General features: G+C 72.4%; 52 protein-coding genes (1 of these 52 running past the window's edge). 13 read left to right on the plus strand and 39 right to left on the minus strand.

Annotation, left to right across the window (positions count from 1 at the left end; translation table 11 throughout):
• Positions 1-233 precede the first annotated feature (233 nt).
• A complete protein-coding gene (locus tag FKN01_RS25620; protein ID WP_143624572.1) occupies positions 234-599 on the minus strand; it encodes a VOC family protein in 366 nt (121 codons plus the stop codon).
• Positions 599-1,396 carry a trans-aconitate 2-methyltransferase gene (locus FKN01_RS25625; protein ID WP_143624574.1) on the minus strand — a complete coding sequence of 266 codons (798 nt, stop codon included), beginning with the start codon at positions 1,394-1,396 and terminating at the stop codon, positions 599-601. Before FKN01_RS25625 ends, FKN01_RS25620 begins: the two co-directional genes overlap by 1 nt.
• Before the next feature lie 88 nt (positions 1,397-1,484).
• On the opposite strand from FKN01_RS25625, the gene FKN01_RS25630 reads away from it, so the two are divergent.
• The gene (locus FKN01_RS25630) at positions 1,485-1,982 is read left to right on the plus strand and encodes a MarR family winged helix-turn-helix transcriptional regulator (RefSeq protein WP_143624576.1); all 498 of its coding nucleotides are present in this window, start codon (positions 1,485-1,487) and stop codon (positions 1,980-1,982) included.
• On the opposite strand, the gene FKN01_RS25635 is transcribed toward FKN01_RS25630, so the two are convergent.
• Positions 1,941-2,756: a response regulator transcription factor gene (locus FKN01_RS25635; protein ID WP_143624578.1), complete on the minus strand. Its 816-nt coding sequence runs from the start codon at positions 2,754-2,756 to the stop codon at positions 1,941-1,943. The genes FKN01_RS25630 and FKN01_RS25635 overlap by 42 nt on opposite strands.
• A 117-nt stretch (positions 2,757-2,873) precedes the next feature.
• Between FKN01_RS25635 and FKN01_RS25640 the strand changes: the two genes are divergently transcribed.
• Positions 2,874-3,317 (plus strand): GNAT family N-acetyltransferase, encoded by a 444-nt coding sequence (locus FKN01_RS25640; protein WP_143624580.1) that lies wholly within the window; start codon positions 2,874-2,876, stop codon positions 3,315-3,317.
• Positions 3,318-3,323: 6 nt separating this feature from the next.
• Here the strand turns inward: FKN01_RS25640 and galK are convergent, their stop codons facing one another.
• Genes galK through galT form a run of 3 tightly spaced genes read right to left on the minus strand, consistent with a single transcriptional unit; the run spans position 3,324 to position 6,510 of the window.
• Positions 3,324-4,493: a galactokinase gene (gene galK, locus FKN01_RS25645; protein WP_143624582.1), complete on the minus strand. Its 1,170-nt coding sequence runs from the start codon at positions 4,491-4,493 to the stop codon at positions 3,324-3,326.
• Positions 4,490-5,470 (minus strand): UDP-glucose 4-epimerase GalE, encoded by a 981-nt coding sequence (gene galE / locus FKN01_RS25650; RefSeq protein WP_143624584.1) that lies wholly within the window; start codon positions 5,468-5,470, stop codon positions 4,490-4,492. The genes galK and galE overlap by 4 nt, the downstream gene beginning before the upstream one ends.
• Positions 5,467-6,510 (minus strand): galactose-1-phosphate uridylyltransferase, encoded by a 1,044-nt coding sequence (gene galT / locus FKN01_RS25655; RefSeq protein WP_143624586.1) that lies wholly within the window; start codon positions 6,508-6,510, stop codon positions 5,467-5,469. The genes galE and galT overlap by 4 nt, the downstream gene beginning before the upstream one ends.
• Positions 6,511-6,766: 256 nt before the next feature.
• On the opposite strand from galT, the gene FKN01_RS25660 reads away from it, so the two are divergent.
• Both FKN01_RS25660 and FKN01_RS25665 read left to right on the plus strand, forming a co-directional pair.
• Positions 6,767-8,437, plus strand: coding sequence for a sodium:solute symporter family protein (locus tag FKN01_RS25660; protein WP_143624588.1), 1,671 nt, complete (start codon positions 6,767-6,769; stop codon positions 8,435-8,437).
• Between the two features lie 15 nt (positions 8,438-8,452).
• On the plus strand, positions 8,453-8,731 hold the full coding sequence (locus tag FKN01_RS25665) for a hypothetical protein (protein ID WP_143624590.1): 279 nt from the start codon (positions 8,453-8,455) through the stop codon (positions 8,729-8,731).
• Between the two features lie 31 nt (positions 8,732-8,762).
• Here FKN01_RS25665 and FKN01_RS25670 read toward each other — a convergent pair whose 3' ends face one another.
• The 5 genes from FKN01_RS25670 to FKN01_RS25690 form a co-directional block, all read right to left on the minus strand.
• The gene (locus FKN01_RS25670; protein ID WP_143624592.1) at positions 8,763-9,455 is read right to left on the minus strand and encodes a LuxR C-terminal-related transcriptional regulator; all 693 of its coding nucleotides are present in this window, start codon (positions 9,453-9,455) and stop codon (positions 8,763-8,765) included.
• Positions 9,456-9,578: 123 nt separating this feature from the next.
• On the minus strand, positions 9,579-11,366 hold the full coding sequence (locus FKN01_RS25675) for a PQQ-binding-like beta-propeller repeat protein (protein WP_143624594.1): 1,788 nt from the start codon (positions 11,364-11,366) through the stop codon (positions 9,579-9,581).
• A 58-nt stretch (positions 11,367-11,424) separates the two neighbouring features.
• Entirely contained in the window at positions 11,425-13,311 is a 1,887-nt protein-coding gene (locus FKN01_RS25680) for a PQQ-binding-like beta-propeller repeat protein (protein WP_143624596.1), read from the minus strand.
• A gap of 242 nt (positions 13,312-13,553) precedes the next feature.
• Positions 13,554-15,260, minus strand: coding sequence for a PQQ-binding-like beta-propeller repeat protein (locus FKN01_RS25685; RefSeq protein WP_143624598.1), 1,707 nt, complete (start codon positions 15,258-15,260; stop codon positions 13,554-13,556).
• Positions 15,261-15,350: 90 nt separating this feature from the next.
• Positions 15,351-17,168, minus strand: coding sequence for an ABC-F family ATP-binding cassette domain-containing protein (locus FKN01_RS25690; RefSeq protein WP_143624600.1), 1,818 nt, complete (start codon positions 17,166-17,168; stop codon positions 15,351-15,353).
• A 124-nt stretch (positions 17,169-17,292) separates the two neighbouring features.
• Here FKN01_RS25690 and FKN01_RS25695 point away from each other — a divergent pair, with 124 nt between their 5' ends.
• Positions 17,293-17,922 (plus strand): lipoprotein, encoded by a 630-nt coding sequence (locus FKN01_RS25695; RefSeq protein ID WP_185992981.1) that lies wholly within the window; start codon positions 17,293-17,295, stop codon positions 17,920-17,922.
• 46 nt (positions 17,923-17,968) lie between these two features.
• Here FKN01_RS25695 and FKN01_RS25700 read toward each other — a convergent pair whose 3' ends face one another.
• The 5 genes from FKN01_RS25700 to rsmI form a co-directional block, all read right to left on the minus strand.
• On the minus strand, positions 17,969-18,868 hold the full coding sequence (locus FKN01_RS25700) for a 4-(cytidine 5'-diphospho)-2-C-methyl-D-erythritol kinase (RefSeq protein WP_143624602.1): 900 nt from the start codon (positions 18,866-18,868) through the stop codon (positions 17,969-17,971).
• On the minus strand, positions 18,865-19,749 hold the full coding sequence (rsmA, locus tag FKN01_RS25705; protein WP_143624604.1) for a 16S rRNA (adenine(1518)-N(6)/adenine(1519)-N(6))-dimethyltransferase RsmA: 885 nt from the start codon (positions 19,747-19,749) through the stop codon (positions 18,865-18,867). Before rsmA ends, FKN01_RS25700 begins: the two co-directional genes overlap by 4 nt.
• A 102-nt stretch (positions 19,750-19,851) precedes the next feature.
• Positions 19,852-20,718 (minus strand): TatD family hydrolase, encoded by an 867-nt coding sequence (locus FKN01_RS25710; protein WP_143624606.1) that lies wholly within the window; start codon positions 20,716-20,718, stop codon positions 19,852-19,854.
• A 42-nt stretch (positions 20,719-20,760) separates the two neighbouring features.
• Positions 20,761-21,150 carry a hypothetical protein gene (locus tag FKN01_RS25715; protein WP_143624608.1) on the minus strand — a complete coding sequence of 130 codons (390 nt, stop codon included), beginning with the start codon at positions 21,148-21,150 and terminating at the stop codon, positions 20,761-20,763.
• Positions 21,151-21,310: 160 nt separating this feature from the next.
• Entirely contained in the window at positions 21,311-22,207 is an 897-nt protein-coding gene (rsmI, locus tag FKN01_RS25720; protein WP_143624610.1) for a 16S rRNA (cytidine(1402)-2'-O)-methyltransferase, read from the minus strand.
• A 52-nt stretch (positions 22,208-22,259) separates the two neighbouring features.
• Here rsmI and FKN01_RS25725 point away from each other — a divergent pair, with 52 nt between their 5' ends.
• Positions 22,260-24,038, plus strand: a complete 1,779-nt coding sequence (locus tag FKN01_RS25725; RefSeq protein ID WP_143624612.1) for a dolichyl-phosphate-mannose--protein mannosyltransferase — start codon at positions 22,260-22,262, stop codon at positions 24,036-24,038.
• Positions 24,039-24,183: 145 nt separating this feature from the next.
• Positions 24,184-25,833 (plus strand): penicillin-binding transpeptidase domain-containing protein, encoded by a 1,650-nt coding sequence (locus FKN01_RS25730; protein ID WP_185992982.1) that lies wholly within the window; start codon positions 24,184-24,186, stop codon positions 25,831-25,833.
• 7 nt (positions 25,834-25,840) lie between these two features.
• Here the strand turns inward: FKN01_RS25730 and FKN01_RS25735 are convergent, their stop codons facing one another.
• Positions 25,841-26,476: an NAD(P)-dependent oxidoreductase gene (locus FKN01_RS25735; RefSeq protein ID WP_143624615.1), complete on the minus strand. Its 636-nt coding sequence runs from the start codon at positions 26,474-26,476 to the stop codon at positions 25,841-25,843.
• On the minus strand, positions 26,473-27,408 hold the full coding sequence (locus FKN01_RS25740) for an EamA family transporter (protein WP_143624617.1): 936 nt from the start codon (positions 27,406-27,408) through the stop codon (positions 26,473-26,475). Before FKN01_RS25740 ends, FKN01_RS25735 begins: the two co-directional genes overlap by 4 nt.
• 92 nt (positions 27,409-27,500) lie before the next feature.
• Between FKN01_RS25740 and FKN01_RS25745 the strand changes: the two genes are divergently transcribed.
• Both FKN01_RS25745 and FKN01_RS25750 read left to right on the plus strand, forming a co-directional pair.
• Positions 27,501-28,391, plus strand: coding sequence for a LysR family transcriptional regulator (locus FKN01_RS25745; protein ID WP_143624619.1), 891 nt, complete (start codon positions 27,501-27,503; stop codon positions 28,389-28,391).
• Positions 28,392-28,595: 204 nt separating this feature from the next.
• Positions 28,596-29,696, plus strand: a complete 1,101-nt coding sequence (locus FKN01_RS25750; RefSeq protein WP_185992983.1) for a DUF1996 domain-containing protein — start codon at positions 28,596-28,598, stop codon at positions 29,694-29,696.
• 306 nt (positions 29,697-30,002) lie between these two features.
• Here the strand turns inward: FKN01_RS25750 and FKN01_RS25755 are convergent, their stop codons facing one another.
• From FKN01_RS25755 to FKN01_RS25785, 8 genes are all read right to left on the minus strand, one after another.
• A complete protein-coding gene (locus tag FKN01_RS25755; RefSeq protein WP_143624621.1) occupies positions 30,003-32,504 on the minus strand; it encodes an ABC transporter permease in 2,502 nt (833 codons plus the stop codon).
• A complete protein-coding gene (locus tag FKN01_RS25760) occupies positions 32,501-33,346 on the minus strand; it encodes an ABC transporter ATP-binding protein (RefSeq protein WP_185992984.1) in 846 nt (281 codons plus the stop codon). Before FKN01_RS25760 ends, FKN01_RS25755 begins: the two co-directional genes overlap by 4 nt.
• 185 nt (positions 33,347-33,531) lie before the next feature.
• A complete protein-coding gene (locus FKN01_RS25765) occupies positions 33,532-34,206 on the minus strand; it encodes a response regulator transcription factor (RefSeq protein WP_143624623.1) in 675 nt (224 codons plus the stop codon).
• The gene (locus tag FKN01_RS25770; RefSeq protein ID WP_143624625.1) at positions 34,203-35,546 is read right to left on the minus strand and encodes a sensor histidine kinase; all 1,344 of its coding nucleotides are present in this window, start codon (positions 35,544-35,546) and stop codon (positions 34,203-34,205) included. The genes FKN01_RS25765 and FKN01_RS25770 overlap by 4 nt, the downstream gene beginning before the upstream one ends.
• Before the next feature lie 27 nt (positions 35,547-35,573).
• The gene (locus tag FKN01_RS25775; RefSeq protein ID WP_143624627.1) at positions 35,574-36,395 is read right to left on the minus strand and encodes an aminoglycoside phosphotransferase; all 822 of its coding nucleotides are present in this window, start codon (positions 36,393-36,395) and stop codon (positions 35,574-35,576) included.
• Between the two features lie 87 nt (positions 36,396-36,482).
• On the minus strand, positions 36,483-36,620 hold the full coding sequence (locus FKN01_RS32635; protein ID WP_185992985.1) for a hypothetical protein: 138 nt from the start codon (positions 36,618-36,620) through the stop codon (positions 36,483-36,485).
• Positions 36,617-37,735, minus strand: coding sequence for a radical SAM protein (locus tag FKN01_RS25780; protein WP_143624629.1), 1,119 nt, complete (start codon positions 37,733-37,735; stop codon positions 36,617-36,619). Before FKN01_RS25780 ends, FKN01_RS32635 begins: the two co-directional genes overlap by 4 nt.
• Positions 37,723-38,121, minus strand: a complete 399-nt coding sequence (locus FKN01_RS25785; RefSeq protein WP_313906177.1) for a hypothetical protein — start codon at positions 38,119-38,121, stop codon at positions 37,723-37,725. The genes FKN01_RS25780 and FKN01_RS25785 overlap by 13 nt, the downstream gene beginning before the upstream one ends.
• A gap of 257 nt (positions 38,122-38,378) precedes the next feature.
• Here FKN01_RS25785 and FKN01_RS25795 point away from each other — a divergent pair, with 257 nt between their 5' ends.
• A complete protein-coding gene (locus FKN01_RS25795; protein ID WP_143624634.1) occupies positions 38,379-39,725 on the plus strand; it encodes a hypothetical protein in 1,347 nt (448 codons plus the stop codon).
• Here FKN01_RS25795 and FKN01_RS25800 read toward each other — a convergent pair.
• The 4 genes from FKN01_RS25800 to FKN01_RS25820 form a co-directional block, all read right to left on the minus strand.
• Positions 39,703-40,236 (minus strand): NUDIX hydrolase, encoded by a 534-nt coding sequence (locus FKN01_RS25800; protein ID WP_143624636.1) that lies wholly within the window; start codon positions 40,234-40,236, stop codon positions 39,703-39,705. The genes FKN01_RS25795 and FKN01_RS25800 overlap by 23 nt on opposite strands.
• A 435-nt stretch (positions 40,237-40,671) precedes the next feature.
• Positions 40,672-41,082: a VOC family protein gene (locus FKN01_RS25810; RefSeq protein ID WP_143624638.1), complete on the minus strand. Its 411-nt coding sequence runs from the start codon at positions 41,080-41,082 to the stop codon at positions 40,672-40,674.
• Between the two features lie 70 nt (positions 41,083-41,152).
• Positions 41,153-41,890 (minus strand): dienelactone hydrolase family protein, encoded by a 738-nt coding sequence (locus FKN01_RS25815; protein ID WP_143624640.1) that lies wholly within the window; start codon positions 41,888-41,890, stop codon positions 41,153-41,155.
• A gap of 280 nt (positions 41,891-42,170) precedes the next feature.
• A complete protein-coding gene (locus FKN01_RS25820; RefSeq protein ID WP_143624642.1) occupies positions 42,171-43,019 on the minus strand; it encodes a LysR family transcriptional regulator in 849 nt (282 codons plus the stop codon).
• Positions 43,020-43,123: 104 nt separating this feature from the next.
• Between FKN01_RS25820 and FKN01_RS25825 the strand changes: the two genes are divergently transcribed.
• On the plus strand, positions 43,124-43,867 hold the full coding sequence (locus FKN01_RS25825; protein WP_221939379.1) for an SDR family oxidoreductase: 744 nt from the start codon (positions 43,124-43,126) through the stop codon (positions 43,865-43,867).
• 54 nt (positions 43,868-43,921) lie between these two features.
• Here FKN01_RS25825 and FKN01_RS25830 read toward each other — a convergent pair whose 3' ends face one another.
• The 7 genes from FKN01_RS25830 to FKN01_RS25860 all read right to left on the minus strand — a co-directional run bounded on the left by FKN01_RS25830 (position 43,922) and on the right by FKN01_RS25860 (position 50,487).
• Positions 43,922-44,839 (minus strand): CU044_5270 family protein, encoded by a 918-nt coding sequence (locus tag FKN01_RS25830; RefSeq protein ID WP_143624644.1) that lies wholly within the window; start codon positions 44,837-44,839, stop codon positions 43,922-43,924.
• Positions 44,836-45,399 (minus strand): RNA polymerase sigma factor, encoded by a 564-nt coding sequence (locus tag FKN01_RS25835; protein WP_143624645.1) that lies wholly within the window; start codon positions 45,397-45,399, stop codon positions 44,836-44,838. The genes FKN01_RS25830 and FKN01_RS25835 overlap by 4 nt, the downstream gene beginning before the upstream one ends.
• An 85-nt stretch (positions 45,400-45,484) precedes the next feature.
• Positions 45,485-46,261 carry an SDR family NAD(P)-dependent oxidoreductase gene (locus FKN01_RS25840; RefSeq protein WP_143624647.1) on the minus strand — a complete coding sequence of 259 codons (777 nt, stop codon included), beginning with the start codon at positions 46,259-46,261 and terminating at the stop codon, positions 45,485-45,487.
• A gap of 407 nt (positions 46,262-46,668) precedes the next feature.
• Positions 46,669-47,829, minus strand: coding sequence for a serine hydrolase domain-containing protein (locus FKN01_RS25845; protein ID WP_143624702.1), 1,161 nt, complete (start codon positions 47,827-47,829; stop codon positions 46,669-46,671).
• 66 nt (positions 47,830-47,895) lie between these two features.
• Positions 47,896-48,669 carry an energy-coupling factor ABC transporter ATP-binding protein gene (locus tag FKN01_RS25850; protein ID WP_143624649.1) on the minus strand — a complete coding sequence of 258 codons (774 nt, stop codon included), beginning with the start codon at positions 48,667-48,669 and terminating at the stop codon, positions 47,896-47,898.
• Positions 48,666-49,427, minus strand: coding sequence for a cobalt ECF transporter T component CbiQ (cbiQ, locus tag FKN01_RS25855; protein WP_143624650.1), 762 nt, complete (start codon positions 49,425-49,427; stop codon positions 48,666-48,668). The genes FKN01_RS25850 and cbiQ overlap by 4 nt, the downstream gene beginning before the upstream one ends.
• A 1-nt stretch (position 49,428) precedes the next feature.
• Entirely contained in the window at positions 49,429-50,487 is a 1,059-nt protein-coding gene (locus FKN01_RS25860; protein ID WP_143624652.1) for an energy-coupling factor ABC transporter permease, read from the minus strand.
• Between the two features lie 200 nt (positions 50,488-50,687).
• On the opposite strand from FKN01_RS25860, the gene FKN01_RS25865 reads away from it, so the two are divergent.
• On the plus strand, positions 50,688-51,059 hold the full coding sequence (locus tag FKN01_RS25865; RefSeq protein WP_143624654.1) for an SsgA family sporulation/cell division regulator: 372 nt from the start codon (positions 50,688-50,690) through the stop codon (positions 51,057-51,059).
• 163 nt (positions 51,060-51,222) lie between these two features.
• Here FKN01_RS25865 and FKN01_RS25870 read toward each other — a convergent pair whose 3' ends face one another.
• Both FKN01_RS25870 and FKN01_RS25875 read right to left on the minus strand, forming a co-directional pair.
• On the minus strand, positions 51,223-53,451 hold the full coding sequence (locus tag FKN01_RS25870; protein ID WP_143624656.1) for an MMPL family transporter: 2,229 nt from the start codon (positions 53,449-53,451) through the stop codon (positions 51,223-51,225).
• Positions 53,452-53,576: 125 nt separating this feature from the next.
• Positions 53,577-54,149: a TetR/AcrR family transcriptional regulator gene (locus FKN01_RS25875; protein ID WP_143624658.1), complete on the minus strand. Its 573-nt coding sequence runs from the start codon at positions 54,147-54,149 to the stop codon at positions 53,577-53,579.
• Positions 54,150-54,312: 163 nt separating this feature from the next.
• On the opposite strand from FKN01_RS25875, the gene FKN01_RS25880 reads away from it, so the two are divergent.
• A protein-coding gene (locus FKN01_RS25880; protein WP_143624660.1) for a S41 family peptidase crosses the window boundary here: on the plus strand, positions 54,313-55,256 show its 5' portion. It continues 2,341 nt past the right edge of the window; only the first 944 of its 3,285 coding nucleotides appear in the window; it begins with the start codon at positions 54,313-54,315; its stop codon lies off the right edge, out of view.

Consider the following 55,256-nt stretch of genomic DNA (forward strand, 5'->3'; position numbering starts at 1 on the left):
ACAAGCAGTTCGCCGCCCCCGGCGACCTCGACGGCGACGGCTTCGCCGACCTGGTCGGCGTCGACGGCAAGGGCGACGTCTACCGCTACTCGTCCACCGGCACCGGCCAGATCGAGAAGCGCGCCAAGATCGGCTACGGCTGGGACATCTACAACGGCCTGTTCTAGGCCCGGCTGACCCACGGCGCCCCGTTCCCGCACCGGCGGGGGCGGGGCGCCGCCGTGTGCCGGGGCTCAGCCGGTCACCGGCTCCAGGAACTCCAGCCGGTTGCCCACCGGGTCGTGGCTGTAGAAGCGGCGGTGGCCCGGCAGGCCGTCGTCCCAGACCACTTCGGCGCCGCGCTCGGCCAGCCGGGCCGCGTACGCCTCGATGTCCGTGACGCGCAGGCCCGGGTGGGCCTTGCGGGCGGGGCGGAAGTCCGCCTCGATGCCCAGGTGCAGCTGGACCGGGCCGACGGCGAACCAGCAGCCGCCCCGGGCCGCGAGCACCGGCGGCTTCGGGGTCTCGGTCATGCCGAGGACGTCCCCGTAGTACGTGCGCAGCGCGTCCTCGCTGCCGGCCGGGGCGGCGAGCTGGACGTGGTCGAGCGAGGCGATCATCAAGGCTCCCGGTGGGCGACGGCGAAGATGCGGCGGAAGGGGAAGAGCGTGCCGTGCGGGCCCTTCGGGTAGGCCGTGCGCAGCAGGTCGCGGTAGTCCGCGAGGAAGGCTCCCCGGGCCTCCTCGTCGTCGGCGAGTGCGGTGAGGACGGGGCGCAGTGCGGTGCCCTCCGCCCAGTCGAGGACGGGGTCGTCGCCCGGGAGGAGGTGGAGATACGTGGTCTCCCAGACGTCGGCCGCGGTGCCGGGGCCGGTCAGCGCGTCCAGGTATCCGGCGGGGCTCAGCACGGCGTCCGCGTGGCGCAGCAGGCCGCCGAGGCGGGGGCGCCAGCGCGGGGACCGGGCGAGTTCGCGCATCAGGACGTGCGAGGGCTGGTCGAAGTTGCCGGGGACCTGGAGGGCGAGGGTGCCGCCGGGGAGCAGGGCGTCCAGCCAGAGCGGCAGGCGGTCGGCGTGGCCGGGGACCCATTGGAGCAGGGCGTTGGCGACGATCAGGCCGTACGGCTCCGGGGGCGTCCAGACGGCCGCGTCGGCCTCGGCGAAGTCCAGCAGCTCCGTGGCGTGGGCGCGGGCCCTCTCCAGCATCTGCGGGGAGTTGTCGTAGCCGGTGATCCGGGCGTGCGGCCAGCGCTCGGCGAGCAGGGCGGTGGCGTTGCCGGGGCCGCAGCCGAGGTCGGCGATGCGGGGCGCGGGTGTGCCGGGCGGGTCGGGGACGCGGGCCAGGAGGTCGTGGAAGGGGCGGGTGCGGTGGTCCGCGTGGCGCAGGTACTGCTGCGGGTCCCAGCGGGGTGCGGTCATGGTTTCCAGGATCGGCCCTACATATCTTGATGTCAAGACACTCGAATTCAAGAGACTTCATGTCGACAGACCATCTACACTGATCCACATGGAGGACGAGGTCGACCGTCTGGTCGCTGCATGGCGCCGCGAGCGCCCCGACCTCGACGTGGAACCGCTCGAGGTCCTCAGCCGCGTCTCCCGCCTGGCCCGGCACCTCGACCGGGCCCGCCGCATCGCCTTCGCCGAGCACCAGCTCGAACCGTGGGAGTTCGACGTCCTCACGTCGCTGCGCCGGGCCGGCGCCCCGTATCAGCTCTCCCCCGGCCAGCTGCTCACCCAGACCCTGGTCACCTCGGGCACGATGACCAACCGCATCGACCGCCTCACCAAGAAGAATCTGGTCGAGCGGCTGCCCGACCCCAGCGACCGGCGCGGCGTCCTGGTCCGGCTCACCGCCGAGGGCCGCGACAAGGCCGACCAGTCCCTGGCGGGCCTCCTCGACCAGGAGCGCGCCATCCTCGGCGAGCTCTCCCGCGAGCAGCGCGCCGAACTGGCCGGTCTGCTACGCCAGTTGACCGCCCCGTTCGACAACATCCCCGGATAGCGCCGGCTCCTCCAGCTCGACGGGGCCCACGCCCGCGCGTCTGGCCAGCGCGACGGCGGCCAGCGTCGAGTGCACGCCGAGTTTGCCCAGCACGTTCTGCATGTGCGTTCGCACGGTGTGCGGGGAGAGGAACAGCCGTTCCGCGACCGCCTTGCGGCCCAGGCCCGCCACCATGCACCGCAGCACCTCGCGCTCGCGGGGGGTCAGCGACTCGACCAGCTTCTCGCTCTCGGTGCGGTGCCTGCGGTCGGCCAGCAGCTCGCGCAGCACCCCGGTCAGCAGGGCGGCGGGCAGGTGCGTCTCGTCGCGCAGCACCCCCCGGATCACCGCCAGCAGCCGTTGCAGCGAGCTGTCCTTGGCGACCCAGCCACCGGCCCCGGCCTGGAGGGCGAGCGCGGCCCGGGCCGGGTCGTCCTTCTCGGCGAGCACCACCGTACGCACCGAGGGCCGCGCCGCCCGGACCGCGCCGACCAGCGCGATCCCGTCGGCCGGACCGGCCCGGCCGGTGCCGGGGCGTGGGGCGGGCACCGGGGCCGGGACCGCGCCGGTGCGGGCGGGTGCGGCGGGAGCGCCCAGCTCCGCGTCGACCAGCAGCACGTCGTACCCCCGGCCCTCGGCCGCCGCCCGCTCCAGACAGCGCAGCGCCGCCGGGCCGCTGCCGGCCGCGGCCACCTCCACGTCCGGCTCGGCCGCGAGCGCGGCGGCCAGCGATTCGGCGAAGATCCGGTGGTCGTCCACCACGAGAACCCGGATACGGGCCACAGACACCCCCATGCTGTGTGTGACGGGGCGCCCGATGCGGGCCCCCGCCGCGCTCAGCGTACGGGCGAGGGCCCCGGGGAGGGGTCAATTGCCGGAATTCGTCCCGGGGTTGGCCCTAGGCTGGGGGGCATGTTCCGTCTTGAGACAGAAGTGGACAAGGAACGGCGTGCCCAGCTGCACCGGCTGCTGCGGGACGACAACACCGCGCGCTCACCGCACATGAGCGCCCTGCGCCGCCGCCCGGACGCTCAGGAGGCTCCCCTGCACGTCTGGGCACTGGACGCGGAGGGACGCCTCGCGGGCGGTCTCGCGGCCCGGACCTGGGCGAGCTGGCTCCATCTGGAGCTGCTGTGGGTCGACACACCGCACCGGGGCTCCGGCCTCGGCGCGCGGCTGCTCGCCGAGGCGGAACGGATGGCCCGGGAGGACCGGTCCTGCGTCCGCTCCCGGGTGGAGACCTGGGACTTCCAGGCCCCCGGCTTCTACCGGAAGCAGGGGTACGAGGTGCGTGGTCGGGTCGACGACTTCCCGCCGGGCCTCACGCAGTACACCCTCACCAAGGAGCTCGGCTGACGCCGGTCAGACCAGCCGGCGCGCGCCCGCCGACGGCACCGCCGGGAAGACGCCCGGGGTGCCGTGGCCGGCCGCGGTGAACGCCTCCAGGACGGACTTGGTGACCGCGTCCGCCCGCTCCTCCTCGACCAGCACGACCGCCGAGCCGCCGAAGCCGCCCCCGGTCATCCGCGCGCCGAGCGCCCCGGCCGCGTTGGCCGCCTCGACCACCAGGTCGAGCTCCGGGCAGGAGACCCGCAGGTCGTCGCGGAGCGAGACGTGCCCCGCCGTGAGGACCGGGCCGGCCGCGCACGCGTCGCCCGCGTCGAGCAGCGCGATGACCTGCTCGACGCGCTGGTTGTCGCCGACCACATGGCGTACGTACCGCACGACGGACTCGTCCGCGCCGGACTGGGCGAGCCGGTCCAGGGCGGCGCCCAGCTCCTCGTACGGCAGGTCGCGCAGGGTGGGTATGCCGAGCAGGCGGGCGCCCTCCTCGCAGCCGGCCCGGCGCTCCGCGTACGCGCCGTCGCCGAGCGCGTGCTTGACCCGGGTGTCGACCACCAGCAGCCGCAGCCCGTGCGCGGCCAGGTCGAAGGGGACCTGGCGGCGGCCGAGGTCCCGGGTGTCCAGGTGCAGGGCGTGGCCCTCGGTGCAGCAGGCGGACGCCATCTGGTCCATGACCCCGCAGGGGACGCCGACGAAGGCGTTCTCCGCGCGCTGGGCGAGGACCGCGAGCTCCGCCCGGCCGAGCCCGAGGCCGAAGAGGTCGTTGAGGGCGAGGGCGGTGACCACTTCGAGGGCGGCGGACGAGGAGAGCCCGGCGCCCGTGGGGACGGTGGAGGTCAGCTGGATGTCGGCACCGGTGATCTCGTGGCCCGCCTCGCGCAGCGCCCAGACGACGCCGGCCGGGTAGGCGGCCCAGCCGTGGCCCTCGTTCGGGGTCAGCCCGTCCACGCGGAGCCGGACGACGCCGCCGGGCACATCGGTGGAGTGCAGCCGCAGTACGCCGTCGGTGCGCCGGGCGACCGCGGCGCGGGCGGTGTGCGGGAGGGCGAGCGGCATGACGAAGCCGTCGTTGAAGTCGGTGTACTCGCCGATCAGGTTGACCCGGCCGGGTGCGGCCCAGATCCCCTCGGGCGCGCTTCCGTACAGCTCGGTGAAGGAGGCGGTGAGCTCTGCGTGGTCCTCGGTCATGGTGCGGTGGGCTCCTCTCGGCGGGCGAACGTCCAGGCGTCGGAGACGATTCCGGCCAGATCGGCGCGGGACGGCCGCCAGCCGAGCCGCTCCCTGGCGGTGGCGGCGGAGGCGACGAGGACGGCCGGGTCGCCGGGGCGGCGCGGGGCCGCGGTCTCGGGGACGGGGTGGCCGGTGACCTCGCGGACCGTCTCGATGACCTCGCGGACCGAGAAGCCGTTGCCGTTGCCGAGGTTGCAGATCAGGTGCTCGCCCGGGGCCGCCGCGTCGAGGGCGAGGAGGTGGGCCTCGGCCAGGTCCGCGACGTGGATGTAGTCGCGGACGCAGGTGCCGTCCGGGGTCGGGTAGTCGTCGCCGTAGACGGAGATCGACTCGCGCTGCCCGAGGGCGACCTGGAGCACCAGGGGGATGAGGTGGGACTCGGGGCTGTGGCGCTCGCCGCAGTCGCCGTAGGCGCCGGCCACGTTGAAGTAGCGCAGCGAGACGGCGGCCAGGCCGTGGGCGGCGGCCTCGCCGGTGATCATGTGGTCGACGGCGAGCTTGGTCGCGCCGTACGGGCTGGTCGGGGCGGTGGGATCGGCCTCCGTGATGGGGCTGGAGACCGGCTCGCCGTAGGTGGCGGCGGTGGAGGAGAAGACCAGGGTGCGGACGCCGGCGTCGCGCATGGCGGCGAGCAGGGCGGTGGAGCCGCCGACGTTGTTGACCCAGTACTTCTCGGGGTCGGCGACGGACTCGCCGACCTGGGAGTACGCGGCGAAGTGGAGGACCCCGTCGTAGGAGGGGTCGAGCCACTTCGCGGCGTCCTGGATACGGCCCTCGATGAAGTCGGCCCCGGCCGGGACGCCCTCGCGGAAGCCGGTGGAGAGGTCGTCCAGGACGGTGACGGTGTGGCCGGCTTCCAGCAGGTGCTGGGCGACGACACTGCCCACGTAACCGGCGCCGCCGGTGACCAGGTACTTCTTCGGGGTCTTGCTCACTGGCTCGCTACCTCTCGCAGTCGCTGGGCCGCGGTCTCCGGCGGCACGTCGTTGATGAACACGCTCATGCCGGATTCGGAACCCGCGAGGAACTTCAGCTTGCCGGAGGTCCGTCGGATGGTGAAAAGCTCGAGGTGGAGCCCGAAGTCCTCCCGTCCGGGGACCCCGAACGGCGCCTGGTGCCAGGCGGAGATGTACGGGGTCGGCGGCTCTCCGGGTCCGAAGATCCGGTCGAATCGCCTCAAGAGTTCCAGATAGACCTGTGGGAACTCCGTGCGCGCCTCCTCGTCCAGCTCCCGCAGGTCGGCGACGCGGCGGCGCGGGTGGAGGTGGACCTCGTACGGCCAGTGGGCCGCGTACGGGACGAAGGCGATCCAGTGCTCGGCGGCGAGCACGATCCGGGAGCCGTCCTCCTCCTCGCGGGCGACCACGTCGTCGAAGAGGTTGCGGCCGGTCTTCGCGTGGTGGGCGGCCATCGAGCGGAGCATCAGCTCGGTGCGCGGGGTGACGAAGGGGTAGCCGTAGATCTGGCCGTGCGGGTGGCCGAGCGTGACGCCGATCTCGGCGCCCCGGTTCTCGAAGCAGAACACCTGCTTGACCTGGGGCAGCCGGGCCAGGGCCGCGGTGCGGTCGGTCCAGGCGTCCAGGACGAGCCGCGCCCGCTCCTCGGTGAGATCGGCGAACGAGGCGTCGTGGTCGGAGGTGAAGCAGACGACCTCGCAGCGGCCGGAGTCGCCGGCGAGCGAGGGGAAGCGGTTCTCGAAGACGGCGACGTCGTAGTCCGGCTCCGGGATCTCGCTCTGCCGTCCGTCGCGCGACGGGCACAGCGGGCACTCGTCGGCGGGCGGGTGGTAGGTCCGGCCCTGGCGGTGCGAGGCGATGGCCACGCTGTCGCCGAGGAGGGGGTCGCGCCGGATCTCGGACGAGGTGGAGACGGCGTCCAGGGGGCGGGTGTCGACGGCCTCGCGCACCACGTCGTCGCGGCTGTCGTAGTAGATCAGCTCCCGGCCGTCGGCGAGCGTCGTAACCGTCTTCTTCACCAGACTCCTCCCACCAAACATAAGCAAACACAATGAACCACAAATCAACAGTTGCGTCAATGAGTCGACGGCGGGGGCAGATGGGTGGTGCGACGGGGTCACGGCCGCTCGAAGCCAGCCCGCGGCTGGCTGAAGCCTGTGATTCCGGCAATACGATCACAAACAAACAAAGAACCTCTTGGGAACTGTTCACTTTCTGAACACAAGAGCGTAGTTTCCTTCGGGTTCAGTTCGCGCAACGAAGCGAGACCCCCACATGCAAAATCTGGCAGCAGGGCTCCGGCTCCCCACGAACGGGCTCGATTACACGATCCTGGCGATCTACTTCGTCGTGGTGCTCGGCATCGGCTTCGCCGCCCGGGCGAGCGTCAAGACCAGCCTCGACTTCTTCCTCTCCGGACGGTCACTGCCCGCATGGGTGACCGGTCTGGCCTTCGTGGCGGCGAACCTCGGCGCCACCGAGATCCTCGGCATGGCGGCCACCGGCGCGCAGTACGGCGTCGCGGTGGTGCACTGGTACTGGATCGGCGCCATCCCCGCGATGGTCTTCCTCGGCCTCGTGATGATGCCGTTCTACTACCGCTCGAAGGTGCGCTCGGTGCCGGAGTTCCTGCTCCAGCGCTTCGACAAGTCCGCGCACCTGCTGAGCTCCATACTCTTCGCCTTCTCGGCGATCCTGATCGCGGGCGTCAACCTGTACGCCCTGTCGATCGTCGTGGAGGCGCTGCTCGGCTGGCCGCAGTGGGTCGCGATCGTCGTCGCGGGCCTCTTCGTCCTCGTCTACATCACGATCGGCGGGCTCTCCTCCGCGATCTACAACGAGGTGCTGCAGTTCTTCGTCATCCTCGCCGCGCTGATCCCGCTGACCCTGCTGGGCCTCAAGCGCGTCGGCGGCTGGGACGGGCTGAGCGACTCGCTGACGTCGCAGCACGGCTCGAACTTCATGTCGGCGTGGGGCGGCACCGGCATCGGTGACGCCAACCCGCTCGGCGCCAACTGGCTGACGATCGTCCTCGGCCTCGGCTTCGTCCTCTCCTTCGGCTACTGGACGACGAACTTCGCCGAGGTGCAGCGCGCCCTGTCCGCGAAGAACCTCTCGGCCGCCCAGCGCACCCCGCTGATCGCCGCCTTCCCGAAGATGTTCATCGTCTTCGCCGTGATGATCCCGGGCCTGGTCGCCGCCGTGATCGTGCCGAACATCGGCACCGACGGCTCCGGCACCACGTACAACGACGCGATCCCGCTGCTGATGCGCGAGCTGCTGCCCAACGGTGTGCTCGGCATCGCGGTGACCGGTCTGCTGGCCGCGTTCATGGCGGGCATGGCCGCCAACGTCTCCTCGTTCAACACCGTGTTCACCACGGACATCTGGGCGCGGTACGTGAAGAAGGACGAGTCGGACGCGTACTACCTGCGCTTCGGCCGGCTGATCACGGCGCTCGGTGTGCTGGCCTCCATCGGCACCGCGTTCATCGCCGCCAGCTTCTCCAACATCATGAGCTACCTCCAGACGCTCTTCTCGTTCTTCAACGTCCCGCTCTTCGTCGTCTTCATCATCGGCATGTTCTGGAAGCGCGCCTCGATGAAGTCCGGTGTCTGGGGCCTGCTCGCGGGCACCACGGCCGCGATGGTGAACTACTTCGTCATCTACAAGCAGGGCGTCATCGACATCCCGAGCGACCAGGGCGCCAACTTCGTCTCCGCGATCGTCGGCTTCGTGGCCGGCGCGGTCGTCATGATCGCGGTCACGCTCTTCACCGCTCCCAAGCCCGAGGCCGAACTCGCCGGCCTCGTCTACGGAACCGAGGCCCCGGGCGCCCCCGAGGTGCCCGAGGAGGGCGACAGCGCCTGGTACCGCAGGCCCGCACTCCTGGGCTGGGGAGCCATCGTGCTCGCCGCCCTGTGCTACGTGCCCTACTCGTTCTGATCGGAGTAACCCACCATGTCCGACCTGCACAAGGAAGTCTCCGACCTGGAGCAGAAGTCCGCCACGGCGGCCCGCCTCTTCGACATCCGGCGGATCATCGGCGGCCTCTTCGTGGTCTACGGGATCATCGTGACGATCGCCGGGATCAGCCCGTCCGACGAGGACCTGAAGAAGGCCCAGGGCGTCCACATCAACCTCTGGACCGGCCTCGCCATGCTGGCGCTCGGCCTGTTCTTCCTGGTCTGGATGAAGCTGCGCCCGGCCCAGGCCCCGGAGCCCGCCCCGGAGGACTAGTACGCCGTCACGCGCCGGGGGCCGGGCACCGTCAGCCGACGGGGTCCGGCCCCCGGCGCGTCACCGCCGCCCGGTCCAGCAGCCCGGTGCGGGCGGCCAGGGCGGCGGCTTCGAGCCGGGAGCCGACGCCGAGCTTCATCAGGACCCGCTGGACGTGCGTACGGGCGGTGCTCGGCGCGATCCGCATCCCGGCCGCGATCAGCCGGGTGTCCTCGCCCTCCGCGACCCGGACCAGCACCTCGGCCTCGCGCGGGGTGAGCAGCCGCAGCAGCCGGCGGCCCTCGTCGTCCGGCTGGGCCGCCGGGTCGAGCAGTTCGGCGAAGGCGCCCTGCAGGAGCTGGGGCGCGATGGCCGCCTCCCCGGACCGGGCCTTGACCAGGGCTCGCTCCACCCCCTCGATCCGCTCGTCGTGCCGGACGTACCCGGCGGCCCCGGCCGCGAAGGCGGCGGCGATCCCGCGCGGGCTGGGGACCGGGCCGAGCACGACCACCGCGGTCTGCGGGCGCTCGCGCCGGATGCGGACGACGGGGTCGAAGGTGCCGGGCACGGCGGGCGACGCGGTGCCGAACAGGCAGACCTCCGGGGCCCGTCCGACGACGAGGTCCGCCGCCCCGGTGGTGGGCGCGGCGGCGGCCAGCACCCGGTGGCCGCGCAGCTTCAGCGCGGAGGCCAGCGCCTCGGCGAGCAGTCGGTGGTCGTCCACCACCATGAGCCGGACACCCATCGCCCATTCCCCCCGTCACCGCGGCACAGGCCCCCCGGCCCTTTAGGGCCTGCAAGTTACACGGCCGGGTATGCGTGTGGGGGTGGAACCGGCCGGTTCCACCCCCACATCGGTGCCGCGTGCTCAGCTGGTGCGGAAGGACACCACCAGGTACTCCTTGTCGTTCAGGGAGCTCTTGCGCGGTGCGCTGATCATCGTCTCGGAGATGAAGAAGCGCCCCTTCTCGTAGCGGTACTCCGCGTAGTCCGGGGAGAAGCTGGTCTCCGCGTCCCGGACGGCGTCGTCGGACGGGTTCCGCATCAGGACCGTCTGCTCGAAGGTGCTGCCGTCGATGGAGACGACCTCACCGCCCTTGTCGTACGGGGGTTCCCGGTACGCGATGATGTTCTTGCCGTCCATGCGCAGCGGGAACATCGTGAACTTCTCGCCCGCGTCGGCCCGGTCGCCGGTCTGCTTGCCGGTGGTGAGGTCGAAGGAGACGATCTCGTTGGTCCGGCTGAAGCTCTCGCCGGAGCCCTCGTGCTCCTCGGTCGGCAGGTAGATGCGGTTGTTGCCGACGGCGAGGTGCTGGCACTGCTCGACCTCGGTGGAGCCGCACCGGGCCGCGTACTTCTCGGCGTCGGCGGAGATACGGATCTTCAGCTTGCCGGTGGTCTCGTCGATCGAGAAGAAGTCCGAGATGCTGCTGCCGTCACCGGCGGTGTCGCCGACGTCGGCGGCGACGACGAGCGGCTTGGTGGAGACGATGCTCGCGTAGTCGACGCCGGCCGGCATCTTGTACGAGGAGAGCGGGGCGCCCGTCGTCGGGTTCAGCGACTGGATGATGAGCTGCGGGTCGTCGTACGTACCGCACTTGCGGACGGCGGCCAGGGCCTCGCCGCCGCCGTACCCGGCGTCGTAGCAGCCGTCGGTGCTGACCTTCGGCTTCCAGAGCTCGGCGCCGGTGTCCAGCTTGAAGGCGGCGCCGCCGTCGGTGCCGCCCGCGGCGACCGTGTTGCCGCTGAGGGTGACCTCGGTGAAGCGGATCGGGCGGTCGCCGCCGGTGGAGGCGGTGATCGACTTGTTCCACATCAGCTTGCCGGTGGCCAGGTCGAGGGCGCCGACCTTGTTGCAGCTCTGGTACTTCTTGGCCTTCGTCCGCTTGCCCTCCTCGAAGAGGACGGCGGTCTTGTAGTCCTTGCTCATGTGCCGGGAGGCGGCGCACACCTGGCCGTCCAGCGGGATCGACCAGAGCTTGGTGCCCTTGTCCAGGTCGTAGCCGACGATCTCGTTGACGCCCGTCTTCACGTACGCCTTGTCGGTGATCCAGGAGCCGTCGACGGTGGTGACGTCGGTGACCTTGGGCTGCGGGAGCTGGAAGCCGACGGCCGACTCGACGTTCGCCGGGGCCTTCTCCTTGCCGCCGGTGCCACCGTCCTTCCCGCCGTCGTCGCCCTTGCCGCCCTTGTTCTCGCCGGAGGTGCCGGCGGAGGAGCCCGCCTCGTCCTTCTTGTCGTCCCCGCCGCTGGAGGCGTACCAGATGCCGCCGCCGACGATCAGGGCGACCGCGACCACGGCGGCGACGATGATCTGCGCCTGGGTGGAGAACTTCTTCCCGCTCCCGCCCTGCTGCGGCGGCTGGTAGGCCGGCTGCATCGGGGCGGTCGGGTAGCCGTACTGCTGCTGTCCCTGGTGCGGGAAGCCGTAGCCGGGCTGGGTGGGCGGCTGGGGGTAGCCGTAGCCGGGCTGCGTGGGCGGCTGCGGGTAGCCGTAGCCGGGCTGCTGCTGGGGCGGTCCGGGGGGCGGCGGGGCGCCGAAGCCACCGGAGGGCGGGTCCTGCGGGGCGCCGAAACCGCCGGGCGGCGGGTCCTGCGGCGCGCCGAAGCCGCCCTGGGGCGGGTCGTTGGGCGGCTGCTGGGGCGGCTGGGTCATGGCGTTGCGTACCTCGGGGAAGGGGGTCGGTCGGGTTCGTCCGGGCGGGGGTGAGCCGTCAGTCGCCGAAGGCCATCATGGTCTTCGTCTCCAGCTCTTCCTTGTCGTTGCCTGCGCTGACCCGCCCGCTCGTGATGAACGAACGCCCGTCCGCGTACTGGACCTTCGGGTTGTAGAAGGAGCGCTCGATCTCAGAGGTGGAGTCGGGGTGCTGGAGCAGCATCTTCGGGCTGCCGCCGGCCGGGGAGAGGGTCGCGATGCCGCCGCCCTTGCCGTAGCCGCCGTCGATGTAGAGCAGGACGTCGGCGCCCTCCATGCCGAGCGGCTCCATGGTCCGCTCGGCGGGGGCGTTCGCCTTCCACTTCGTCTTGCCGGTGTTCAGATTGAACGCGACGACCCTGTTGGTGCGGGCGGAGCCGCTGGTGTCGTCCGTCGTGGACATGTAGAAGGTGTTGGCGTCGGCCGCGACGCCGGTGCAGCCCTGGAGCCGCTGGCCGAAGATGGTGAAGCCGCCGCCGCAGTCCGGGGAGAACTTGTCACCCTTGTCGCTCTTCAGCTGGGAGCGCAGCGTGCCGTTCTCGCGGAGCGCGATGATGCTCCACTTCTTGTCCTCGCTGGTGTTGCCCTTGGTGAGGGAGACGATGAGGGGGGTCACCGAGTAGACCTTCTCGACCTCCCAGCCGCGGGCGGGCTTGTAGGTCCACTTCGCCTTGCCGGTGCTGGGGTCGAGCTCCTCGATCTCCTGCTGCGGGTTGTTGACGTCGTCGGTGCGGCAGTTGACCGCGGCGATGAGCTTGGGGCCGCCGGCGAAGGCGAACGGCTGGCAGTTGCCGCTCCGCTTGCCGAAGACCTCCTTGCCGTCGCTGACCCGGAAGGCGTTGGCCGCGCCGGTGCGGCCGGCCGTGACGGTGTCGCCGCTGATGGCCATGGAGAGGTCGGACATCATGTCGAAGAGGCCGCTCTTCTTGAGCTCCTTCTTCCATCCGGCCTTGCCCGTGTTGAGGTCGATCTGCTGGAGTGCGGAGCAGTCGGCCTTGTCGGTGGTGCCGTTCTTGACGGCGATGACGATCTTGCCGTCGGAGGTGGTCTGCTCGGGCGCGGAGCAGATGTCGGCCGGCAGCTTCAGCGTCCACGTCTGCTTGCCGTCGGCGACCGAGTAGCCGGAGACCGTGCGGTACATGCCCTTGACGATGGTGTCGCCGACGATCCAGGGGCCGTAGACGTCCGCGCCGTTGCGCGGGAGGTCGACGTCGTTCTTCTGGAGCCAGAGGACCTTGGCCTCGCCGTCCTTGCGTCCGCTGTTGAGGTCGTCGTCCTCCTTCCGGCCGGTGCCGTTGCCGTCGCCCTGGTCGACGGTGGGCGACCCGGACGGCTTCGCGACCTGCTCGCTCTTCTCCGCGACCGGCTTGTCGTCGTCCCCGTCGCCGCCGCTCGTCGCGAAGTACACGCCGCCGCCGATGACCAGGAGCGCGGCGACCGCGGCCCCGATGATCATGGCCGGCTTGCGCTTGAACGGGCTGCCGCCGCCGGGGCCGCTCGGGCCGGGCGGCACGGGTGCGCCGGGGTGCTGCTGCGGCGGGAAGCCGTAACCGGCCTGCGGCTGCTGCCCGTACGGGCCCTGCTGCGGCTGGTTGTACGGGCCCGGCTGCTGGTTGTACGGGCCGGGCTGGTTGTACGGGCCCGGCTGCCGGCCGTAGGGGCCCGGCTGCTGCGGCTGGTTGTACGGGCCGGGCTGCTGGGGCTTGTCGTACGGCCCGGGCTGCTGCGGGTAGCCGTAGCCCGGCTGCGTGGGCGGCGGGGTCGGCGGCGTGGCGGGGGCCTGGGGCGGGGCGGCGGGCGGCGGGGTCCGCGGTGGGCCCTGGGGCGGCTGAGGTACCCCGTGCGGCGGCTCCTGCGGAGCGCCGAAGCCTCCCTGCGGCGGTTGCTGTCCGGGCGGCTGGGTCATCAGCGCGTCCCCCTTCGTGCGGTCCGGTGCCCGTTCCGGACTCCCCCGCGATCTCGCCGGCGCCTGGGGGCAAGGCCCCCTGGAACACGGCGAAATGGAGCGAATCGGGCATGGATCCCGCAGTGTCACGTCAGTCGAGCGGGACTTCTTTGTACCACCCGTCCAAGGGCGTCTTCCGGTTCGGTCCGCCCCTGTTCCCAAGGGAGGACCGGGCTGTGATGCCGCTGTGATGCTTCGGACCGTCAGCCGCCGAAGACCACGACGGAGGGCTGGTCCACCTCGTCGTCGTCGCTGATGCCGCTGATCCGTGAGGGCGTCAGCAGGGCGCGTCCGCCGGTGTACACGACGCGCGGTTCGTAGATGCCGCGCTCCAGGTCGGCGCCGGACGCCGGGTGGCGCTGCACGAACCGCGGGGTGCCGCCGGTGGAGGGGAGGGTGGCGATCCCGCCGCCCTTGCCCTTGGCCGCGTGGACGTACATCAGCAGCTTGCCGCCCTCGGTGCGCAGCGGGGTGACGGCCTGGCCCGCCGGTGCGTCGGCCGACCAGCGGAACTTCCCGGTGGCCAGGTCGAACGCCACGACCTTGTTGGCGTGGAGTTCCCCGAACTCGCCGTACTTGGTGCTCATGTAGAAGGTGTTCGCGTCGGCGGCCACGCCCACGCAGTTGTCCAGGTTCCGGCCGAGCGACATCATGTCCCGCTCGCACTTGAGCTGGTAGTCGCCCGGCCCGCCGGAGAGCTGGGAGCGGTAGGTGCCGTCGGCGTCGAGGACGAGGATCGCCCACTTCTCCGGGTGCTTCAGCGAGACGACGAGCGGGCTGACGGAGAGGATCTGGGAGACCTCCCAGTCCTTCTTCAGCTTGTACGTCCACAGGGCCTTGCCGGTGGCGGGGTCGATCCGCTGGAGCTGCTGGTTCTTGTACTGGTCGTCGGCGGTGTGGCAGCTGACCGCCGCGATGGCCACCGGGCCGCTGGCGAGGCCGAACGGCTGGCACGTGCCGGGCCGTTCACCGAAGAGCCGCTTGCCGTCGCTGACCCGGAAGCCCTCGGTCCGGCTGGTGCGGCCCACGGTGACGGTGTCGCCGTTGATGGCCATCGCGAGGTCGGAGAGCCCGTCCCAGGCCCCCTTGCGGACGTACGACTTGCGCCAGCCGGCCTTGCCCGTGTTCAGGTCGACCATCTGGAGCGTGTCGCACTCGGCGTCGGCGGCGGAGTCGTGCCTGATCCCGAGGACGATCCTGCCGTCGGCGGTGGGCTGGGAGGGCGCCGCGCACATCTTGGTCGGCAGCCGGAGGTTCCATCGCAGGGTGCCGTCGGAGACCGAGTAGCCGGAGACCGTGTTGAACAGGGCCCTGACGACGGTGTCCCCGGCGAGCCAGGGGCCGAACTGGTCCTCGCCGTTGCGCGGCAGGTCGATGCCGCCGTTCCGTATCCAGGCGACCTTCGCCTCACCGGGCTTGGCCCCGGCGTTGATGGTCCGGGCCTCCTCCTCGGGGCCGGTCACCGGTTCCCCGGTGGCCCCGCCCTTGGTCGGGGAGGGCGTCACGGTGGGCTTCGCGGAGTGGGTCGGCCCGGCGAGGGGCTCGTCGTCGTCCCCGCCTCCGCTGGTGGCGAACCAGATCCCGCCGCCTGCGAGGAGCGCCACGGCGACCACGGCCCCGACGATCTTCCCGGTCCGGCCCCGGAACCACCCGCCCCGGCCCTGCGGCCCGCCGGGGGCGGGCACGGGGTACTGCTGCTGGGTGGGCATCTGGTGCAGCCCGGGCTGCGTGTAAGGGCCCGGCTGGGTGTACGGACCGGGCTGCGTGTACGGGCCCGGCCGGGGCTGCCCGAGCCCCTGCTGCGGGTAGCCGTAGCCGGGCTGGGGCGGCGGTCCGTCCGGACCGGTCGCCGGATCGTACGGTGCTCCGAACGCGCCCTGCGGCGGCTGCTGTCCGGGCGGCTGGCTCATCGGACCGTCCCCCTGTGGTGAGAAGTGGCACGGTCGTGGCCCGCACCGGGCAAGGCTTCTTTGTACCACCCGCCCCACGCGTAACGACGCTCAGGCGTCCTCGGCCAGTTCCAGCCAGCGCATCTCCAAGGCGTCCCGCTCCGCGACCAGTTCCCGCAGCTCCGCGTCGAGCTTCGCGACCTTCTCGAAGTCCGTGGCGTTCTCGGCGATTTGGGCGTGCAGGGTCGTTTCGCGGGCCGACACCTTCTCCAGCTGCCGCTCGACCTTCTGGAGCTCCTTCTTGGCCGCGCGGGCCGCCTGCGCGGAGACCGCGGGCGCCGCCGGGGCGGCGGCCTGGGAGGTGGCCGGTGCCGCCGCGGGCGCGGACGTGCCGGCCTGGCGCTGCCTGCGCTCCAAGTACTCGTCGATGCCGCGCGGCAGCATCCGCAGCGTCTTGTCGCCGAGGAGGGCCATGACCCGGTCCGTGGTCCGCTCGATGAAGAACCGGTCGTGGGAGATCACGATCATGGAGCCGGGCCAGCCGTCGAGGAGGTCCTCCAGCTGGGTCAGGGTCTCGATGTCGAGGTCGTTGGTCGGCTCGTCCAGGAAGAGCACGTTGGGCTCGTCCATCAGCAGCCGCAGGATCTGGAGCCGGCGCCGCTCACCGCCGGAGAGGTCGCCGACGGGCGTCCACTGCTTCTCCTTGGCGAAGCCGAACCGCTCGCAGAGCTGTCCGGCGGTCATCTCGCGGCCCTTGCCGAGGTCCACCCGGTCCCGCACCTGCTGGACGGCCTCCAGCACGCGCAGGTCCGGGTTCAGCTCGTGGACCTCCTGGGAGAGGTAGGCGAGCCGGACGGTCTTGCCGACGACGATCTTCCCGGCGGCGGGCTGGGCCTCGCCCTCGGTGCGGGCGGCCTCGGCGAGCGCCCGCAGCAGCGAGGTCTTGCCGGCGCCGTTGACCCCGACCAGGCCGATGCGGTCGCCGGGGCCGAGCTGCCAGGTGAGGTGCTGGAGCAGGGTCTTGGGGCCGGCCTGGACGGTGACGTCCTCCAGGTCGAACACGGTCTTGCCGAGCCGGGCGTTGGCGAACTTCATCAGCTCGCTGGTGTCGCGCGGCGGCGGCACGTCCGCGATGAGCTCGTTGGCGGCCTCGATGCGGTAGCGGGGCTTCGCGGTACGGGCGGGGGCGCCGCGCCGCAGCCAGGCCAGCTCCTTGCGCATCAGGTTCTGCCGCTTGGCCTCCTCGGTCGCGGCGATCCGCTCCCGTTCGGCGCGGGCGAACACGTAGTCGCTGTAGCCGCCCTCGTACTCGTGGACCGTGCCGCGCTGCACGTCCCACATGCGGGTGCAGACCTGGTCCAGGAACCAGCGGTCGTGGGTGACGCAGACCAGCGCGGAGCGGCGGGCGCGCAGATGGCCGGCGAGCCAGGAGATACCCTCGACGTCGAGGTGGTTGGTCGGCTCGTCCAGGACGATCAGGTCCTGCTCGGCGATGAGCAGCTTGGCGAGCGCGATCCGGCGCCGCTCCCCGCCGGAGAGGGGGGCGATGACGGTGTCCAGGCCGTTGGCGAAGCCCGGCAGGTCGAGCCCGCCGAAGAGGCCGGTGAGCACGTCGCGGATCTTGGCGCTGCCCGCCCACTCGTGGTCGGCGAGGTCGCCGATGACCTCGTGGCGGATGGTGGCCCCGGGGTCCAGCGAGTCGTGCTGGGTGAGCACGCCGAGGCGCAGCCCTCCGCTGTGCGTGACGCGGCCGGTGTCGGCCTCCTCCAGCCGGGCGAGCATCCGGATCAGGGTCGTCTTGCCGTCGCCGTTGCGGCCGACGACACCGATCCGGTCGCCCTCCGAGACGCCGAGGGAGACACCGTCGAGCAGGGCACGGGTGCCGTACACCTTGCTGACCTGCTCGACATTGATGAGGTTGACGGCCACGAACGCTCCAGCTGCGAGGAAGACTCCGGCCTTCCAGCGTAGTCGCCGCCGCACGGACCTCCGTACGAGCGCCCGCCCCGCCCGGGGTACCTTGCGCGCACACGATCAAGGGGTGGGGACTGTCATGACACGTCGTACGGTTCGCGGGCTGCTGCCCGTCCTGCTGGCCGCGTCCGCGCTGGCCGGCTGTTCGTCGGAGGCGGATTCCGGCGGGGACGCGAAGCCGGAGAAGTCCGCGGCGCCCGCGGTGAAGACCGCGGCCAAGGGGGGCACGGTCGGCGGCGCCGGCTCCGGCTGCGAACTGCCGGTCTCCTTCGACCTGGCGAAGGACTGGAAGCCGAAGGCCGTCGAGATCGACCCGGACTCGGACTTCGCGGAGCTGGCCGAACAGGGCCCGGTCACGATGGTCTGCGAGATCGACGCGAAGCCGGCCGGGCAGATCGGCTTCCTGCGGGTGTGGCAGGCGAAGGCCACGACCGTGACCCCGCGCGAGGCGCTGAAGGGCTTCGTCGGGGCGGACGAGAACGCCTCCGGGGCGACGTACAAGGAGGTCACGAGCGGCGGGCAGCAGCTGACCGAGGTGACGTACACGGCGCACAGCGAGCTCACGGACGAGGACCGCCGGGCCCGCGCCTTCGCCCTCGCCACCCCCGCCGGCCCGGTCGTCATCCACCTGGGCGGCCTGGACTCGGACGAGCACGAGGAGATGCTGCCGGCGTACGAGCTGGCGAAGGCGTCGGTACGGGTGGGCTGAGACGGCCGCGGGAGGACGAGGTGCGCATCGCCTCGTGCCGCTACCACTACGGTCGCTGAACCGTCGCCCCCCGGGCCGGGGAGGCCGCCGTGCGTGCCGTGCGGCAGGTGCCCGAGGCGGTGAGGGCGGCGGCCACCTCGCGGGCCGTCGCCTCGTCCTCCGTGAGGAACGCGGTCGTCGGGCCCGAGCCGGAGACCAGGGCCGCCAGCGCGCCCGCCGCCGTGCCCGCCGCCAGGGTCGCGGAGAGGGAGGGGCGCAGGGAGAGCGCGGGGGCCTGCAGGTCGTTGCTCAGGGTCGCGGCCAGGGCCTTGGCGTCGCCGGTCCGCAGGGCGTCCAGCAGCGCGTCCGACGCCACCGGTTCCGGGACGCGGGTGCCGTCCGTGAGGCGGTCGAACTCGCGGTAGACCGCCGGGGTGGAGAGCCCGCCGTCCGCCACGGCGAAGACCCAGTGGAAGGTGCCGCCCACCTCGACCGGGGTCAGCCGCTCGCCCCGGCCGGTGCCGAGCGCGGCGCCGCCGACCAGGCTGAACGGCACGTCGCTGCCCAGTTCGGCGCAGAGGGCGAGAAGGTCCTCGCGCGGGGTGCCGGTCCCCCACAGCGCGTCGCAGGCGAGCAGGGCGCCGGCCCCGTCCGCGCTGCCGCCCGCCATGCCGCCGGCGACCGGGATGTCCTTGGCGATGTGGATGTGCACGTCCGGGGCGATGCCGTGGCGCGCGGCCAGCGCGGACGCCGCCCGGGCGGCCAGGTTCGACGCGTCCAGCGGGACCTGCGCCGCGTCCGGCCCGGAGCAGGTGATGCGGAGGCTGTCGGCGGGGGTGACGGTGACCTCGTCGTACAGGCCGACGGCGAGGAAGACGTTGGCCAGGTCGTGGAAGCCGTCCGGGCGCGCGGCGCCGACCGCGAGCTGGACGTTGACCTTGGCGGGTACCCGTACGGTGACGCTCACCGGTCGCTCCCGTTCTCGTCGGCGGGCTTGTTCTCGGCCACGGCGGCGAACTCCTCGATGGTCAGGGACTCCCCGCGCGCCTGCGGCGATACGCCCGCCGCGACCAGGGCGGCCTCGGCGGCCGGTGCGGAACCGGCCCAGCCCGCGAGTGCCGCGCGCAGCGTCTTGCGGCGCTGGGCGAACGCGGCGTCGACGACCGCGAAGACCTCCTCCTTGCTCGCGGTCGTCGCCACCGGCTCCGCGCGGCGCACCAGCGAGACGAGCCCGGAGTCGACGTTCGGCGCGGGCCAGAAGACCTTGCGGCCGATGGACCCGGCGCGCTTGACGTCGGTGTACCAGTTCGCCTTCACCGAGGGCACGCCGTAGACCTTGTTGCCGGGGCGGGCGGCCAGCCGGTCCGCGACCTCCGCCTGCACCATGACGAGGGTCCGCTCGATGCTGGGGAAGCGGTCGAGCACGGTGAGCAGCACCGGCACGGCGACGTTGTACGGGAGGTTGGCGACCAGCGCCGTGGGCGGCGGGCCCGGCAGTTCGCGTACGAGCATGGCGTCGGAGTGCACCAGCGCGAAGCGGTCGGCGCGGGCGGGCATCCGGGCGGCGACGGTGGCGGGCAGGGCCGCCGCGAGCACGTCGTCGATCTCGACGGCGACGACCCGGTCGGCGACCTCCAGCAGCGCGAGGGTCAGCGAGCCGAGGCCCGGGCCGATCTCGACCACCACGTCGTCCGGCCGGACCTCCGCGGTCCGCACGATCCGGCGGACCGTGTTGGCGTCGATGACGAAGTTCTGCCCGCGCTGCTTGGTGGGGCGTACGCCGAGGGTGTCGGCGAGTTCGCGGACGTCTGCGGGGCCCAGGAGGGCGTCGGGCTCAGTGGTGCTCACCCGTAAAGCGTACGGGGCCCTGAGCGGGCGGCGTTGCCAGTGCTCGCCCGGGCCCGGGGCGCGGGGTTCCGTCCTCGATCGCCGGACGGGCTGGAGTGTGCCTCAGTAGTCGAACGCCCTGGCCGTGTTGTCCGCGATCGCCTCCGCGAGGGTGTCCTCGTCCAGCCCCTTGACCGCCGCCATCGCCCGCAGCGTCACCGGGATGAGATACGGCGCGTTGGGCCGGCCCCGGTACGGCGCCGGGGTCAGGAACGGGGCGTCCGTCTCGACCAGGACCAGTTCCAGCGGGGCGACCGCCAGCGCGTCGCGCAGCGGCTGGGCGTTCTTGAAGGTCATGTTCCCGGCGAACGACATGAAGTAGCCGGCCTCCGCGCAGACCCGGGCCATGTCCGCGTCGCCGGAGTAGCAGTGGAAGACGGTCCGCTCGGGGGCCCCCGCCTCCGCGAGGATGCGCAGGACGTCCGCGTGGGCCTCGCGGTCGTGGATGACGAGGGCCTTGCCGTGGCGCTTGGCGATCTCGATGTGGGCCCGGAAGGACTCCTCCTGGGCGGCCATGCCCTCGGGCCCCGTACGGAAGTGATCGAGGCCGGTCTCGCCGACCCCGCGGACGTGCGGCAGCGCGGCCAGCGCGTCGATCTCGGCGAGCGCTTCGTGCAGCGCGGCCGGGCCGCCCCCTTCGCGCGCCCCCTGCCGCGACCAGCCATCCTGGTCGCCGTGCACGATGCGCGGCGCCTCGTTGGGGTGGAGGGCCACCGCCGCGTGCACGTTGGCGTGCGCGGCGGCGGTCTCGGCGGCCCAGCGGGACCCCTTCACGTCGCAGCCCACCTGGACCACGGTCGTCACGTTCACCGCGGCGGCCCTGGCCAGGCCCTCCTCGACGGTGCCGTCCTGCATGTCCAGGTGGGTGTGCGAATCGGCGACCGGCACCCGGAGGGGTTCCGGCAGGGGCGGGGCTTCGCTGCGGCTCATGGCCACGATCGTACGAGGATCGCGGCGCACCGGCCTATGCGGTCACTTGCGGAACGGGTGCAGGAGGTCGGAGAGGTGCCAGTGGTGGCCGGCGGACGGGGCGGCGGTCGCGGCCACCGGCTCCTCGGCGGGCTCCTCGGGGAGCAGCGGCCCGGCGGCGGGCTGGGTACGGTGCCGGCCGTAGAGGAAACGCTGGACGTCGGAGACCCGGCCGGCCCGCATGATCCGCACGACGTGCCCGCCGCAGTTGGCGCAGGTGGGGGTGGAGAGCGGGGAAGGCACCCGTTCGCCGTCCGCCTTGTAGGTCACGTAGGCGTGGCCGGACGCGTCGACGTGGTGCTCTATCTCGTACGCCTGCTCCCACCCGTGTCCGCACCTCATGCAGGCGAAGGCGTATGCCTCGTGTGCGGTGGCTGCTGTGATGTCGCTCATGCCTGCTCCTCTTGTCCGTCGGACAAGCACTCCGGGGAATGCGCCCTGCCTTCCAGTGGACGCCTTCACCGGCGGGAGCGCACCGGGCCCTGCCGAGAGTTGGAGCGGTTTTGGCCTTCTCGTGGTCAAAGGGGCCGATACGCGGCTCTCGCTTTGCTTTTCACGATAGTCCCTTGCCGTCCGCGTGGCCGGTCCGGGCGGCGTTCTTTGCCGCGACGACGGCGTCGAACACCTCGCGCTTGGGCAGGCCGGCCTCGGCGGCGACGGCGGCGATCGCCTCCTTGCGCCGCTCCCCCGCCTCCTCGCGCACCCGCACCCTGCGCACCAGCTCGTCGGCGTCCAGGTCCTCCGCGCCCGAGGGCGCGCCCTCGACCACGACGGTGATCTCCCCGCGTACCTGCTCGGCGGCCGACCAGGCGGCGAGATCGCCCAGCGGACCGCGCTTGACCTCCTCGTACGTCTTGGTCAGCTCGCGGCACACCGCGCCCCGGCGCTCGGCGCCGAAGACCTCGGCCATCGCGGCGAGGGTGTCGTCCAGGCGGTGCGGGGCCTCGAAGAAGACCATCGTGCGGGGCTCGCGGGCGACCTCGCGGAGCTTGGAGAGGCGTTCACCGCCCTTGCGCGGCAGGAACCCCTCGAAGCAGAAGCGGTCCACCGGCAGCGCGGACAGGGCGAGCGCGGTGAGCACGGCGGACGGGCCGGGCACGGCGGTGACCCGGATGTCCTGCTCCACGGCGGCGGCGACCAGCCGGTAGCCCGGGTCGGACACGGACGGCATGCCGGCGTCCGTGACCAGCAGCACCCGGGCCCCGCCGGCCAGTGCCTCGACGAGTTCGGGCGTACGGGCGGACTCGTTGCCCTCGAAGTAGGAGACGACCCGGCCCGTGGTGTGGACGCCGAGCCCCTGGGTCAGCCGGCGCAGCCTGCGGGTGTCCTCGGCGGCGATGACGTCGGCCGCCTCCAGCTCGGCGGCGAGGCGGGGCGGGGCGTCCGCCAGGTCGCCGATGGGGGTCCCTGCGAGCACGAGCGTTCCAGTCGTTCCAGTCACAAGCCCCATCCTCCCGCACGGGGAACACCTCTCCCACAGACGTGTTCCCTACGATGGCGCGGTGACGAGTACTGCGCCCGAAGCCCGGCAGGGCGAAGACGCCGGGGAACAGCACGGCCCGGAGCCGACCTCCTGGGAGCGGCGGCTGCGCCGCTTCGGCCATTCCCCGCGCCCCGGAATCGGGCTGCGGGAGCGGCTGGTCCCGCCGTACAACCGGCCCGGGAACCAGCTGTGGGCGGTGCTCGGCGTGCCGCCGACGCTCGCGCAGCGGCTGGTGCGCTGGTCGGCGTGGGGCGGTCCGCTGCTGGTGGCGGCGGTCGCGGGGGTGCTGCGGTTCTGGAAGCTGGGCAGCCCGCACGCGGTGATATTCGACGAGACGTACTACGCGAAGGACTCCTGGGCGCTGATCAACCAGGGGTATGAGGGCGCGTGGCCCAAGGACGTCGACAAGCTGATCCTGAACGACCCGTCCCAGGTGCCGGTGCCGACCGACCCCGGGTATGTGGTGCACCCGCCCGTGGGCAAGTGGATCATCGGTCTCGGCGAGCAGCTGTTCGGTTTCACGCCATTCGGCTGGCGGTTCATGGTGGCCGTGCTCGGCACCCTGTCGGTGCTGATGCTGTGCCGGATCGGCCGCCGGCTGTTCCGCTCGACGTTCCTCGGCTGCCTGGCGGGCGCGCTGCTCGCGGTGGACGGGCTGCACTTCGTGATGAGCCGTACCGCGCTGCTCGACCTGGTGCTGATGTTCTTCGTGCTGGCCGCGTTCGGCTGCCTGCTGCTGGACCGCGACTGGGCGAGGGCCCGGCTCGCGGCGGCGCTGCCGGTGGGCGAGGACGGTGTGCTGCGGCCGGACGCGAGGATCGCGGAGACCCTGCGCCTGGGGTGGCGGCCGTGGCGGATCGCCGCCGGTGTCTCGCTGGGCCTGGCCGCCGCGACGAAGTGGAACGGCCTGTACGTCATGGTCGCGTTCGGCCTGATGACCGTCCTGTGGGACGTGGGCGCGCGCCGCACCGCCGGGGCCGTGCGGCCGTACACGGCGGTGCTGCTGCGGGACGTGCTCCCGGCGTTCGTCTCGGTGGTGCCGGTCGCGCTCGTCACGTACCTCGCGTCCTGGACGGGCTGGATCGTCCGGAACTCGCCGGACCGGCACGGCTATTTCCGGGACTGGGCGGCGACCGACGGGCGGGGCGGCAGCTGGACCTGGCTGCCGGACTGGCTGCGCAGCCTGTGGCACTACGAGCACCAGGTGTACGAGTTCCACGTGAACCTGACGTCCGGGCACACCTACCAGTCCAATCCGTGGAGCTGGATCGTGCTGGGCCGGCCCGTCTCCTACTTCTACGAGGAGCAGAACGGCTGCGCGGAGTCGGTGACCGGGAAGTGCTCCCGCGAGGTGCTGGCGATCGGGACGCCGCTGCTGTGGTGGGCGGCCTGCTTCGCCCTGGTGTACGTGCTGTGGCGCTGGGTGTTCCGCCGCGACTGGCGGGCGGGCGCGATCGCCTGCGGGGTGGCCGCGGGGTGGCTGCCGTGGTTCCTGTACCAGGAGCGCACGATCTTCCTGTTCTACGCGGTCGTGTTCGTGCCGTTCCTGTGCCTGGCGGTGTCGATGATGATCGGCGCGATGCTGGGGCCCGCGGCGGAGACGGGACCGCGGTACGAACTCGGACTCGCCAAGCCCGATCCGTCCGGGGAACGGCGGCGGACGCTGGGGGCGGTGGCGGCCGGTGTGCTGGTGCTGCTGATCATCTGGAACTTCATCTACTTCTGGCCGCTGTTCACGGGGACACCCATTCCGGAGGACTCGTGGCGGGACCGGATGTGGCTGGACACCTGGATCTGAGCGGCCGACCCCGCCATTAACGCCATGTCCGCGTCGCATTCGGATAACAACCGGCACTCCCGTCACCCCAGTCCCGTAGGGTGCCCCATACAGCCTTCTTGAACGTGTTCAAGAAGGAAGCTCCGGGGGATGGGGACAGCAGGGAATGCGCAGTGGAGCGAAGGTAGGCATAGTCGGCGGGGTGTTCGCGCTCGTGCTGGGCGGGGTGGGCTACGGGGCGTACAACGTCCTGGACGGCCTCGGGGACAGCGGTGCCGGCGGCGGTACGAGCACGGCCGCCGGCTCCTCCGAGGTGCGGTCGGGCCCGGTCACCGAGGAGGAGATCGCCGACACCTCGAAGAAGTTCCTCGCCGCGTGGGCGGAGGGCGACGCGGCGGTCGCGGCGGCGCTCACCAACAACAAGGCCGAAGCGGAGACCGCGCTGGCCGGCTACGGCGACACGGCCCACGTCACCAAGGCGGTGATCACCCCGGGCGCGGCGTCGGGCTCGACCGTCCCGTACACGGTGAAGGCGACCGTCTCGTACAAGGGCACGACGAAGCCCTGGTCGTACGCCTCGAAGCTCACCGTCGTACGCGGGCTGACCACCGGGCGTCCGCTGGTGGACTGGGAGCCCTCGGTCATCCACCCGGACCTCGCCAAGGGCGAGTCGCTGGAGACCGGCGAGTCCCCCACCGCGTCGATCGAGGCGGTCGACCGCAACGGACAGGTGCTCACCAAGGAGAAGTACCCGTCGCTCGGCGGCATCCTGGACGAGCTGCGCAAGAAGTACGGCGAGCGGGCCGGCGGCACGACGGGCATCGAGACCTGGATCAACAGCGCGAACGCCGACGGCGCGGACAAGACGCTGCTGACCCTGGTCGAGGGCAAGCCGGGCAAGGTGCGGACGACGCTCGACGCGAAGGTCCAGGCGGCGGCCGAGCGGGGCGTGAAGAAGTTCGAGAAGGCGTCGGTGGCGGCCGTCGAGCCGTCCACGGGGGCGATCCGGGCGATCGCGAACAACCCGCCGACCGGCTTCGAGACGTCCCGCAGCGGGGCGGTGGCGCCCGGCTCGACGATGAAGATCATCACGGCCGCGATGATCATCCAGAACGGTCTGGGCAGTGCGAACGCGGCCGTGCAGTGCCCGTCGCAGGTGAGCTGGGAGGGGGTCACCTTCCACAACCTCGACAACTTCTCGATGCCGAGCGCGACGCTGAAGACCGCCTTCGCCCGGTCCTGCAACACCGCCTTCATCAAGCCGGTCGCACCCCTGAAGGACAAGCGCGACACCGCGCTGGCCATCGAGGCCGAGCAGTACTTCGGCATAGGCCAGAACTGGCAGACGGGCGTCGTCACCGTCGACGGCAAGGTCCCCGAGTCCGCCGGCGCCGAGACCGCCGCCTCCTTCATCGGCCAGGGCAAGATCCAGATGAACCCGCTCAACATGGCCTCGGTCACCGCCACCGCCGTCAACGGCCGCTTCCGCCAGCCGTTCATCGTCCCGCAGTCCTTGGACAACCGGACCTTCGCCACCGCGACCCCGCTGCCGCCCGGCGTCTCCGCCCAGCTCAAGGAGATGCTGCGCTACACCGCGACCGCCCCCGAGGGCACCGCCACCCAGGCCATGGCGAGCGTGGGCGGCGACAAGGGCGCCAAGACCGGCTCGGCGGAGGTCGACGGGCACGCCACCTCCGACAGCTGGTTCACCGGCTTCAGCAACGACCTGGCAGCCGCCGCCCTGGTCCAGTCCGGCGGCCACGGCGGCGACGCGGCGGGCCCGGTCGTCGCGGAGGTGCTGCGGGCGGGGCCGTGAGCCCGGGTCAGTAGCCCACCGTGAAGTGCCGCTCCCCGCGCGGCCGTTCCAGCTCGTCCAGGACCGCCGCCGCCAGGTCCTCCGCCGAGATGCGTGAGGTGCCGCCCTCCGTGGTGAGCAGGGTGGTCGTGCCCCGGCGGTACGCACCCGTGCGGGGGCCCGGCTCCAGGACGGCGGGCGGGCTGAGGTAGGTCCAGTCGGCCGCCGGGTGCGACCGGCAGGCGGCGAGCTGGGCCGAGCTGGCGGCGGCGACGGCCCGCCACTGCGGCGGTACGTGAGCGGGGTCGTCCACCACCAGCCGCCCGGGGTGCCCGGGGACCTCCAGCGGGCCCGCGCCGCCGACCACCAGAATGCGCGTCCCGGTCTTCGCCGCCGCGTCGAGCAGGGCGGTCGTCGTCGCCGCGATCGTGTGCTCACGCCCCGCGGGCGGGCGGGTCGCGGCCACCACCGCCTCGACGCCCTCGAACAGGGCGCACATCGCGTCCGTGTCGTCCGCGTCGCCCGCCACCGGGGTGACGCCGGGCGGCAGGGCCTCCGGGCGGGTGGAGCGGTAGACCGCGAGGAGCGCGTGGCCCCGGTACGCGGCTTCGGTGACGACGCGGGAGCCGGCCATGCCCGCTGCTCCGAGAACGGCGATCTTCATCGAGGGGTCCTTTCGGCTACGGGGGTTGAGGGGACGACAGGGGTACGGGCGGCGGCGCGCCCCGGGAGCTGGCCCCCGGCGATCGAGGCGAGGGCGAGCGCGAAGCCCGCCAGCTGGACGCGGCCGAGGGTCTGGCCGAGGACGAGCGCGCCCAGGCCGGCCGCGACGAGCGGCGAGAGCAGGCCGAGGACGGCGACCGAGGTCACCGGCAGCGCGCCGATGCCCCGGAACCACAGGGCGTACGTCAGCAGCCCGCCGACCAGGCCCAGCCAGAGGTAGCCGAGCGCGGCGCGGCCGTCGACCGCGGGCGGCGGGCCCTCGGCGAGGAAGGTCACCGGTGCCAGGAAGAGTCCTCCGGCGGTGAGCTGCCAGCCGGTCAGGGCGAGCGGGCCGACCCCTTCGGGCCGCCCCCACCGCTTGGTGAGCGTCACACCGAGCCCCATCGCCACGGCCCCGGCGAGGCCCGCCGCCACCCCGGCGGCGTCCAGCTCCGCCCCGGGCCCGATGACCACGAGGCCGACGCCGAGCACACCCGTGACGCCCCACAGCAGGGACCGGGCGGACAGCGGCTGGCGCAGGACGGTCACCGCGAGGACGGCGACGACGAGCGGCTGCGCGGCGCCGAGGGTGGCGGCCACACCGCCCGGGAGCCGTTCCGCCGCGATGAACAGCAGCGGCAGGAAGAGCCCGATGTTGAGCACCCCGAGCACCGCCGCCTTCCCCCACCAGGCGCCGCGCGGGAGCGTGCGGGTGACGGCGAGCGCGATCAGCCCGGCGGGCAGGGCGCGCAGGAAGCCGGCGAACAGCGGATGCCCGGCCGGCAGGAACTCCGTGGTGACGATGTAGGTCGTGCCCCACACCGCCGGGGCGAGCGCGGTCAGGGCGGTACGGGGCAGCGCCCCGGCGGCCCCCCGCGTGCGTCGGCTTGTCATGCCCCGAAGTCTCGGCCCGGGGCCATTGATGAGTCCAACACATGTCTGTCAGCTCATTGATCTCGATCCGAGATGAATGGACGATGCGACCCATGGAACTCCAGCAGATGCGTTACGTGATCGCCGTGGCCGAGACCGGCGGCTTCACCCGGGCCGCCGAGCGGTGCCTCGTCGTGCAGTCGGCCCTGAGCCACCAGATCGCCCGCCTGGAGCGGGAGCTGGGCGGGCGGCTCTTCGAGCGGACCACCCGCCGGGTGCGGCTGACCCCGGCCGGGGAGGCGTTCCTGCCGGCCGCCCGCCAGTGCCTGGAGGCCGCCGAGCGCGCCGCGGCCGAGGTCGCGGCGGCCGTCGGCGAGGTGCGCGGCCGGCTCGCGGTGGGCCTGATCCCGACGGTCACCGCCGTCGACATCCCGGCCGCCCTGGGCGCCTTCCGCCGGCGCCACCCGCACGTCCGCGTCAGCCTGCGCGTGGGCGCCAGCGACGAGCTGGTCGAGCAGGTCCGCGAGGGCACCCTCGACGTGGCCTTCCTCGGGCTCCCCGCGACCGCCGTGCCCCGGGGCGTCGGCCGCCACGAACTGGCCCGCGACCGGCTCGTCGCCGTGGTCTCCCCGGACCATCCGCTGGCCGGGGCGCCCTCGGTGGACCTGGCCCGGCTCGCCTCGGAGGTGTTCGTGGACTTCCCGGCGGGCACGGCCGGACGCGCCCAGTCCGACCAGGCGTTCGCCGCCGCCGGACTCACCCGGGACGTCGCCTTCGAGGTCACCACCGCGGACTACATCGCGAGCCTCGTCGGCCCCGGCCTGGCGGTGGCGATGCTGCCCCCGGCGTACGCCGCGCGGCTGCCCGGCATCGTCGCGATCGAGGTCTCCGACGCGCCGGTCCGCGTCCAGCACGCGACCTGGAGCCGCTCCGGCCGGACCCCGGCCACGACGGCGTTCCTGGGGGCGCTCGGCATCCCCGTGGCGGACGGCCACGACTCCTGAAGCGACGACACGACGTATTGACACGCTCTTGTCATGAGCGGAACACTCCACGGAGAGCGGGAGAGCGCTCTCCGAGATGGTCGCGGCGCTCCCGTCCTCCCCGGCCGGGCGCTCTCCTCCGCCCCCGCACTCCCTGCACTCCCCCGCACTTCCCGCACTCCCCGCACTCCCCGCACTCCCCCACGACGCGCAGGAGGAATCTCCATGCCACGGAGGTCCAGAACCCTCACCGGACTGCTCTTGTTCACCTCGTTGAGCCTGACCACGGCCGGGATCGCCTCGATCGCCGCCACGGCGAACGCCGCCCCGGAGACGGGCGCCGCCGCGCACACCGAGCACGCGGCGTATTCGATGCCGGGGATGCCCGGGATGCCGGCGTCCACCCGGGCGTCGGGCGACGACCCGGACGGCGACGGCTACATCATGGCCGACCCGCCGGTCACCGGGGTCACCCCCTCGATGGACGTGCCGCCGCAGGCGTACTTCCACGAGTTCCAGGCCAAGTGCGCCCCCACGCACACCGCTCCGGACGACCCGATCGTCTACCCGGGCCAGCCCGGCAAGTCCCACGACCACACGTTCATGGGCAACACCACGACCAACGCCCACACCACGGCGGCCTCGCTGGAGACGGGCGACACCACGTGTCTGGCACCCGGTGACAAGTCGGCGTACTGGATGCCGAGCCTGTTCAAGGGGGACCAGAAGATCCTCCCCGACGGCGTCCAGACCATCTACTACAAGTCGGGCGTCACCGACTACCGCAGCGTCCGCCCCTTCCCCAAGGGCCTGCGGTTCGTCGTCGGCAGCCCGATGCAGAGCAAGGAGGAGTTCCAGAACCTGAAGGGCACCGTGGAGGGCTGGGAGTGCGGCGACTCCTTCAAGAACTACGACTTCCCCGCGACCTGCCCCGACCGCCGGGACGTGCAGCTCAACCTGCGCCTCCAGGCGCCGAGTTGCTGGGACGGCATCCACCTGGACACGCCGGACCACCAGAGCCACATGGCGTACCCGGTCGCGGGCGGGGCCAACTACGACTCCTGCCCGGCGGACCACCCGGTCGCGCTGCCGATGATCGAGTTCAAGATGGCGTGGCCGGTCAACGGTGACATGTCCCAGGTGAGGCTGGCGAGCGGGGCGGGCTACTCGTTCCACTACGACTTCATGAATGCCTGGGACACCGCCACGCTGGACGCGATGGTCACCCACTGCATCAGGGGCGGCCTCCAGTGCGACCCGCACGGCTACGACGAGAACCACCCGGACAAGGGCGCGGTGCTCGACGGGAACTACGAGCTGCCGTAGTACGAACTGCCGCAGCCGGCGGCACACGCGTGCCCCCGCAGGTCCGGGGCCCTTTTTTGGGCCACCCCGGAGAGCGCTCTCCAAGATCGCCCGGGCCCCGGGCCCCGGGCCCCGGGGCACGCGGCACGCGGCACGGCGGCACAGGAGGCGGGAGCCGGTCTCACCCCGGCTCCCGCCTCGCCCTCCGTCCTCCGTCCTCCACCCCGCCGCCCTCTGCCCCGTCCTCCGCCCGGCGCCCTACGCCCGGCGGCGCGGCCCGGTCCTGGCCGGCAGCGTGACCGCGAGCAGGGCCAGGCCGCAGCCGCCCTACGCCCGGCGGCGCGGCCCGGTCCTGGCCGGCAGCGTGACCGCGAGCAGGGCCAGGCCGCAGACAGCCGCCGCGAGGGCCCCGTACATCAAGGGGGGCACGTACGGCGCGTCGCCGGTCACGCCGTTCATCATCGGGATCAGCGTGGCCGCGGCGATCGCGGAGCCGAGGATCAGGCCCGCCGCCGAGACCAGCAGCGCCTCCCAGCGCAGCATGGCCATCACCTGCCGCCGGGTGGCGCCGATCAGGCGCAGCGCGCCCAGTTCGGGACGGCGGTCCCGGACCGTCATCACCAGGGTGTTGACCGCGGCGACGGCCGCGAAACCACCGAGGACCGCGGCCATGGTGGTGTTCATCCAGGCGCCCAGCTCCGCCTCCGTGTTCCGCTCGGTGGCGTAGCCGGAGGCGTCGGTGACCTCGCCCAGGGCGGTGAGCGCCTTCGCCGAGCCGCCCCGTACCAGCAGGGTGCTGTCGAAGCCCGAGGTGACGTGCCCGGTCAGGGACGCCCGGTCCATGGTCACCGTGGCCAGGCCGAGGCCGCGGCCGTAGACCGCGACGATCTCGGGAGCGGCCTCGGTCCCGTCCGGGAGGTAGAGCGGAAGCCGGTCGCCGACGCCGGCGTCCGCCGAGGCCGCCAGGGTCCGGTCGATGGCGATGCGGCCCGCGCCGAGCCGGTCGAGGCTGCCCTCGCGTACATCCAGATCCTGCACCTTCGCGAGGGCGGCGCCGGAGCCGGTGACGCCCTGGGTGGCCGCACCCTGGAGCGACTTGAACTCGCCCGAGCCGGTCGGCACCAGCACCTGGGTGTTCAGCAGCCCGACGGACGTCTCCACACCCGGCGCGCGGGCCGCGCGGGACACCGCGTCCACCGGGAGCCCGGCCGGGTCCGTCACCACGTGGTCCGCGGTGACACCCGCGCGCAGCTGCTTGTCGGCGGCGTGGTTCTCGCTCGTGTGCATGAACACTAGGGTCGAGGAGAACGCCACGGCGAGCACGATCGGGGTGATCGCGGAGGCGAGGCGGCGGGCGTTGGCCCGGGAGTTGGCTGCCGCGAGTCCGGCCGCCGGGCCCGCGCCGCGCAGCGGCAGGCCGAACAGTCCCGCGCACAGCCGCGCCACCAGCGGGCCGAGCAGCCCGACCGCGAGCATGAAGAGCATGACGACGCCGAGGGCGGCACCGGCCGCGTCGTCCCCCGCCGAGCGGGCGGACACACCCGTGAGGATGGTGCCGCCGACGAGGGCGGCGACGCCGAGGAAGGTACGGATCAGGCCGGGCCGCAGCCGCTCCACCGACGCCTCCGACAGCGCCTGCCCCGGCGCGATCCGTGCCGGCCGGCGCCCGGCGATCCAGCCCGCGCCCAGCGCGGTGAGCAGGCCCAGGACGACGGCGGCGAGCAGCGGGAGCACGGAGACGTGCAGGTCCACGGCGCGCGGGACGGCTCCGCGGTCCTGAAGCTGCCCGAACCACCAGTGCGCGAGCCCGATGCCGGGCAGGCAGCCGGCGATCCCGGCGAGCGGTGCGACGAGCAGCGCTTCGGAGGCGACCGCACGGCGCACCTGGCGCGGGGTGGCGCCGATGGCGCGCAGCAGGGCGAAGGACCGGGCCCGCTGACCGACCGAGAGCGCCACGGTCCCGGCCGCGGTGAAGACGGCGACGATGGCGGCGATGCCGCCGAAGGACCCGCCGATCCCGAAGAGCGTCACCTTGGCGGACGCCAGGCCCGGCTGCTCGACGGCTCCGCGGTCGTCGCCGGTGTGGACCTGGACACCGGAACCGGCCAGGACCCGCCGCACGGTGTCGCCGAGGGCGTCGGCGCCAGTGCCCTTCTCCGCCAGCACGACGACGGCGTCGGCCTTGCCGGGGTGCCCGGCGAGGACGGGAGCCTGGGTGTCGGCGAACCAGGTCGTGCCGCCTGCGTCGCCGGAACCCCGGGCGGTGTCCGCGGGCCCCGCCTCGGCGATCCCGGCCACGCGGAAGTCGCGCTGCCCGGCCGCGGTCTCCAGCGCGACGGTGTCACCCACGGCGGCCCGTTCGGCGCGGGCCGTGCCGGTGTCGAGCACGACCTCGCCCTCGCGGGGCGCGGAGCCGGCGGTCAGCGAGGCGCCGGTGAAGCTGTGGGAGCCCCATCCGTGCGCGGTGAGCGCACCGCCCCGCGCGTGCACCGGGAAGGTGAAGTCCGCGACGGCGGTGGCCGCGCCCGGCGCCCCGGCGGCCTTCGCGGCCAGCCCGGCGTCCATCCGGGCGGTGTCCGGCAGCGGCGTCGCCTCCTTCTCCAGGTCCTCGCCGCTGCCGGTGACGACGTACTCGTTCTGGTCGGCCGCCACGACGACCGGCGCGCCGGCGTACCGCTCCGGCGGCACGGAGGCGCGCAGGCTGGTCTCCAGCAGGATTCCGCAGGCCGAGACGATCAGCGCGGACATCAGCAGCGCGAGGAAGGTGCCCGCGAAGGACGCGGGCTTGAAGCGGATGGCCTCACGTGCGAGGCCGTTGGGGCGCCTCATGCCGCCACACCCGCCGTCGCCCCGGCACGGGCGGTGCGCGAGGTGAGCGCGGCCATCCCGGCCGCGATCTGCTCGGCCGTACCGCGCTCGACGTGGCCGGCGAAGGCGCCGTCGGCGAGGAACAGCACCCGGTCGGCCCATGCCGCCGCCACGGGGTCGTGGGTGACCATGACGACGGTGGCGCCGAGCGAGTCCACCGCGTCGCGCAGGAGGCCGAGGACCTCGGCGGCGGTGCCGGTGTCGAGCGCGCCGGTGGGTTCGTCCGCGAAGATCACGTCGGGCCCGGTGGCCAGGGCGCGGGCGACGGCCACGCGCTGCTGCTGGCCGCCGGAGAGCTCCGCGGGCCGGCGGCGGGCCTTGTCCGCGAGGCCGACCCGGGCGAGGACCGCCTGCGCCCGGTGCCGGTCCTGGTGCTGCCCGGCCAGGCGCATGGGCAGCAGCACGTTCTGCTCCACGGTCAGCGACGGCAGCAGGTTGAACGCCTGGAAGACGAAGCCGAGGCGGCTGCGGCGCAGCTCGGTGAGCTCGTTCTCGTCCATGCCGGTGATCTCCGTACCGCCGACCCGCACCGAGCCCGCCGAGGGCCGGTCGAGCCCGGCGGCGCACTGGAGGAACGTGGACTTGCCGGACCCGGACGGGCCCATGACCGCGGTGAACGTGCCGCTCGGCAGGGCCAGGTCGATGCCCGCGAGGGCGTGCACCGTGCCCGCCCCGCGTCCGTAGTGCCGCCGGACGCCGCGCAGTTCGACCGCGAGACCGGGCGTGGCGGCCGGGTCGCCGCCCCCGTGGCCCGCCTCCGGCCGGTCCCCCGCCTTCCCCCGCTTGTTCCTGCGTAGCCTCATCTTCCGGTCTCCCTCACACGTGCGTTTCGCCTACGGGGGGAAGAGTGCGGGCAGGGCTGTGCGCGGGGCGTCATACCCGGGAGCCAAAGTGGCCGTGCTACGGCGGTAGGGGGTGGCGGAGAGCGGGTGCGGGCCTGTGCGGGCCCGTGCGGACCCATGCGGGCCCGTGCGGGGGTGCCCCGGTCCTACTCGCCCGGGATCACCAGCCCCGACTCGTAGGCGAAGACCACCGCCTGGGCGCGGTCGCGCAGGTCTAGCTTGGTGAGGACCCGGCTGACGTGGGTCTTCACCGTCTGCTCGGCCAGCACCAGGGTCTGCGCGATCTCCGCGTTCGACAGGCCGCGGGCCACCAGTGAGAGGACTTCGGTCTCGCGCTCCGTGAGGCCCCCCAGTCGCTGCTCGGGCTTGCCCCGGGCGGCCGGGCGCTGCTTGACGAAGTCCCCGATGAGGCGCCGGGTCACGGAGGGGGCGAGGAGCGCGTCGCCCGAGGCCACGACGCGGACCGCGGCGATCAGATCGGCCGACGGCGCGTCCTTGAGGAGGAAGCCGCTCGCGCCCGCCCGGAGCGCTTCGTAGACGTAGTCGTCGACGTCGAAGGTGGTGAGCATCAGGACGCGCGGCCGGTGGGTCACGCCCGGCGGCGGGTGCAGGAGCTCGCGTGCTGCCGCCAGGCCGTTCATCCCGGGCATCCGGACGTCCATCAGCACGACGTCGGGGCGGGTCTGCCGGCTCAGCTCGACTCCCCGCTCTCCGTCGGGGGCCTCGCCCACCACGTCGATGTCGCTCTGGGCGGCCAGCAGCGCGGCGAAGCCCGCCCGCACCATGGCCTGGTCGTCGACGATGAGGACGCGTGTCGTCACGTGGGGTCCGTTCCGGTGAGTGGGAGGAGGGCGGCGACCCGGAAGCCGCCGTCCGGGAGCGGCCCGGCGTCGAGGGTGCCACCGATGATCCTGACCCGCTCACGCATGCCGACGAGGCCGTGCCCGGTGCCGCCCGCTTCGAGCGGCCCTCCGGAGCCCTGCGGCGGCGGGCCGTTGACGACGAGGACGGTGAGCTGCGGGACGGCCGGCGCGGCGGGGTCCGACACGGACGTGGTCGGGTCCGACACGGGCGCGGTCGGGTCCGACACGGACGTGGTCGGGTCCGACACGGACGTGGTCGGGTCCGATACGGACGTGGTCGGGTCCGACACGGACAGCGACACCCTCGTGTGTGCGCCCGGCGCGTGCCGTACGACGTTCGCCAGGGCCTCCTGGACGATCCGGTAGGCGGACAGGCCCACCGCTTCGGGCACCTCGGCGTCGCAGGGGGTGAAGTCCACCCGCCCGCTCGCCCGCTCCGTCGCCTCCACCAGGGGCCCGATCTGCGCGAGGCCCGGCTGGGGCACGAGCTCGCCGTGCGCGTCCTCGTTGCGCAGCACGCCGAGGAGCCTGCGCATCTCGCCGAGCGACTGGCGCGCGGTGGCCGCGATGGACGTGAACTCTTCGCGCACCTGGGGCGGCAGCCCGTCGTGGCGGTACTCCGCCGTGCCGGCCTGCACCGTGATGACGGACATGTGGTGGGCCACCACGTCGTGCAGTTCGCGGGCGATCCGGGCGCGTTCCTCCAGCAGGGTGCGCCGGCCGCGCTCGGCCTCGCTGATCGTCTCCTGCTCGGCCAGTCTGCGCTGTGCGTCGGACCGCTCGCGGAGCGCGCCGCCCAGCAGGAGAGCGATGCCTCCGAGGATGGCGAACAGCAGGTCCCGCGCACCGAAGTCGTGGGGTGCGGCGAACCCCAGGGCCACGTTCGCCCCCGCCGTGGCCAGCCAGACCCGGATCAGGGTCCGCCGCCGCTCGCGCAGGCCCAGGGCGAGGCAGAGCCCGACGTACCCGACGATCTGCATGGGCGGGAACGGCCACAGCAGGCGGTCCCCGAAGTCGACGGCGAGCAGCGCGAGCGCCCCCGCCACGTCGGCGGTGAAGATCACGTACCAGGCCCGCAGCGGCCGTACGACGGCGAGCAGGAGCGGGGCGGCCTGGGCGACGGCCAGCGCGCCGGCGAGGCCCCCGTTCAGGCCGTAGTCGGCGGTGAGGACCCGGATGGTGGTGGGCAGCAGGGCGACGCACAGCACGAAGGCCACGGCCCACGGCAGCATCCGCACCCACCGCCGCGAAGCGCCCGCGAGCAGCGCGCGCGGGCGCTCCTCCTCCACTGAGGTCATGGTCACCAGCGTATGTGCACCACCTGGTCACCGGCCCGGACGGTACGCGCGCCAGGCGGCGGCAGCGCGGGCGAGGCGCCGCGTCCACGGGTCGGGGTCGGCCGTGCTGATCTCGGACCAGACGTTGGCGTTGGCGGTGGCGAAGGCGGTGATGCCTTCGGCGGGGGCGATGTGCCAGGAGGGGATCTCGGCGGCCCAGCGCTCGGCGGAGGCGGGGGTGTGGCCGGATGCGATGAGCCAGACGACCCAGTAGCCGGCGTCGAGCCAGGCCGCTCCCCGGGTTGCCCAGGCCCAGTCGACCAAGCGGGCCCGTTCGCCCGCCGGGACATCGTCGTCCACGAGGACGTTCGTGTTGTTCAGGTCGGTGTGGAGCAGGTGGGGCCCGGCGAAGAAGCGGAGGTCATCCGGGTGGGCTGCGTAGCGCTCCAAGCGCTGTTCGGCCTGGCGGAGTTCGATGCCTGGACACGAGGCCTCGCCGAGGCGGCGCAAGAGGGACGCGACTTCGGGAAGGTCCGGCGAGCCGGGGGCGTAGTCGGCGTGGTGGCCGGTGAGCGCTTCGAAGCCGAGGAGGTCCCAGCCCTCCGACTCGACGTGCCAGCGGAGGGCGGGGGCCAGGCCGGTGAGAAAGGGGGCGATGACCGCTTCCCGGCGCTGGGTCCAGGCGCGGGGGTGGTCGCTGCGCAGGCCCTTGATGTGCCATGTGCCCCTGGCGGAGGTGACGCGGGCCGCGATCTCGCTGTTGAAGCCGTCGGTCGCTTCTTCGACCGTGCGGAGGGGGCCGGTGTGTTCCTCGACGGCGGTACGAGCGGCGGGCGGCAGCTGGTCGAAGCCGATGCGGGTGGTCGCCATGGGGCTTCACTCTTCCAGAGGGTGGTAGTGCGAGGGCTCCGGACTGAAGAACGTCCGGAGCCCTCGCGGTTCTGTGTAGCCGGTTGTCTACCGGTAAGGGTTGTCGTCGTTGCAGCCCGGAATGGCGCCTTCGGACAGCACCTCCAGGTCATCCAGGAGGATCACTCCCTCGGGCTCCTCCAGGACCGGCGGTCGGGGGCTGATCTCCACCATGACAGCGGTCATGACGCTTCCTCGCTTCCGTGTTGGCAGTAGGTGTTCAGTGGTGCCTTCGCCTCCTGGTACGCCTTGGCGAGCGGTCGGCAGACCCGGCAGGTGCCGGAGAGCCGACAGCCGCCGCAGCCACCGGTGCGAAGCATTTGGGCATCTGCGATGCCGGGCAGACGGAGGAGCCCGTCCAGGCCCTCGGACATGAGGTCGATGGGGTTCTCCCTGCCGACCTTGCACATGGTCGCCAAGCCGTGCGGATCGACGTGGAAGAACGTGTGGCCGGCGGGGCAGCCGTTGAACACGCTGGTCTTGTCCAGGAATCCGGGCGCCTGCGCGGCCAGCGGTTCCGGCGTGCCGGTGTACGTGGGTGAGATCGTGCCGTACTCCTGACGGCTCGCCCCGTACCGCTCGGCAAGGGCACGCATGGCGTCCAGCTCGTGGGCGTTGTGCCGGGTGATGATCAGCGCGAGTTCGAGCGCGATGCCGGCCTCGCGCGCCGCGACGAGCCCCTTCTCGACCAACTTGAACGCTCCCGGTTTGCGGGTGAGCGAGTCGAAGCTGTCCGGGCTTGCCCCGTAGAGGGAGACGGTCACTTTGTGCGGCGGCAGGTCGCGAAGGAGATCGATGATCTCGGGGCGGTGGAGCCGGGAGCCGTTGGTCAGGATCTCGATCAGCATTCCGGAGCGGTGGGCGAGCGTGTACGCGTCCACGAAGTCCCGGTCGATCAGCGGCTCGCCGCCCGTGAACTGGAGCCACAACACCCCGGCGTCCCGCAGCAGGCGCAGGAGCCGGACCTTGTCGGGCCAGGGCAGCCCCTCGAACTTCCGCTCCGCGAGGTAGCAGTGCTCGCAGTTGAAGTTGCAGCCCTTGTTGATCTCGTACGTGGCCCGGCCGTACCCGAGAGGGGTCTCGGAGCGTACGAGAACGGCGTCACGCATCACCGCGCGCGCCAGGTCCACGTTCCAGGCCGTGCGGACGTGGTCGAGGAGCCAGGCCGGCAGAGGGCTGCTGCTCTCGGCGATCGAGGCCAGCTCCTCGTACAGCGTCCGAGGAATGCGCATGCCCCCTTTGGAACCGGGACGGGCGATCAGGAACGTTCCGTTGTACGGGCTCGCGATCAGCTGGTGCACGGGACCTCCTCCGGGGTGTCTTCCCAGGTGTGCTGCTTGGCGTGGTCGACGAACAGGCAGCAGCCGTCACCGTCGGGTCCCGGGGCGGCCACCGGGCAGTCCGGCAGTACGAGAAGTTCCGGCTCATCGGTCCCGCGCCAGCGGAGCCACAGCGCGGTCCGGTACGAGCCGTCGTCGCTCACGAGGCCGAAGTGGTCCCCGCCGTCGTGCGCGGACAGCTGGCACCGCACCGCCCTGTCGACGTGATCAACGGTCGGGTTCTCTCGCGCCTCCCGTGCCAGGCCGAGCGGCAACCGGCGCCAGCGCACGCACCGCATCACGACACCATCCGGGAGGACGGGCCGCCGGCATGCCGGGCCTGCCGCGAGCACCGGGGGCAGACGCACGGCGGGTAGCGTCCCGGATTTTGCAGGACCACCGGGGCCTCGCCCACACGTACCGCCTTGAGAGGTTCCCACGTCCGGCCGGAGTCGCGGGAAACCCGCAACGTCATCCGTACCTCGTTCTGTCCGTTCGCCATGGCCACGAGCATCGCGATCCCCGGACCCCGCCAAAAAGGCCAAACGGATTACCCAACGTGGATAACATCACCCTCGGTAGACCAATCGCAGCGATTCGTAGTCCTCATGCCGGAGCGTGCCCGATGCCCGAGCCATCCCGCTCGCAGGAACTCCCGGTCAGCCTGCTCACGGACCCGGTGATGATCGAGGCATGCCGGACCCGAGACTTCGGCCGCATCTTCAAGCTGGTCAAGGCGCGAGCAGGCATCTATCCGTCGATGATCGCGCGCCGCTGCGATCTGACCCCGAGCCGCGTGGGCGAAGTGATCGCCGGGCGCAGGCAGTTGTTGCATATGGACGTGGTCGAACGGATCTCGGACGGACTGCGCATTCCCGGCAACATGCTGGGCCTTGCCCGACGTTCCTGGGAAACTCCGCCGAGCCTGACGGCCAAGCCCCGGGATCCGGCCCAAGCGCCGACCGCAGCCGCCGAGTCGTTTGGCGCCGGGCTCCCAGGGGCGGATGTCGACAGCATTCTCGCCTTGGCGGCCGAGCACGATCTCAGCCCCTCGACGCTGGATGCACTGCACTCGTCAATCGCGGACTACTGGCGCAGAGACGACGAGCACGGGGGTGAGACCTTACGGCCGGCAGTCGTCGGCCAGCTCCGATACGTTGTCGATCTTCTCAAGGAACAGTGGCCGGCTCCCCTGCGAACCGGCCTTCACAGCATCGCGGCCGAGCTGGCCCGGCTCACCGGGTGGACCTACTTCGACGCCCGTCAGTACAACCAGGCACGCGCCTACTTCACCGAATCCCTCGGTCTGGCCAGGGCGATCGACGACCGCCAGTTCATGGCCAACGTTCTCGCCTGCATGAGCCTCCAGGCCACGTACGAGGACAAGCCGGGCGACGCGCTCGCGCTCGTCACCGCTGCCCGGGACCAAGCCAGGGAAGCTGCGGGCACGACGGCACGCGTGCTGGCCATGCTCGCGATGCGCGAAGCCTTCGCTCACGCAGCCCTCGGCAATCAAAGCGCGACCCACACCGCGATCTCGGAAGCCCACACCCACTTCGGGCGGATCAGCAACGGGGATCCGGATCCGGCCTGGGTCGCCTACTTCGACGAACCGAAACTGATCGTTGACACCGGTATCGCCCACGGTCGTCTGGGCGAAGCCGCTCTCGCCGAACCTCTCATTGCGGACGCCCTCCGCCGAGAGCACCGGACAAACCACCGAGGCCGCGCCTTCCACGCCTTCTGGCTCGCCCGCACCCAGCTCCAGCGCGGCAAACTCGATGAGGCGTGCCACACGGCCATGGACGCCCTGGCCCCGGCAGCGGCCGTCAGTTCCCGGCGAGTTGGCGGCCATCTCAGGGAGTTCTACGAGCAGTTGGAACCTTTTCGCCGGGAGACGGCCGCAGTGGCATTCGAGTCCCGGCTCCGGGAAACGCTGCCCCGTCAGGTCAGCGGATCGCCTCGTCCATGAGTACGTAGAGCAGCCCGACCAGTGAGCCGCTGCTGACGATCTCGCGCCGGTCGATCATGCCCCTCACATCAGCCAGCGGGATCCACTCGATCCGGTCCGACTCGTTCTTCTCGGTCGGCGGGGCTTCGTACGTTGCTCCGTCGGCGCGGAAGATGTGGTGCTGGGAGTCGGTGATGCCGTTGGCCGGCTCGGCGTAGATGAGCGGCTTGACCGGGCCGGGCCGCCAGCCTGTCTCTTCCAGCACCTCACGGGCCGCCGCTTCGGCCGGTGTCTCGCCCTCCTCGACCAACCCCATGGGAAGTTCCCACGCCCAGGCGTCAGTGATGAAGCGATGCCGCCACATCATCAACACTTCGCGCTGCTCGTTGATGACTGCGGCTACGGCCAAGTGCCGCAGTTTGACGACGTGGTGCTCCCAGCGGTTTCCGTCCGGCGTCTCGACGTCGGTGAGCCACAGGTTCACCCAGCTGTTCTCGTAGATCGGACGTTCACCGTGGATCTTCCACTGCATCGCTGCGGCCCCTCTCGATCGACCTCCAGCATCGCAGAGCAGCGGACGACCCACGAACGGCTCCTCAGAGCACGCAACCTGCACACCGCACCTATGTCAGCCGTCAGCGCGCCCGGCCCCACGAGTTCGGCCTGTTCCGCATCCTCATCGGGTCGCTGTTCACCTGCTGCGGTATCGCCTCGCTCTTCGGCACCCTGGGCAGAAGCACCCTCCAGGCGGGCACCTGACCTGCCAGCACGAGCCCAACCCGTCCGAGGGAACGGAAACTCCGCGACCGGCCTTCTGGGGCCGGTCCTGGAGGGCCCGGACGGCGTTCGGGGAAGGCCCTGGGCGTAGCCATCAACCGCCCCATTGCATAACGGGGTTGAAGGACACTCATGCCCGGTTCGGGCGACACTCGGGCCGGTCGGTGTGCCGCCGACGCGTGCGAGGGGGCTAACCGCGCTCCGGCCAGACCGGCCCCTCGTCGGTCCAGGTGACGCCCTTGTTGCGGCAAAGGCAGAAGGGGTGGCCGATCGGGTCGGTGTAGATCCGCCAGCCGTAGCCGTTGGGGCCGATGAAGTCCTGCCTCAGCGTCGCGCCGAGGTCGAGGACGCGGCGCTGCTCCGACTCGATGTCGTCCACCTCGAAGTCGAGGTGGAACTGCTTGGGGTGCTCGTTGTCGGGCCACTGCGGGGCGCGGTAGTCGTCCACCCGGATGAAGGCCAGCTCGATCTCGCCGAACTTGATGCCGGCCCAGTCCTCGGAGCTGTCGTCCTTCACCGGGCGGCCTGTCACCTGGGAGTAGAAGGAAGCCAGCTTCATCGTGTCCGGGCAGTCGATGATGAAATCGGTGAGTCGCAGCATCCCGCGATCTTGGCACAGGGTCCCGCCCGGCTTCGAGGAAGGTCCTGAGAACTCCTGCCCGGCCCGGGCCTCAGCGGTGGTTGGCCAGGGTGCGGTCGAGGAGGGGGATCAGGCGGTCCCAGTGGCGCTGGAACGCCGCGGGGTCGAAGGCGTCGGTGTCGGACATGGTGAAGCCGTGAATGGTGCCGGGGTAGATCTCGGAGGTGTAGCGGACCCCCGCGGCGTCCAGGGCCTGGTTGAGCTCGCTCAGGGCCGCGGGTGTCAAGTCGCTCTCGGCATGGCCGAAGTGGATGTCGGCGGTGATCCTGGCGAGGCTGTCCGGCCCGTCGGCGCCCACGGGGCCGTGGAACGCGGCGAGGGCGGCCACCTCGCCGGGGTGGGCTGCGGCGGTGCGCGTCGCCAGGAGGCCGCCGAAGCAGTAGCCGGTCACCGCGACCGGTCCGGCGCCGACCTCGGGCTGGGCGCTGAGGTACCTGAGGTAGGCGTCGGCGTCGTTCAGGGCGCGTTCGGCGGTGTGCGCCTCGATCAGAGGCATCAGCTGGGCGAAGACCGCGGGCCGGGCCTCTTCTCCGATGTACTCGGGAAGTTCGATCACCGGTGCCGGGCCGTGCCGGTAGAAGAGGTTGGGGACGAGCACGTAGTACCCGTGCCCGGCCAGCTCCTGGGCCATCTCCCGCAGCACGGGCCGGATACCGAAGCCATCCGCGTACATCAGCACCCCTGGGTGCTGCCCGCCACGGTCCGGAAAGGCGGCGAATGCGTCGGCCTGGCCGTCCGCGGTGGGGATCTGCAGCGTCTTGATGGGCATGAATTCTCCTGTCGTGGTTGATGTGCTGAACCTGTGGTCAACACGACAGGGGCGGAGCCCGCGCACCAGCGCGAGATCCTCGGCCGAACAGCGGGCCCTCACCGGCCCGTACGGCACTCAGGAGAGCACCGGGTCACCAATCCGTGTGTGGCGCGATGCCGTCCCGGTAGTCATGCCGTGCAGCGTAGCCCACCGGACGAAGGTCGCCACCGGCACCGGGAAGCCCCCGGGCTCGCTGCACAGCCCGACACCTTGACCGGCCCGGTCCCACCGCCGCCCGTCACAGCCCCACGGCCGCGCGCACCAGTCCCGCCACCGCCGTCGAGCGGCTGTGCGGGGGCCAGGCGATGACCGTGGTGACGCGGGGGCTGTCGGGGACGGGGACGGCGACCAGGCCCTCGTGGAGGCTGGTGCGGATCGTTTCGGGGACGATCGCGCAGGCGCGGCCCAGGGCGATGAGCTGGGTGAGTTGGGTGTGGTCGCGCACCTTGGGGCCGGGGCCGTCCGGAAAGGTGCCGTCGGGGCGTGGCCAGCGCGGGAGGGGGAGGTCGGGGAGCGCGGTGACCTCGGCGAGGCTCAGGTGGGGGCGGAGGCCGAGAGGGTGGCCCGCCGGGAGGACCGCGACCTGGCCCTCCGTGTGCAGGTCCTCGGTGTCGAAGCCGGCCAGGTCGTCGAACGGCCGGTGCAGCAGGGCCACGTCGGCCCGGCCGTCGCGGAGGACCCCCGCCTGCTCGCCCGGCCCGCACAGCAGGACGTCCACGGTCACGGCACCGGGCTCGGCGGCGTAGGCGTCGAGGAGCTTGGCCAGCAGTTCGCCGGAGGCGCCCGCCTTCGCGGCGAGGATCACCGCGGGGTGGCCGGCCGCGGCGAGAGCGGCCCGGCGGGTCCGGCGCTCGGCGGCCTCGACCGCGTCCAGCGCCACCCGTGCCTCCCGCAGCAGCACCGCCCCGGCCCCGGTCAGGGTGACGCCCCGGCTGCCGCGCTCCAGGAGGAGTACGCCCAGCCGCCGTTCCAGCCCGCCGATCGCCCGCGACAGCGGAGGCTGGGCGATCCCGAGCCGTTGCGCGGCCCGGCCGAAGTGCAACTCCTCGGCGACCGCGACGAAGTACCGCAGTTCACGTGTCTCCACCCCGCCAGCGTAACGGGCCCCACCAGGAGCGATACCCGGACGGTATCGCCGCCCACCCGGTCGGTCTTGGACGCCCCGCCCCGGTGGGGAGAACCATCGGAGACATGACTGAGACGAACACCATGAACCAGCCCAAGGTCGCCCTGGTGACCGGCGCCAACAAGGGCATCGGATACGAGATCGCCGCCGGGCTCGGCGCGCTCGGCTGGTCGGTCGGCGTCGGCGCCCGGGACGAGGAGCGGCGCGAGGCCGCCGTGGACAAGCTGCGCGCGGCGGGGGCCGACGCCTTCGGCGTACCGCTGGACGTGACCGACGACGCGAGCGTGACCGCGGCGGCCCGGCTGCTGGAGGAGCGGGCCGGGCGGCTCGACGCGCTCGTCAACAACGCGGCGATCACCGGCGGCCACCCCCAGGAACCCACCACGGTCGACGTGAACCGGGTACGGGCGGCCGTGGAGACCAACGTGATCGGCGTCATCCGAGTCACCAACGCCCTGCTCCCGCTGCTGCGCCGCTCACCGTCGCCGCGGATCGTGAACGTGTCCAGCAGCGTCGGCTCCCTCACGCTCCAGACCACCCCGGGCGCCGAGACCGGCCCGATCTCCGCCGGCTACGCGCCGTCCAAGACCTTCCTCAACGCCGTCACCGTGCAGTACGCCAAGGAACTGGCCGGCACGCACGTCCTGATCAACGCCGTCTGCCCCGGCTTCACCGCGACCGACCTCAACGGCTTCCGCGGGACGCGCACCCCGCAGCAGGGCGCGACCGCCGCGATCCGGCTGGCCACCGTGGAGGACGGCGGACCGACCGGCCGCTTCTTCAGCGACGAGGGCGAGATCCCCTGGTAGCGCGTCTCCGGGGCGGGCCGTCGTGCAGCGCGCCGGGGCGTTCTGACGCGTCCCTCAGCCCGTGGTCTTCGCCGGGCCCGCGTACAGGTAGGTGTCGCGGTCGGTGATGTGGCCGTCCTTGCCGACGGGGGTGTGATCGCGTTCCAGGAGGCGGCCGGTGGACGGCTGCACGATCCAACCCGGGTTGTAGATCCTGTAGCCGGGCTTCTCCTTCCACTTCCAGGAGATACGGGTACCCGTACGGCCCGTCGCGTCCTTGACGCCCTCCGTCACCACCGCACCGGGTGTGTCCGCGAGGACCCGGTAGAGCGCCGCCCTCAGCTTCGGCGAAATGGGGGCGTCGGTCAGCAGGTCGCCGGCCTGGAGGACGGTCTGTTCGGCGGCGGAGCCCTTCGCGCCGGCCGAGAGCGCGCTGCGAAGCGCGTCGGGGCGGGTGGGGAGGGTGTCCAGGCCGTCCCAGCGGACCTGCCTCGCGCCGACGCGCCAAACGGCCAGGCTCGAGCTCTTCTTGGTGATCGTGCGGCCGTCCTCCGACTTGATGACGACCCGGTCGCGGCCCAGGTAGATGTCGTCGGTGTGGGCCCGCTTCCCCTCGGCCCACGACCGGACGGTCGTCCTCCAGTACGGGGCGGAGGAAGCCGGTTCGCCCGCCACCCGGTCCGCCATGCTCGTGAACACCTCCGACGCCGACGCACTCGCCGCCGGGCCGTCGCTTCCGAAGTCGGTGACCGGGAGCACCGCCCCGCCCACCGCCACCGCCGCGACGGCCGCCGCGAGGGCGAGCACCCTGCGGCGTCCGAAGCGCGAAACGGTCACGGGCGCCGACGCGGCGTCGGCCGCGATCGCGTCCAGGATCAGCGAGTGCGCGCGGGCCTGGACCGCCGGGTCGAGGGGCTCGGTGCGGCCGGCGCGCTCCAGGGCGGCGGCGCCGGGGAAGTCGAGCAGGTCCGTGGGCTGGTTCTCGTGCGTCATGCGAAGTCTCCCGTCAGGGTCGTACGGGCAGGGCCGGTGAGTCCGTCGCGCAAGCGGGCGCGGGCCCGGTGCAGGCGGGAACGGGCGGTTCCGGCGGGGATGCCGACGGCGGCGGCCGCCTCGGCGGGGGTGAGCTGTTCCCAGGCCACGAGCAGCAGCAACTCGCGCTCGGCGGAGGGCAGCTCGGCGAGTCTGCGGCGCAGCTCCGGGGCCACCGAGGCCGCGTCCAGGCGCTGGTCGACCGCCTGCCAGGGGTCGGCCGTCACGGCGTCGGGGCCCGGCTCCGTGCGGGCCGCGGCACGCGCCGTGGTCTGCCGGTGGCGGGACAGCACCTTGCCGGCGACGCCGAACAGCCAGCCCCGGGCCGAGCCGCGCCCGGCGTCGAACGTCGCCCGGTGGGCGTAAGCCTGGAGCCACACCTCGGAGAGCAGGTCGTCGGCGGCGGCCGGGGCGCGGCGTACGAGATAGCCGTGCAGGGCGGCGGAGTGCCGGGCGACCAGTGGCTCGAAGGCCGTGGGCTCCCGTGCGGAACGGGCGAGCAGGTCCTCGTCCGGGTCCATGGGGTCTCCTGTTCCGGACCGCCGGGGCGGCGGTCTCACCCCGTACTTGCACAGGAGGCCCTCAAGCGTTCGCGGGCGGCTCCGGCTACCCCGAGACCGCCGCCCGGAAGCCCGTGTTCACCGCCGTCAGCCCGCCGTCCACGCACAGCGACGTGCCCGTGATCCACTCCGCGTCCGACGACGCGAGGAACGCCACGGCCTTCGCGATGTCCTCCGGTTCGCCGACCCGGCCGAGCGGGTAGAGCGGGGTGACCCGGTCCAGCTCCGCCTCGCGGCCCGCCCAGGCGTCGGTTCGGATCGTGCCGGGGACGACGAGGTTGGCCCGGACCCCGCGCGGGCCCGCGTGGCCGGCCAGGGTGCGGGTGAGGCTGGCCAGGCCCGCCTTCGCGGCGCTGTAGGCGTGGTTGCCGAAGTCCTGCACGCCGTTGACGGAGCCGATGGAGACGATCGCGCCGCGGCCGGACGCGGCCAGGTGCGGCATCGCGGCGCGCGAGCAGCGGTAGGCACCGCCCAGCGAGACGTCCAGGTCGCGGTGCCAGGTCTCGTCCTGCTCGTCCTCGAAGAGCGTGCTGTCCAGGCTGCAGGAGTACGCGTTGTTGACCAGGACGTCGAGCCCGCCGAAGGTCTCCACGGCGTGCGCCACCGCCGCCTCGACCGCCGCCCGGTCCGCCACGTCGCAGGCCGTCGCCTCGGCCGCGAAGCCCGACGCCCGGATCTCCGCCGCCACCGACTCCGCCCGCTCCCCGTCCAGGTCGGTGACGAGGACGCGGGCGCCCTCGGCGGCCATCAGGCGGGCGGTGGCGGCGCCGATGCCCCGGCCCGCGCCGGTGATGAGGACTGCGTAACCATCGAAGCGAGTCATAGCGCCGACCGTACCGCGCGAACCGGTCCCCGGGCCCGGGGGCGGCCGACGCCAACTCCCGCGAGGCGCCCAGCGGTCACAATGCCGAAGGCCCCTGGCCCAAGTAAGGCCGGCGCCAACTCCCCCGGAACGCCCAGCGGTCACAACCCCGAAGGCCCCGGGGCCCGCCGGGGGCGGCCGGCGCCAACTCCCGCGCAACGCCCGTCGATCACAACGCCGACCGCACCGCCCGCGCCCAAGGGCGGCCAACGCCAACTCCCCCGCCGCACCCAGCAGTCACAACACCGACGACCCCGCACCCAAGGAAGGCCGACGGCAACTCCCCGAGGCGCCCGACGGTCACAATGCCGACCGGCCCCGGGCCACCGGGGGTGGCCGACGCCAACTCCCCCCGCAGCACCCAGCAGTCACAACACCGACCGCACCGCCCGCACCAACGCCTGGGCCCTGGGGTCCGCCGTGACTCCCTTCTGGAGGCCGTTCGTCAGGTACCCGAAGGCGATCCCCGATTCGGGGTCCGCGAAGCCGAGCGAGCCGCCCCGGCCCGGGTGCCCGAAGGAGCCGGGCGCGAGGAGCGGACTCGCCGGGCCGTGGAGCATGTAGCCGAGGCCGAAACGGGTGTTGACGACGAGGACCCGGTCCGGGCCCGCCGACTCCTCGGTGCGGGCGAGCGTCAGGGTCGCCGGGGCGAACAGCCGCTGGCCGTCGACCGGGCCGATCATCGCGGCGTAGCAGCGGGCCAGGCCGCGTGCGGTCGCGGTGCCGTTGGAGGCGGGGAGTTCGGCGGCCCGGTAGGCGGGGTCGTTCTCGTCGGGCAGCGGGTCGATCGCGCCGAACGCCCGCCGGGTCAGCGACTCCGGGTCGCGGTAGGCCTCCGCCACCGACCGCTTCGGGCGCAACCGCAGCGCCCCGGTGTTCTCGGCGGCCGGCGGCTCGACGGGCCCGATCCGGCCGACCCGGTGGGCCTCGTCGTCGGGGATGCCGAACCAGAAGTCGAGGCCGAGCGGGCGGGCGATCTCCTCGGCGACCCAGCGGCCGACGGTGCGCCCGGTGACGCGGCGCACGAGTTCGCCGAGGAGCCAGCTGAAGGTCTGCGCGTGGTAGCCGTGCGCCGCGCCGGGTTCCCAGGCCGGGGCCTGGGCGGCGACGGCGTGCGCCCCGCTCACCCCGTCCGCGGCCTCCTCCGGGGTCAGCGGCCGGTCCAGGGCCGGGACACCGGCCCGGTGGGCGAGGAGGTGGCGGACGAGGACGCGCTCCTTGCCGTTCGCCTTGAATTCCGGCCAGTACGTGGAGACCGGGGCGTGCAGGTCGATCTGGCCGCGCTGGTGGAGCAGCAGGGGGACGGCCGCGGCGATGCCCTTGCCGGCGGAGCGGACGACCTGGACGGTGTCGACGGCCCAGGGTTCGGTGCCGTCCACGTCTCTGGTGCCGGCCCACAGGTCGACCACTTTTCGCCCGTGCCGGTAGACGGCGACCGCCGCCCCCCGCTCCCCGCGCTGCTCGAAGTTACGGACGAAGGCGTCCCGGACCGCTTCGTATCCGGGCGCCGCCGTGCCGCGTACGTCCACGCCTGCTGCCGCACTGCCGCTCATCCCCCCATGGTGCACGGCACCGCAGGTGGGAGGTGGGGCGGGTCACCCGGAATTCACCGTCACGGAACGCGGGTCGAAGCCGAAGGGGAGTTCCAGGCGGTGGGCGCGCATCAGGGGCTCGTCGCAGAGGAGGTCCTGGGTGCGGTCGTCGGCGGCGATGACCCCGTCGCTGAGGATGACCGCGCGGGGGCACAGCTCCAGCGCGTACGGGAGGTCGTGCGTGACCATCAGGACGGTGACGTCCAGGGAGCGCAGGATGTCGGCGAGTTCGCGCCGGGACGCCGGGTCCAGGTTGGAGGAGGGCTCGTCCAGGACGAGGATCTCGGGCCGCATGGCGAGGACCGTGGCGACGGCGACGCGGCGGCGCTGCCCGAAGGAGAGGTGGTGCGGCGGCCTGGCCGCGTACTCCTCCATGCCGACCCGCCCCAGCGCCTCCATGACCCGCTCCTCCAGCTCCGCGCCGCGCAGCCCGCCGGCGGCGGGTCCGAAGGCGACGTCCTCGCGGACGGTGGGCATGAAGAGCTGGTCGTCGGGGTCCTGGAAGACGATGCCGACGCGGCGGCGGATCTCGGCCATGTTCCGCTTGTCGACCGGCAGTCCGGCGACCCGCACCGACCCGGCGCCCGCCTGCAGGATGCCGTTGAGGTGGAGGACCAGGGTCGTCTTGCCGGCGCCGTTCGGGCCGAGGAGCGCGACGCGTTCGCCGCGCCCGACGGTCAGGTCGACGCCGAAGAGCGCCTGGTGGCCGTCGGGATACGCGTACGCGAGGCCGCTGACCTCCAGGGAGGGCGGTACGGGGGCGGGGTCGGTGCTCATACGGTCCATCCCACCAGACACACGGCGAGGGCGAGCAGCGGGAGGGCCGAGGCGTACGCCCACTGGGTGCGCGAGGCGGTCACCTCGTCGATGACGGGCATGGTGCCCGCGTAGCCCCGGCTGACCATCGCGAGGTGGACGCGTTCGCCTCGCTCGTAGGAGCGGATGAACAGGGCCCCGGCCGACTTGGCGAGGACGCCCCAGTGCCGTATGCCACGGGCCTCGAAGCCCCGGGAGCGGCGGGCGATGGACATGCGGCGCATCTCGTCGGTGATCACGTCGCCGTACCGGATCATGAAGGAGGCGATCTGCACGAGCAGCGGTGGCAGCTTCAGGCGCTGGAGGCCGAGCAGCAGTTCGCGCAGTTCGGTGGTGGAGGCGAGCAGCACGGAGGCGGCGACCCCGAGCGTGCCCTTGGCCAGCACGTTCCAGGCGCCCCAGAGGCCGGGGACGCTGACGGAGAGGCCGAGGACGTGGGTCTGCTCGCCGGGCACGACGAACGGCATGAGCACGGCGAACGCGACGAACGGCACCTCGATCAGCAGCCGCTTGAGCAGGAAGCCGGCCGGGATGCGGGCGAGCGCGGTGACGCCCGCGATGAGCAGCGCGTAGAGCCCGAAGGCCCAGACGGCCTCGCGCGGGGTGGAGACGACGACCACGACGAAGCAGAACACGGCGGCGAGCTTGCAGTGCGGCGGCAGGTCGTGGACCGGTGAGTGCCCGTGCCGGTAGAGCTTGTGGGTGTGGCCGGCGCCCATGTCAGACCTTCTCCTCGGTGCGGGTGCCGGCCTCGCCCTGCGTACGGCGGCGGCGGGAGACCACGTAGAAGGCGCCGCTGCCCGCGACGAGGGTGGCGCCGACGCCGATCACGCCGGCGAGGCCGCCGGAGAGCCGGGCGTTGGAGACGTCCTTGACGCCGTAGTCGGCGAGCGGGGAGTCCGCGGTGGCGTGCTCCTTGGCCTCCTTGTCGATGCCCTTGTCGGCGGCGACCTTCTCCAGGCCGTCCGGGTCGGCGGAGGCGTAGAAGGAGACGAACCCGGCCAGCACGAGGGCGGTGACCAGGCCGGTGACCCACAGGCCGCGGGTCGGGCGGTGCGCGGCGGGGGCGGGCTCGCGGGCGGGCGCCGGGGCGTCGACCAGTTCGCCGTCGACGCGGAGCTTGAGCGGGGCGGCGAGGCCCTTCGCGCCGTGGACCAGGTCGGGGCGGACGGCGACGACGGCGCCGACGGTGAGCGCGGTGATCAGGGCCTCGCCGATGCCGATGAGGACGTGGACGCCGCCCATGGCGGTGAGGACCTTGCCGATCGGGATGTCGGTGGTCCCGCCGATCCAGTAGATCAGCGTGAAGGCGCAGGCGGCGGCCGGTACGGAGACCAGCGCGGCGACGAAGGAGGCGGCGGTGACGGAGCGGCGGGTGCGCGGCAGCACGCCGAGCAGGCCGCGGAAGAGGGCGTAGGCGACGACGGTGGTGACGACGCCCATGTCGAGGATGTTGACGCCGAGCGCGGTGAGGCCGCCGTCGGCGAAGAGGATGCCCTGCATCAGCAGCACGACGGATATGCAGAGCACACCCGTATACGGCCCGACGAGTATCGCCGCGAGCGCCCCGCCGAGCAGGTGGCCGCTGGTGCCGGCGGCGACGGGGAAGTTCAGCATCTGCACGGCGAAGATGAAGGCGGCGACGAGCCCGGCCAGCGGCGCGGTGCGCTCGTCCAGTTCGCGCCGGGCCCCCTTCAGGCTGACGGCGACGGCACCGGCGGCGACGACGCCCGCGACGGCGGAGACGGGTGCGTTGATGAATCCGTCGGGTACATGCATGGGGGGAGGCTCCGCTTCCTGCGTTCTCGCGTTGACGCGCCGGGTGCGCGGGGTCGTGAACCTCTCAATGATAGGTCCTTGTTGCGAAACGTTCGCAAGAGCGCGTCCCCCACAACTACAAATGGCTCCCATAATGCCCTTTACGCAAAATATGGGACATTAGATGACAAAGTTCCAGAAGCAGGATGGAGAGTCGGTCCATGCCCCCCGTGATCCATGACCATGCCCGTGCCCGGCTCGTCACCGACGCCCGCGACCTGCCCGTCGTCCCGGTCGAGCTGCGGTTCGACGGCGCGGACTCCCCCGCGACGATCCGCATCGCCTACCCGGGCGGCACCGAGTGGGCCGTCGAGCGCGAGCTCCTGGAACGCGGACTGCGCTACCCGGTCGAGCAGGACGGCTGGCGGATATGGCCGTGCGGCAGGGTGCAGGTGGTGGTGGAGCGGCACGAGGCGGCCGGCGTCGACATCGTCCAGTTCGACTGCGCCCCGCTGGTCCGCTTCCTGCGCCGTACGCACCACGAGGCACCGCAGCCGGAGTCGCCGCAGCCGGAGACCGCGGCCCGGACCTGACATGCCGAGAGCCCCCGTGCACACCGTGCACGGGGGCTCTCGCCGCCCCGGCCCCCCGTCCCCACAGGCAACCGGGCTCCCGGGGCCGCGCACCGCTCGGACGCGGCCCCGGAGTTCGGTCCGCGCGGGTCACACGCGGACCGGGTTCACACGCGGACCGGGCTCACACGCGGACCAGCTCGCGCTCGCCGCCGGACTCCGGGCCGGCGTCGCCGGACGACGGCTCGTCCAGCTCCTTGCGCAGGCCCTCGCCCTCGACGTCCACGTTGGGCAGCACGCGGTCCAGCCAGCGCGGCAGCCACCAGGCGCGCTTGCCGAGCAGCGCCAGGACGGCGGGCACGATCGCCATGCGCACGACGAACGCGTCGAAGAAGACGGCGATCGCCAGCGAGAAGCCGATCATCTTGATCATCTGCTCGCTGGAGCCGATGAACCCGGAGAACACCGCGATCATGATCACGGCGGCGGCCGTGACGACCCGCGCCCCGTGCCGGAAGCCGGTGACGACGGCCTGGCCGGGCTTCTCGCCGTGGACGTACGCCTCACGCATCCGCGTGACGAGGAAGACCTCGTAGTCCATCGCGAGGCCGAAGACCATGCCCACCATGAAGATCGGCATCATCGACATGATCGGACCGGTCTGCTCGACCCCGAAGAGCGAGCCGAGCCAGCCCCACTGGAAGACCGCGACGACCGCGCCCAGGGCCGCGACGACCGAGAGCAGGAAGCCGAGCGCCGCCTTCAGCGGCACCAGCACCGACCGGAAGACCACCATCAGCAGCAGGAAGGCGAGGCCGACCACGAGCGCCAGGTAGGGCAGCAGCGCGTCGTTCATCTTCTGCGAGAAGTCGATGTTCATCGCGGTGGAGCCGGTGACCAGCACCTCGGCGCCGGTGTCGGACTTGATGTCCTCGCCCGCGTCGCGGATCGCGTGGACCACGTTCTCCGTCTCGACGGAGCTGGGGCGGTCCTTCGGGACGACGGTGATCATCGCCGCGTCGCCGGCCTTGTTGAACGAGGCCGGGGTGACGGCGACGACGCCCTTGATCCCGGCGATCTCGTCGCCGACCTGCTTGGCCGCGGCCTTGCCGTCCGCGCTGTGCTCGGTGTCCACGACGACGAGCAGCGGGCCGTTGAAACCGGGGCCGAAGCCGTCGGAGAGCAGGTCGTAGGCGCGGCGCTGGGTGGTGCTGGTGGGCTGGGAGCCGTCGTCCGGCAGGCCCATCTCCAGCGACGCGGCCGGTACGGCGATCGCGCCGAGGCCCAGGACGCCGACGAGCAGCACCCAGACCGGCTTGCGCAGCACGAACCGGGCCCAGCGGGTGCCCATGTTCACCTTCGCCTCGGGCTTGTCCGCCGCGTCGGCGGCCTTGCGCGCCTTGCGGCCCACGATGCGCTTGCCCACGAAGCCCAGCATGGCCGGGACGAGGGTGAGGGCGATGAGCACGGCGATGGCGACCGTGCCGGCCGCGGCGAGGCCCATCTTCGTCAGCATCGGGATGTTGACGACGGCCAGACCGGCCAGGGCGATGACCACGGTGAGCCCGGCGAAGACGACCGCGGACCCGGCCGTGCCGACCGCCCGGCCCGCCGCCTCCTCGCGTTCCCGGCCCTCGGCCAGCTCGGCGCGGTAGCGGGAGACGATGAACAGCGCGTAGTCGATGCCGACCGCGAGGCCGATCATCATCGCGAGCATGGAGGTGGTGCTGCCCAGGTCGAGCACGTTGGCCAGGGCGGTGATCGTGGAGACGCCGATGCCGACCCCGATCAGGGCGGTGAGCAGCGGCAGCCCGGCCGCGATGAGCGAGCCGAAGGTGATGAGGAGCACCACGGCGGCCAGCGCGATGCCGATGATCTCGGTGGCGCCGGTCTCCGGCATCACCTGGAGCGCGTCACCGCCGATCTCCACGGTCATCCCGCTCTTCTGGGCGTGGGTGCCCGCCTCCTCCAGCGCGTCCCGGGTGTCGTCGGTCAGCTCCATCGAGTTGACCTTGTACGAGACCGAGATGTACGCGGTGGAGCCGTTCTTGGAGACGGCGTTGCCGGTGTACGGGTCGGTGACCGAGGCGATCTGGTCGGAGCCGTCCTTCAGCTCCCGGGTGATCTTGTTGACCTCGGCCTTGTTGGCCGCGTCCGTCACCTTCTCGCCCTCGGGGGCCTTGAAGACGACGCGCGCGGTCGCGCCGTCGGCGCTGGCGGCCGGGAAGCGCTGTTCCAGCAGGTCGAAGGCCTTCTGGGCCTCCGTACCGGGGATGGAGAAGGAACTGGAGGTCGCGGTGGCTGCGGAGGACGCGCCGAACCCGGCGAGCGCCAGCAGTGCCACCCAGATCAGGGCGACATAGCGGCGGCGCCGGAAGGCGAGCCGTCCGAGCTTGTAGAGGAATGTGGCCACGGAGGCGTACTCCCGGTCAGGTCGTTGAGTGGAAATGGGCGTGAGGAACCAGCCCGACGACGAGAGCGGCGTGTCAGGTGGGGCTTGGGGAGGGGCCGTACGGAAAAGCGCGGGGACCTGGAAGGTCAGGCTCCGAGAGCGGGGAGGATCACGGAGTCGACGTAGTCGAGGAGGAATGCCTGGTCGACGGGGCGGTCCTCGACCAGCTGCCGAGTGGCGAAGGCGCCGATCAGCATGTGCGTTACGTATCTGAGCGCCGGATTGTCCGGGCTCACCTCTCCCCGGTCCACGGCCCGGCGCAGCAGCGTGTCGAGACCGGTCATCTCCGGTTCGACGAGCAGTTCGCGCAGGGCCTGCAGGAGGTCGGGGTTGTTGTGGACGGCATGGCTCAGACCCCGCATCAGCGCGGCGTCCTTCTCCATCTGACAGTCGTCACTGCGGCTGAGGACGGCGTGGAAGTCACCGCGCAGCGAGCCGGTGTCGACGTCGCCGATGGTGCCGGGTTTGTTGTGCCGGAGGGCCGTGACGACGAGCGCCGGCTTGCTCCCCCACTGGCGGTAGAGGGTGGCCTTGCTGGAATGCGTACGGGCGGCGACGGCGTCCATCGTGAGGGCGTCGTAGCCGACTTCGCGGAGCAGGTCGAGCACGGCGGCGTACAGCTCGCTCTCACGCTCGGGCGTGAGCCGTGTGCGTGCCATGGTTCGACCTCCTGTCCGATGAATCATCGAACGAAACCGTTTCGTACAGCAGAACGGTACCCCGGCCGCCGAGCGAAACGAAACGGTTTCGTTTGTGGCTCGCACCACAAAAGGCAGGCCGCTCTGAGTTGCCGCACCCCCTTCGCGCGGAAAGCATTGGGGGGTGAGTGACGACGTCTCGTATCTCCGGTTCCCGCACCTCCACGAGGATCTGCTCTGCTTCGTGGCCGAGGACGACCTCTGGGTCGCCCCGCTCGCCGCCGAGGGGGAGCGCCCCGGCCGGGCCTGGCGGATCACCGCCGACCGGACCAGAGCCGGCCACCCCCGGTTCTCGCCCGACGGGACCCGGATCGCTTACACGTCGTGGCGCAGCCTCGACCCGGAGATCCACCTCGCCCCGGTCGCCGGCGGACCGTCCCGCCGGCTCACCTACTGGGGCTCCACCGACACCCGGGTCTGCGGCTGGACGCCCGACCCCGGCGACGCGGCGCAGATCCTCGCCGTCTCCTCGCACAACCAGCCGTTCTCCTACTTCTCCTGGGCCTACAGCGTCCCCACCGACGGCAGCCCCGGCGGCAAGCTCCCCTGGGGCCCGGTCACCGACATCGCGATCGCCGACATCGGGGACGAGCGCCGCACCCTGCTGCTCACCGGCACCCCGCCGCACGAACCGGCGGCCTGGAAGCGCTACCGGGGCGGGGCCATGGGCCGGCTGTGGCTGCACGGCGAGCGGCTGCTCCCGGACATCGGCGGGCACCTCGACACCCCGATGTTCGTGGGCGGCCGGATCGCGTTCCTCTCCGACCACGAGGGCGTCGGCAACCTCTACTCCTGCCGCCCCGACGGCACGGACCTGCGCCGCCACACCGACCACGACGCGTTCTACGCCCGGCACGCGGCGAGCGACGGGCGCCGCGTGGTCTACCAGTGCGCGGGCGGGCTGTGGCTCGTGGACGACCTGGAGACGCCCGACGCCGTGCCCCGGAAGCTGGAGGTCCGGCTCGGCGGCCCGCGCTCCGGACGGCGTACGTACCAGGTGCCGGCGTCGAGCCATGTGGACGCGGTGTCCGTGGACGAGACGGGCCGGGCGAGCGCCGTCTCGGTACG

The organism is Streptomyces sp. 130 (genome assembly GCF_007096885.1).
Lineage (GTDB): Bacteria > Actinomycetota > Actinomycetes > Streptomycetales > Streptomycetaceae > Streptomyces.

What these genes read in the sequence shown, in the direction of transcription:
- FKN01_RS25620 (WP_143624572.1), bottom strand. Translation starts at nt 599, where the DNA reads ATGATCGCCTCGCTCGACCACGTCCAGCTCGCCGCCCCGGCCGGCAGC.
- FKN01_RS25625 (WP_143624574.1), bottom strand. Translation starts at nt 1,396, where the DNA reads ATGACCGCACCCCGCTGGGACCCGCAGCAGTACCTGCGCCACGCGGAC.
- FKN01_RS25630 (WP_143624576.1), top strand. Translation starts at nt 1,485, where the DNA reads ATGGAGGACGAGGTCGACCGTCTGGTCGCTGCATGGCGCCGCGAGCGC.
- FKN01_RS25635 (WP_143624578.1), bottom strand. Translation starts at nt 2,756, where the DNA reads ATGGGGGTGTCTGTGGCCCGTATCCGGGTTCTCGTGGTGGACGACCAC.
- FKN01_RS25640 (WP_143624580.1), top strand. Translation starts at nt 2,874, where the DNA reads ATGTTCCGTCTTGAGACAGAAGTGGACAAGGAACGGCGTGCCCAGCTG.
- galK (WP_143624582.1), bottom strand. Translation starts at nt 4,493, where the DNA reads ATGACCGAGGACCACGCAGAGCTCACCGCCTCCTTCACCGAGCTGTAC.
- FKN01_RS25660 (WP_143624588.1), top strand. Translation starts at nt 6,767, where the DNA reads ATGCAAAATCTGGCAGCAGGGCTCCGGCTCCCCACGAACGGGCTCGAT.
- FKN01_RS25665 (WP_143624590.1), top strand. Translation starts at nt 8,453, where the DNA reads ATGTCCGACCTGCACAAGGAAGTCTCCGACCTGGAGCAGAAGTCCGCC.
- FKN01_RS25670 (WP_143624592.1), bottom strand. Translation starts at nt 9,455, where the DNA reads ATGGGTGTCCGGCTCATGGTGGTGGACGACCACCGACTGCTCGCCGAG.
- FKN01_RS25675 (WP_143624594.1), bottom strand. Translation starts at nt 11,366, where the DNA reads ATGACCCAGCCGCCCCAGCAGCCGCCCAACGACCCGCCCCAGGGCGGC.
- FKN01_RS25680 (WP_143624596.1), bottom strand. Translation starts at nt 13,311, where the DNA reads ATGACCCAGCCGCCCGGACAGCAACCGCCGCAGGGAGGCTTCGGCGCT.
- FKN01_RS25685 (WP_143624598.1), bottom strand. Translation starts at nt 15,260, where the DNA reads ATGAGCCAGCCGCCCGGACAGCAGCCGCCGCAGGGCGCGTTCGGAGCA.
- FKN01_RS25695 (WP_185992981.1), top strand. Translation starts at nt 17,293, where the DNA reads ATGACACGTCGTACGGTTCGCGGGCTGCTGCCCGTCCTGCTGGCCGCG.
- FKN01_RS25710 (WP_143624606.1), bottom strand. Translation starts at nt 20,718, where the DNA reads ATGAGCCGCAGCGAAGCCCCGCCCCTGCCGGAACCCCTCCGGGTGCCG.
- FKN01_RS25715 (WP_143624608.1), bottom strand. Translation starts at nt 21,150, where the DNA reads ATGAGCGACATCACAGCAGCCACCGCACACGAGGCATACGCCTTCGCC.
- rsmI (WP_143624610.1), bottom strand. Translation starts at nt 22,207, where the DNA reads ATGGGGCTTGTGACTGGAACGACTGGAACGCTCGTGCTCGCAGGGACC.
- FKN01_RS25730 (WP_185992982.1), top strand. Translation starts at nt 24,184, where the DNA reads ATGCGCAGTGGAGCGAAGGTAGGCATAGTCGGCGGGGTGTTCGCGCTC.
- FKN01_RS25735 (WP_143624615.1), bottom strand. Translation starts at nt 26,476, where the DNA reads ATGAAGATCGCCGTTCTCGGAGCAGCGGGCATGGCCGGCTCCCGCGTC.
- FKN01_RS25740 (WP_143624617.1), bottom strand. Translation starts at nt 27,408, where the DNA reads ATGACAAGCCGACGCACGCGGGGGGCCGCCGGGGCGCTGCCCCGTACC.
- FKN01_RS25745 (WP_143624619.1), top strand. Translation starts at nt 27,501, where the DNA reads ATGGAACTCCAGCAGATGCGTTACGTGATCGCCGTGGCCGAGACCGGC.
- FKN01_RS25750 (WP_185992983.1), top strand. Translation starts at nt 28,596, where the DNA reads ATGCCACGGAGGTCCAGAACCCTCACCGGACTGCTCTTGTTCACCTCG.
- FKN01_RS25755 (WP_143624621.1), bottom strand. Translation starts at nt 32,504, where the DNA reads ATGAGGCGCCCCAACGGCCTCGCACGTGAGGCCATCCGCTTCAAGCCC.
- FKN01_RS25760 (WP_185992984.1), bottom strand. Translation starts at nt 33,346, where the DNA reads ATGAGGCTACGCAGGAACAAGCGGGGGAAGGCGGGGGACCGGCCGGAG.
- FKN01_RS25770 (WP_143624625.1), bottom strand. Translation starts at nt 35,546, where the DNA reads ATGACCTCAGTGGAGGAGGAGCGCCCGCGCGCGCTGCTCGCGGGCGCT.
- FKN01_RS25775 (WP_143624627.1), bottom strand. Translation starts at nt 36,395, where the DNA reads ATGGCGACCACCCGCATCGGCTTCGACCAGCTGCCGCCCGCCGCTCGT.
- FKN01_RS32635 (WP_185992985.1), bottom strand. Translation starts at nt 36,620, where the DNA reads ATGACCGCTGTCATGGTGGAGATCAGCCCCCGACCGCCGGTCCTGGAG.
- FKN01_RS25795 (WP_143624634.1), top strand. Translation starts at nt 38,379, where the DNA reads ATGCCCGAGCCATCCCGCTCGCAGGAACTCCCGGTCAGCCTGCTCACG.
- FKN01_RS25800 (WP_143624636.1), bottom strand. Translation starts at nt 40,236, where the DNA reads ATGCAGTGGAAGATCCACGGTGAACGTCCGATCTACGAGAACAGCTGG.
- FKN01_RS25810 (WP_143624638.1), bottom strand. Translation starts at nt 41,082, where the DNA reads ATGCTGCGACTCACCGATTTCATCATCGACTGCCCGGACACGATGAAG.
- FKN01_RS25815 (WP_143624640.1), bottom strand. Translation starts at nt 41,890, where the DNA reads ATGCCCATCAAGACGCTGCAGATCCCCACCGCGGACGGCCAGGCCGAC.
- FKN01_RS25825 (WP_221939379.1), top strand. Translation starts at nt 43,124, where the DNA reads ATGACTGAGACGAACACCATGAACCAGCCCAAGGTCGCCCTGGTGACC.
- FKN01_RS25830 (WP_143624644.1), bottom strand. Translation starts at nt 44,839, where the DNA reads ATGACGCACGAGAACCAGCCCACGGACCTGCTCGACTTCCCCGGCGCC.
- FKN01_RS25835 (WP_143624645.1), bottom strand. Translation starts at nt 45,399, where the DNA reads ATGGACCCGGACGAGGACCTGCTCGCCCGTTCCGCACGGGAGCCCACG.
- FKN01_RS25840 (WP_143624647.1), bottom strand. Translation starts at nt 46,261, where the DNA reads ATGACTCGCTTCGATGGTTACGCAGTCCTCATCACCGGCGCGGGCCGG.
- FKN01_RS25850 (WP_143624649.1), bottom strand. Translation starts at nt 48,669, where the DNA reads ATGAGCACCGACCCCGCCCCCGTACCGCCCTCCCTGGAGGTCAGCGGC.
- cbiQ (WP_143624650.1), bottom strand. Translation starts at nt 49,427, where the DNA reads ATGGGCGCCGGCCACACCCACAAGCTCTACCGGCACGGGCACTCACCG.
- FKN01_RS25860 (WP_143624652.1), bottom strand. Translation starts at nt 50,487, where the DNA reads ATGCATGTACCCGACGGATTCATCAACGCACCCGTCTCCGCCGTCGCG.
- FKN01_RS25865 (WP_143624654.1), top strand. Translation starts at nt 50,688, where the DNA reads ATGCCCCCCGTGATCCATGACCATGCCCGTGCCCGGCTCGTCACCGAC.
- FKN01_RS25875 (WP_143624658.1), bottom strand. Translation starts at nt 54,149, where the DNA reads ATGGCACGCACACGGCTCACGCCCGAGCGTGAGAGCGAGCTGTACGCC.